Source organism: Ruegeria sp. ABD4_443, from assembly GCF_056160865.1.
This window is the reverse complement of sequence record NZ_JBSWYA010000002.1, coordinates 283537-337989: the sequence shown is the minus strand read 5'-3', so window position 1 is coordinate 337989 and position 54453 is coordinate 283537. Positions and strand designations below refer to the sequence as shown.

The window sequence follows — 54453 nt, the reverse complement described above, 5'->3', positions numbered from 1 at the left end:
TGATCTTTTTGATTTCGTCGCCGGATATGACAGCGGACACGGTTTCAAACCGGGGCCCGGTCAATTGCTGGCCTTTGCGGATGTGATTGGGATCGACCCCGCGCGGGTTGCGATGGTCGGCGACAGCCGTCACGATCTGGAGGCGGGACGCGCCGCCGGAATGATGACGATCGGTGTCCTGACCGGGCTTGCAACCGCCGATGTGCTGGCCCCCCTGGCTGATGTCGTCCTGCCGGATATCGGTCATATACCGGGATGGTTGGCTGTGGCCTGAGATGAATTTTTCCAAAAATCGGCGCTTGGCATCTGAAAACCGACAGAACCTGTCGCAGACAGACCGGCCATGACCCGTACCCTTGGTGCTTGCTTGGAATGATCTGGTTCCGCAGCGGAGGGGAAGATGGCCGACAATACGACTCGCAAACGTCGAAGTGGCGGGCGCGCCGGGGCGGCCGCGCGCCGCGGTGGGGCGGTTATCGACCAGATGCCGTTTAGCCCGCCGATCAACCGGGACGCGCCGGTTGAACCGTTGACCCCCGACGGCATCGCGGCAATTCACGACGGCGCAATGCGCATCCTCGAAGAGATCGGGATTGAATTCCTGAATGACGAGGCGATTGGCATCCTGCGCAAGGCCGGTTGCACCATTCAGGGGCAAAACGTTCGCATGGGGCGGGACTTTGTGATGGAAATGGTGGCCAAGGCCCCCGCCAAGTTCACCATCACGCCGCGAAACCCGGAGCGGAGCATTGAAATCGGCGGCCGGACGATGTTGTTCGGCAATGTCTCTTCGCCGCCGAATTACTGGGACATGGAGATCGGAAAAAAGGTCGCAGGCACCCGGGAAATGTGCCGGAACCTGTTGAAACTGACCCAGTATTTCAACTGCATCCATTTCGCAGGCGGCTATCCGGTAGAACCGGTCGATATTCATGCCAGTGTCAGGCACCTGGACGTTCTCTTTGACAAGCTCACCCTGACCGACAAGGCCATGCACGCCTATTCGCTGGGCAAGGAACGCGTCGAGGACGTGATGGAGATGGTGCGCATTGCCGGCGGGCTGAGCCATGAGGAATTCGAAGCCGCACCGCGCATGTACACCAATATCAACTCGACCTCGCCGCTTAAGCATGACCAGCCGATGATTGATGGCTGCCTGCGGCTGGCACGGCGGGGGCAGGCCATTGTCGTGACGCCGTTTACCCTGGCTGGGGCAATGGCACCGGTGACGATGGCCGGTGCGGTGGCCCAGTCCCTGGCCGAGGCGCTGTGCGCGATTGCCCTGTTTCAATATGTGCGCCCCGGCATTCCCTGCGTGCTCGGAACCTTCACGTCCAACGTGGATATGAAGTCGGGCGCGCCAGCCTTCGGAACCCCGGAATACATGCGTTCAACCCAGATGACCGGGCAGATGGCGCGGTATTACGGGTTGCCCATGCGCTCGTCCGGGGTCTGCTCGTCCAACGTTCCGGACGGTCAGGCGATGTGGGAAACCTCGAACTCTTTGTGGGCGGCGGTCCAGTCGGGTACGAACATGGTGTATCACGCCGCCGGATGGCTTGAGGGCGGGCTGATCGCCAGCCCCGAAAAATTCATCATGGATTGCGAAGTGCTGCAACAAATCCAGCGGTATATGGACCCGCAGATCTGTGCGACCGGACCGGATGAAATCGCGATCGAGGCGATACGGTCAGTCGGCAATGACGGGCATTTCTTTGGTATCCAGCACACCCAGGACCGATACACGACCGCCTTCTACCAACCCTTCCTGAGCGATTGGAAAAACTACGAGGCTTGGGAGGCCAATGGCGGCGTCTGGACGGCCGAGCGCGCGCATTACATGTTCAAGGAAATCGTCAGCAGTTTCGAAGCACCGCCGATGGATGCCGCAATTCGCGACGAACTGGCCGACTTTGTCGCGCGACGCAAGGCCGAAGGGGGCGCCCCTACGGATTTCTGACGCGATTTCGCGCCAAATACCGGTCGAAGGTGAGCAAATTCGGCATTTGTTAACAGATACCGGGTGAAGATGTGCATGATGGTGGATCGAGGCTAGTCATGCACGGGTTGATCAACAGGGCGATACAGTCATTTGTCTGTGCGACATACGGGCGCGCATGCTGGTTGCGCGCGACCGAGGTTGCCAAGCTTGGGTTTTCCGAGTTCGAGGCCATGCTGATCTACGACCGCGATCTGTCCATGAGCGTTCTGGATGCCCTGTGCGCGGACCTGAACCGATCGCAGGAGGATCTTCTCGAAGATATGGGGACATATCTTGTATCACACCCGAACATGGAAGGGCTGCGCCGGCTGCTTCGGTTCGGCGGGGTAAGTTATGTCGAGTTTCTGCATTCCCTGGACGATTTGTCCGACAGGGTGCGGTTGGCGGTGTCCGATCTGGAACTGCCCGCGCTGGAATTGCAGGAACACTCACCGGCCCAATATGAACTGCTGTGCCATCCGGGGTTGCCGGGATATTCCAGCGTCATGGTCGGCATCTTGCGGGCGATGGCCGATGATTATGGCGCTTTGGTTATCCTGTCGCATGAAGGCTGCAAGGAACAGGTTGCGTCCATATCCGTCACATTGGTCGAAAGCGCCTTTTCCGAGGGGCGGCAGTTTGATTTGGGTGCACGCAAGCCATGATCGATCCCGGTGAATTCTCGACCCTTCTGGAAACCCTGTGCCCTATGTTCGTCCTGCTGGACGACCGGGGGCGTATCCGGCAGGTCGGGCCGACGCTGCAAAAACTGCGTCCCGATCGCCAGATGGTGGGGAACGGGTTTCTGGACCTGTTCGAGCTTGTGAGACCGCGCGCCGTGACGACAGTTCCTGCGTTGATGTCCATGGCAGGGGCCAAGCTGCATCTGAAGTTTCACGATGAACCCAGAACCGCGCTGAAAGGCCTTGTTGCCCCCTTGCCCGGAAACAATGGCGCGGTGGTAAACCTGTCTTTTGGGATATCAATCCTGGATGCGGTCCGCGACTACGCCCTGACCAGCGCCGATTTTTCCGGCACGGATCTGGCAATTGAGCTGCTGTACCTGGTCGAGGCGAAATCAGCCGCGATGGAGGCGTCCCGGTCCCTGAACCTTCGGTTGCAGGGGGCAATGCTGGCCGCGGAAGAACAGGCCTATACCGACACGCTGACCGGATTGAAAAACAGGCGCGCACTGGAACATCTGCTGTCGCATCTGATCTCGTCAAAGGCCGATTTCGCGCTGATGCACTTGGACCTGGATTTCTTCAAATCTGTCAATGATCAGCTGGGCCATGCAGCCGGTGATCACGTCCTGAAACAATCCGCCCGCATCATGTTGGAAGAAACCCGTGGCGATGACACGGTCGCGCGCGTTGGCGGGGATGAGTTTGTCCTGATCTTCAAAGGCTTGATGGACAGGGACAAACTGTCCGGAATTGCCGCAAGGCTGATTGCTCGGATGCAGGAACCGATCGAATTCGAAGGGAACCCGTGCCGCATTTCAGCCAGCCTGGGCACCGCGCTTTCCACGCAATTCCAAAGCCCGAAAGCCGCCGAAATTCTGCATGCTGCCGACCTTGCGCTTTACGAAGCCAAGCGCAACGGACGGTCGGGCCACCGTTTCTATTCTGCCCTGTCCGGCGCACAGCACTAGGCCGCGCAGGTCACCGGACGGTTCAAATGGCCAATGTCTAAGCGTCGAAGGCGCGGTCGATCTGGGCTGCGATACGGGCCTGGATTTCCGGCAGCTCACCAATCACGGGCATGACATGGCCGGCAAAATCCGCGCGTTCCAATGCCTCTGGAACATCCATCAAAACATGTCCCCCCGTGCAGGCGAAAAACGGCAGGCAAAGAGATGTCCGCCCCATCCCCCTGGCGGCTTGATCAATACCGGGGTCTTCTTCGACAAACCCGACCCGGGCGTTTTGGAACGGCAATTGGGCACATAGCTGCGACAGGAATTCGGTTGCTACTTTCGAAGGGTTCCGGCTGCGGCCAGACCCATGCGCGGCAAGGACCAGATCGGTTTCCCCGGGCGTCCAGCCCAGATCGGCAATCTGGCTTTGGACACTTTGGGCAACCAGTTCGGGCAGCTTGGGGTCTGTGCCCAGCGGGTCAAGAACTCGGACGGGGCGCGCGCCGATGCGCTTGGGCAGGGCGCTGGTGGTGAACCATCCCTTTGCCATGAAAAGGGGGTAGATCACGCTGTTTTCCTGCAACCTGTCCAATGCCGCCTCGAACTTGCCGGGCGCGGCCAGGGTTGCGGAACCGACTGTTACCCGATCACACAACGCATTCACACGCGCGGCATAAGCGGCCAGCGCGGCTTCGGCCGGGTGGGGGTCAGACGGCTGACCATGGGCAACGATAATGGCCTGGGGCATGGCTTTTCCCTTGGTTTATCAAGCGATAGATGCGCCGTTGTGGCGCAATGTCAATGCGCGCGAGGCGCTGCCTAGCCCAGCAAGGTCAACCACATCCAGACGCTCAGGATCGAGACTGCCGTTCCAATCAGGACGGACGAGGCCGCGACGCGTTTCGCCCGGCCATACATGTTGGCAAAGATATAGGCATTGAAACCCGGCGCCATGGCCGCGTTCAACACGCCCGAGCGGAACAGGTCCTGCGGCAGGGCCGTGAATTTTCCAAATGTCCAAACCAGGCTTGGATGCAGGACCAGCGATACGCAGCACACGAACCCGATGGCGCGCAGATCGCCTTCGGGCCTGTATTTGACCAACACTCCGCCCAGGGCGAACAACGCGCCCGGCAGCGCCGCGCGTGTCACCAGCCCCAGCGCTTCGTCCGCAACGGCGGGGATCTTTATGCCTGAAAGGTTGACCAGGAACCCTAGTGCGATGCCTAGGATCAGTGCGTTTTTGAACATGGCCGAAAGGACCGACCTGGCCATATGCGCGCTGCCATTGCCCCGGTTGCGGATCACCTCCATCACGGTGATGCCGATGCCGTAACAAAACGGAGAGTGAAAGGCGATGATCGCGTAGTTGCCGGTAAGGTTTTCCGGGCCATAGGCGCGCTCGGTTATCGGCAGGCCCAGCAGGACCGAGTTGGAGAACAAACAGCAAAACCCGATGGCGACGCAGTCCTCCCAATCGCGTTTGAATATCAGCCGCGCGCCGAACACCCCGGCAATGAAACACAAGCCTGCCGCGGTATAGAAACTGCCGATCAATCGCGGGTCAAAGCTTGCGCTCAGGTCAAGATGGGCAATGGCCAGGAACAAAAGGCAAGGAATTGCAAAGCCTTGGGTGAATTTCATCAACCCGTCGATATGGGCTTCCTTGAAGTACCCAAGCCGCGTCGAAATATATCCCGCGCCAATAACCAGAAAGACCGGAAGAACGACATCAATCAGGTTTTGAAGCATTTTGCCCCCCGGATCTGGTGCTGTTCTGGCCGCAAAGGGCGCAGCGTTCGGGGTGCGGGCATCAGTACCACCTATATGGTTTGCCCGATGACCATGCCGTCATAGGCCGGTGTGACATTGTCGGGTGTTTCCGCATCTACGGTCGCGTAGTCGAGATCGATATGCATGTTGGTCAGCACCGCGCGCCGTGGCCTTAGCCGTTCGATCCAGCCCAGCGTTTTGTCCAGATGCGCATGGGTCGGATGCGGTGAGCGGCGCAGTGCGTCGATCACCAGGCAGTCGAGGTTTTCAAGAAATGGCCAGGCATCGTCATAGATGTCCGCCACATCCGGCAGGTAGACCAGATCATTCATACGAAACCCAAGGGAATCGATCGAACCGTGATTGACCTTGAAAGGTTGAAACGGGATTGGCCCGCCGGGGCCGTCCACTTTGAACGGGCCGTCGATGGATTTCAGGTCCAGAATGGGCGGATAGGGTGAGCCTTCGGGTTGGATGAACGCGTAACCGAAACGCCCCAGCAGCGCGTTTTGCGTATCGCCATCCGCCCAGACGGGAACCCGTGCGCGCATGTTGAACACGATCATTCGCAGGTCGTCGATTCCATGCATATGGTCCGCGTGCGAGTGGGTGTAGACCACACCGTCCAGGCGCCCGGTTCCGCTGTCCAGCAACTGGCTGCGCATATCGGGGGTTGTGTCGATCAGAACGGAGGTCGTGCCCTCGGGGCCGTCCCGTTCAACCAGCATCGAACAGCGGCGGCGCGTGTTGCGCGGATTATCCGGGTCGCAATCGCCCCAGTGGCCACCCAGCCGCGGCACGCCGCCGGATGACCCACAGCCCAGGATCGTGAACCGCAGATCGCTCATGCAGCCGCCCGGTATTCGGCGGCCTTGGTAAACAACCGTTCAAAATTGGCCTGCGTCCGGGCCGCGAATTCGGCGTAATCCACGCCATACACTTCGGCGCCTTTGCGGGCGGTATGCGCGGTAAAAGCTGGCTCATTGCGCTTTCCGCGATGCGGGGGCGGCGCCAGGTAAGGCGCGTCGGTTTCAACCAGGATCCGATCCAGCGGCGCGCTCGCAAAAATGTCGCGCAACTCCTGGCTTTTGGGAAAGGCTGCGATGCCGGACATCGACAGGTAAAACCCAAGATCCAGCGCGGCATGCGCAAGCTGCGCCGACGAGGAAAAACAATGCATTACGCAGGAAAACTTGGCGTTCTGATGCTCTTGGGTCAGGATTTGGGCGACGTCATCGTCCGCCGATCTTGCATGAATGATCAGTGGCAGACCGGTGCGCTGGGCGGCTTCGATATGAACGCGAAGCGACTGTTTCTGAACCTCGGCGCTGTCGGCGGTGTAGTGGTAATCCAGACCGGTTTCGCCGATGCCGACAAATTTGGGATGCGCGGCCAGCCGGACCAGCTCGTCCACGGTTGCCATCGGTTCTTCTGCGGCGCTCATCGGGTGGGTGCCTGCGGCATAGAATACCTGGTCATGGGCTTCGGCGATGGCCCGCACGTCGGGTTCGTTCCGCAATCGGGTGCAGATGGTGACCATGCGGGTCACGCCCGCCTGTGCCGCGCGGGCGATGACGTCGTCCAACTGTCCGTCAAAATCCGGGAAATCCAGATGGCAATGGCTGTCGGTGATTTCCGGGGTGATCGTGCTGTCGCTCATCTGCTTTGACCGGCGGTTTCCTGTATCTTGAATACCGTATCTAGGACCAGCGCAGCAGGGTCAAGGTTCACGGCCTGCCCGTGGCGCGCGCGGGCCGTGATCAAGGCGGATGCCTCGGCCCACAAACGCGCCTGATGGGGCGAGCCGGACAGCCGGGACAGGATTTCCGCCTCGTTCGGGGCGGCCTGGGGGCTGGGCGGATGTCCCGCTGCCCCTGTCAGCGCAAGACGCGCCAGGGCGATGTCCACGAGGTTCAGCATCAGGTCGAACCGCTCTGCGCTGCCGCGTTGGGCGGCGGATTGCGACAGGGCCAAGGCGCGTTGACGATCAAGGCGGGGCAGGGTGCCAAGAATGGCAATCAGTTCGGCATAGATTTCAAGCCCGCCAAGATTGATCAGCCTGACCGCATCCCCGACCGAGCCCGCCGCCAGCGCCGCCAGCTGCTCTGATTGCTCGGGCATATCGGTTCCGGCTTGTTCCAGGGCCGCACGCAGGTCGCTGCTTGCCAAGGGCGACAGGCGCAATGTGCGACACCGCGAACGGATCGTCGGAAGCAACCGCGAGGGTTGATGCGACACCAGCAAAAGGGTGGTGCGTGCGGGCGGTTCCTCCAGCATCTTCAGCAGGGCGTTGGCGGCGCTGGGGTTCATCTCGTCGGCGCTATCCACGATCACGACCCGCCGTCCGCCATCTGCCGCGGACAGGCCAAAAAAGCTGCCCAGTTTGCGGATATCATCCACCACGATTTCGCCCCGCATCTTGCCCTTGTCGTTTGGCGACCGGGTGATCGTGGCAAGGCCGGGTTCGGCCCCGGCCAGCATGCGGTGAACCACCGGGTGATCCGGCGCGATTTCCAGCGAGTCCGGCCGCGGCCCAGCCCCGAACAGGCCGCCGTCATCAGCTGGCGGTGTTGCCAGCAGGAACCGGGCGATCCGCCAGGCCAGGGTGGCCTTTCCCACGCCGCGCGGCCCGGTCAGCAGCCATCCGTGGTGCAACCGGTCCGAGTTATAGGCCGTCAGAAATGCCTCTTGGGCCGCGTCCTGTCCAAACAGTGTTTCGGTCTCGCGCGGGTGCGGCGCGCCGGGCGCCTGATCCGGGGCTGGAAGGTCATCGCTCATGTTTAATTACCGCAAGGACTGCATGACAATGTTTGTCACATCCCGTGCGACACTGTCCATGTCGCGATTTCCATCCACGACCCTGAACCTGTCGCGGTAGTCATTGGCCAGCGACAGAAAACCCGCCCGCATCTTGCGCTGCAGGTCCAGGCCAAAATCCTCGAACCGTTCTTCGGTTCCCTGACGCCCCTTGGCCCGTGACAGCCCGGTTTCAGGGTCCATGTCGATCAACAGCGTCAGATCGGGGTCCCGACCGATCATCAGGTCGTGCAATTGGTCCACGACTTTGCGCAGATCCCCCCGTGACAGGCCCTGATACATGCGGGTGCTGTCGGCAAACCGGTCGCAGATCACGATTTTGCCCGCCGCAAGGGCCGGTTCGATCGTGCGTTCCAGGTGGTCGCGGCGCGCGGCGGTGAACAACAGAATCTCGGTTTCAGCCGACCATCTGTCAGGATCGCCTTCCAACACCAGGCTGCGGATTTCCTCGGCCCCCGGCGAGCCGCCGGGTTCGCGGGTCAGGATCACGTCCCGGCCCGTGCGTCGCAGGTTTTCGGCCAGCAGGCGGGCCTGAGTGGACTTGCCCGAACCATCAATCCCCTCAAAGGTCAGAAACACTCCGCCCTCGGTCACATCGACTCCAGCGGGGTATTGATCACGTCTTTCAGGACGATGCCGCCCACGGTCATCATGCGCACGACAAAGCCGCCCAGCGGGACATCTTCGGCAGCCACCAGCGGGCGTCGGATTTCCGGCAGACCTTCGGGTTTGATAACCAGTTCCGCCAATTGCTGCCCTTTGGAAACCGGCGCGTTGATCGGGCCTTCATAGACAACCTCGGCTTCGACGGCGTCATCTGACAGGACCGGGAACAAGACGCTCAGGTCGTCTTGCGGAACCAATCCGACCGTCTTTTGCGCGCCCATCCACAGTTTGGCTTGGGCTATCGGCGTTTCGGCTGTGGCAACTGTCCTCTCGACAAAATTTCGAAACGACCAGTTAACGACGGCCTCGGCCTCCTCTGCGCGGCGGGCCGTGCTGTCGAGGCCAGACAGAACAAAGATCACGCGGCGATCACCCTGCTTGGCCGATCCGACAAGGCCATATCCGGCCTCGTTCGTATGTCCGGTCTTCAACCCATCCGCCCCGATATCAAGCCGCAGCAGGGGGTTTCTGTTGCGGGCATTGGACGGCGCACGCCCGTCGAATTCAAACTCTTCCTCGGCGAACAGGGGGTAGTATTCGGGGAAGTCGGTGATCAGGTTGTCGGCCAGGATCGCCAGGTCATGCACCGACATCATGTGCCCGGCCGCCGGCCATCCGTTCGAATTTGCAAAATTCGAATTGTCCATCCCCATCTGCTTGGCGCGCTGGGTCATGAAACGGGCAAAACCGGCCTCGGTTCCATCCGGGCTGAGCGCCTCGGCGATCACCACGCAGGCGTCATTTCCGGACAGAACGATAATGCCGCGCAACAGGTCTTCGACCCGGACGCGATCCTGTGTGTTGAGAAACATGGTCGAGCCGCCATAGCTCATGGCGTGTTGCGAAACGGGCAGCGTTTCATCCAGCGTCAGGCGACCGTCGCGCAGGGCCTCGAAGGCGACGTACAGGGTCATGAGCTTTGACATCGACGCCGGCGGCAGTGGCTGGTCTGCGTCTTTGGACAGCAAGACAGTCCCGGTCTGTTGGTCAATGACATAGGCCGCGCGGGCCGTCGTATCATAGGCTTGCGCGGGCAGCGCCATGGCGGCCATTCCGATGGCCAAGACTGTTGAGCGCAGAGAGGACAGCATCGTCAGCCTCCTTTTCAGTTACTTGCGGTAAAGGCGTCCTGGAACCCGAGGTCCTTCACGTCTTGCAAAAGCGCCTTGCGGTCGGCGCGGGTGGTGGCGGGGCCCACGACAACGCGCCAGACGTTCTTGTCGCCGCTTTTGGCGCTGAGAACATCGGCGGCCATGCCGTTTTTGCGCAGCTTGTCGGCGGCACTGTTGGCGTTCGCCTCGACGCTGAACGTCCCGATCTGGATATAGGGCTTGGTCAATGAAGACGCGGCCGGGGCCGCAGCAGCGGCGCCTGCGGCGACCTCGGCGGCGGTCGGCTCGGCCGTTTCGATCGCCGCGGCGGCGCTTTCGATCGGGTCCAGCGGTGTTTCGGTGATTTCTTCGGGCTTTTTCTTTTGCCACCACTTTTTCTTGGCTGGTTTTTCAGCCGGCGGCGTGACTGTGGGGTCAGCAAGGGGGCTGGATTGGCCCGAGGGGCTGGGCGCGCTTTGGGTTGCGGCCGCTGCGCTGTCATCGGCTGCCGAAGCACCCGCAGCAGCGGCACCGGCTGCAGCAGCGCCAGCCGCAGCAGCGCCCGTGTTTTCCGGATTTTTCTTCTGCCACCACTTCCGCTTGGCCGGGGCCTGGGTGGTTTCCTGCGCGGTTTCGGCTGCCGGATCGGCCTCGGCGCCTGCTGTTTCAGGCGCATCGGATGCATCGGATGCAGCGGTTGCGTCGGGGTCGGCGGCCACGGGCGGCGGCGCCTTGACCTGTTCACGCCGCAGCGCCACGACCTGCAACCGCGCCGGTGATCCGGCCAGCATGCCCAGTTGTTCGGCCGCCGATGACGAGACCTGCAAGGCCGGGCCGGGCAGGTCGCGCTCCCGGCGGAAAAGCGCGCCGGTGACGGATTTGTTGTTGGCTGCGTTCTTGATCAGGACACGTTCGGGTTGCTTGGCATCGGGATGGGCCACCCAGATGCCGCCAAGGGACGGTCGCCCATCCCAAAGCCCGGCTTCGGTGACATCAAAAACATCCGGCGCCTCGACATCGCGCTGCGATCCGTTTGCCACGTCAGGAAACAGCTCGGTCGCGCCCTCGGTGTCCTGCGCCTCGGCAGGGGCTTTTTCTTTCGCGGCCTCCCCTGAAATCAAGGCCTCGTCGCAACTTGCCAATGCTGCCAAAGCCACTGCCAGAACCAACAGCCGCTGCGGTTCAAAGCGTGTCCCAGTCGCTCGCTTCATCGTGTCATCCCTTGCCTGAAGGGGTCTCTTGACCCGGACCCCGGCCGCCTGTCGTTCGGTTCTTTTGCCGATCCCTGGCAGCCTTGCGTTCAGATCATAACGCGGGCGCCTGAGCATGGAAAGACCGCTGGTTTCGCTTCGGCAATAATTCCCCTTTTGACTTGCCACCGTTTCGACTTGGCCTTAGACCCTGCCCGCAGCGGGGAGGTGGCAGAGTGGTCGAATGCGGCGGTCTTGAAAACCGTTGGGCGTGAGAGCGTCCCCAGGGTTCGAATCCCTGTCTCCCCGCCACTCATACCTGTCTCACTTCAGTTGTGTTTTCTGACCCGGAATTGTGCCGCAATTCCCGCGAGTTGGCGCATGCGCTTTCAATCAGAGACGAAGCAGACCGTACACTCAGAGCGCAATTCAGGCCCAAGTCTCAGTGCCGCATTTTGGCGGGGTCGCTTTGGGCTGGATTTCCCTGATACCCGGCAATTTACAGGGAATTTCTGCAAAACAAGTCTGGAACCCGGGATTTCAGATGTCACAACTCTATTTTTTCCAATAGCTTAGGTTGCAAATTCCCTAAACAGTGGAACAGGGAATTTTCTCGCAGGAACAGGGAATTGTGCCGACGGATCAGGTAGCGCGAGCCTTGTATCAGGGACGCAGGACTTGGAGATGTCAGAAGCCGAACAGGCGCTCCTGTTCGGACCAGTCTAGAGGGTGAGTCACGCTGACCAGACGCTTGAGTGTGAGTTCGGGCGGCTGTGTGCCGTCGAGAATCGCAGCCTGAATCTTCGGGGAGAGAAAGGCGAGCTGGGCGCGGGTGCGGATGAAGGCGCCGGGGACGCTTTCACGGCGTGCAATCTCCATCAGTTGAACTCCGGCTCTTAGATCGCGCGCCCAGCCATGGGCGCGGATCAACATGGACCGGAGATGGGGATCGGGTTGGCGTGCAATGTCTCCAGCGATGACCTTGGCCTCGACGCCGCGGCGGCGCAGATCGAAAGATGCGGTGACGTGGGTGAGATCCGGGTGCAGATGGTCCGCAGCAATGCCGAGTGCGCTTGCCAGAGTTTTGGGGTTCAATTCGAGGTCAATCTGTCCTCGTGCAATTTTGCCTTTGGCCAGAAGAGCAGCGCCGACCTGACCGCCTTGATGTTGAAGCCGGGTTACCAAATTCGCAACTGAAGTCTGAACTGCCTCCGTTGACCCGGCCTCCGGCTGCGCCAGTACCTGGTGCGCGGCGGCGGCCTCTTGCAGATGTCTGACTATGACATCAATGACCACGTTTTCCAGCGTCGGGCCAGGCAGTCGCCAGCCGGAGATATCCTTTCCCCCCGAGATCAGTCTGTTGGAGACATAGTAGCGCAACCGTCGGCCTTTGCGCGTGGTGTGGGTCGGCGTCAACCGATCACCTGTTTCGTCCTGTAGCAGACCTGTGAGCCAGGCGCCGGGGTCATTGGTACGTTGGCGCGCATCAGGTGAAGCGTCTGCACGAGATCGCTGCGACGCTTGGCGCATTTTCTCCTGTACCCGGTCCCAGACGTCCTGGTCGATGATCGCGGGATGTTGTCCATCCCAGATCTTGTCCTTGTGGCGGATTTTGCCGAGATAAACCGGGTTGCGCAGCAAGTAATAGATCTGACCGCGTGACAGCGGACAATCCCCGTTCATGCTGCCATCCGCGCGAACAGCCCGTTTTGACCGTAGGTCTTCTGCTATTGCCCGTTCTTCTACTTTGCGCAGACAACCCAACTCGTCATAGAGCCCAAAGAGATGCCGGACCGTTCTGGCCTCCTCTTCATTTACCACCAGCGTTCTTGCTTTTGGATCGGGGTGGCGGTCATAGCCGAGAGGCAGGTTGCCACCCATCCAAAGCCCCTTTTTCTTAGATGCTGCAATCTTGTCGCGAGTACGTTCGGCGGTAACTTCCCGTTCAAACTGAGCAAAGGACAACAGCACATTCAGGGTCAACCGACCCATGGATGAAGAAGTATTGAAGGCCTGTGTAACCGAAACAAAGGAACAGTTTGCCTGTTCCAGCCGTTCGACCAGCTTGGAGAAGTCAGCAAGCGACCGGGTCAGCCGGTCAATCTTGTAAACCACCACCATGTCAATACGCCCGGCATCGATCTCTTCAAGAAGGCGCTGAAGGGCAGGGCGTTCGAGTGTGCCGCCGGACAGGCCACCGTCATCGTAGCGCCCGGGCAGTAGGGTCCAGCCTTCATGTCGCTGGCTGGCGACATAGGCCGCGCAGGCTTCATATTGCGCATCTAGTGAATTGAAGTCCTGGTCCAACCCATCCTCTGACGACTTGCGCGTATAGATGGCGCATCGGATTTTACGGCGCGGGCTCATTTGGCGATCTTTCCGGAGAGCCCGAAGAAACGCGGCCCTGACCAATGCGCGCCGGTAATTTTTCGGGCGATGGCCGAGAGTGAGCGATAGGACCGACCGTTCCAAGTGAAGCCGTCCTCTGTGGCGTCGACTACATGTGTCACGCCATTCCACTCACGCAGCAGGCGCCCACCGGGTTTTAGGGCAGGGCATGTAGGCCGGGGTTTCTTCCCAGAGCCCTTTTCCAGCGTGGCTTTGACTTGCCGGGGTAGCCTGCCATGACAGCGGGACTGCATCTCAAAGGCGATAAAGCGGCGCAGGAAGGGTTGGCTGAGCATGGCGGGGGCTGGTTGATCAAACAGTTGCTGCCAAAGCGTGACCAGATCCGATCGTCCCATGGCGGCCAGATCGGCAACATCGCTAGTCTTGGTCATGACTCTTCTCCTGTTCCCACCGTCAGGTGATAGGTGGATGAACCATCTGGTTTGTCGGATGTCCGCCTTTCAATTGTGACGCCTTTTTTTCGCAGGCCGCTTAGAGCCGCTCTGACCGAATGAGGCTGCCACCCCGTTGCTTTGCAGAGCGCCTCAAGGCTGGCGCCGCTCCGGCGACGCAACAAAGCTTGAACCTTGTCAATTTTGGTTTGCTTCCGTTTGGACATTAACTGTCTCCTCTGATCTTGGGTCAGCGAGATGCCGAACCCCGGTACCGAGGAGCGCCCGAATGGCTCGGGCGTAGGTTCAGTGATGCGTGGTTGACGGCAACAGTCCAGCTCTTTCTGAAACGATTACTGGAGGCGTGTGTTTTGAAGTGCGACGCTGCCGTACCCCCGATTATTCGTCAACAATCTTAATTGGTTACTTTTTGCTTGGGGGTTGTGTCTTGTAATGATGGCACCTACATTTAACCCAATCGCCCGGACTATCAGGGCGGGAAACTGCTCCCGCAGGCAGCACTCATTGGAAACACAGGTTTCCGCAGAGAGCATTCAAAGGAGCAACGTCTCGGATCGATTGGTCCGGGGAGTTGCGATTTGTGCTCTCTCCGATTTTCCAACGCGATCCCTCCATCTCGACGTCCGCGCGGCGTCACGCAAAAGGAGGCGGTTATGCCTGACAAAAACACACAGAGCGACGGTCTGGCGTCCAATACGCTTATCTGGATGGCCGAAAAAGTGATCCAATCCCAGATCAGCCAGATCAAGCCCTACGCCAACAACAACCGCGTACACGCGGCCACGAATATCGACAAGCTTAAGGCATCGGTGGCCCAGTTTGGCTTTGTCACTCCGATCCTCGTGGATGCTGAAGGTACCATCATCGCGGGTCATGGCCGCTATGAGGCCGCTAAGGCCCTGGGGTTGAATTCCGTACCGACTGTTGTCGCGGATCACTTGTCAGAAGCGGAAGTGCGCGCTCTGCGCATTGCGGACAACAAGCTGGCGGAATTGTCCGACTGGAACGAAGCGGCCCTTCAGATTGAGTTTGCCGAGCTGATGGATCTCAGCCTTGATGGCGAGTTGAACTTTGATCTGGACATCACAGGGTTCGAAACACCGGAGATCGACATCATTATCGACAGCGTCGGTGAGGTGACGGAATCTGTAGCGGAAACTGTTGAGACGCCGGACCCTGCGGCACCCGTAGTCACGGAGCCGGGCGACCTCTGGGTTCTCGGAGATCATCGCATCTTCTGCGGGGATGCCCTTCAAGCCCAGAGCTACGACACCTTGCTGGAAGGCGAGCGCCCGCAGATGATCTTCACCGATCCTCCTTATAACGTGCCGGTCAATGGGCATGTCCGCTGTGGTGGCAGTTCCGATCACCGCGAGTTTGGCATGGCGTCGGGAGAAATGTCGGACAGCGAGTTCCGCAACTTTCTCACAGACGTGATTGCTCGTTTGCTCGTCATTCTGCCCGACGGAGGCATTGCGATGATCTGCATGGACTGGCGTCACATCGAAGAACTGATTGCGGTGGGCAAGGCAGCTGGATTGGATCTCATCAATCTCTGCGTCTGGAATAAGACGAACGGAGGCATGGGCAGCCTTTATCGCTCCAAGCACGAGCTGGTTTGCATCTTCAAGAAGCCCGGTGCGCCGCATATCAATAATGTCGAATTGGGCAAACACGGGCGCAACCGGACCAACGTCTGGGATTACGCCGGTGTGAACAGCTTTGGGGCGGGGCGCGAGGCGGACCTCTCAGATCATCCCACCGTGAAACCGACAGCTTTGGTGGCGGATGCCATCATGGATGTGAGCCACCGCGGCGATGTCGTGCTGGACGCCTTTGGCGGGTCTGGCGCGACCTTGCTGGCAGCTGAGAAAACCGGGCGCCGGGCGCGGCTGATTGAGCTCGACCCGGCTTATGTCGATGTCGCCATTCGGCGTTGGCAGGAGATGACTGGCGAGAGCGCCGTGCACGCGGTGAAAGGCCAGACGTTCGATGCGCGTTCTGCGTCAACCGATGCCACTTCAGAGCTGGAGGCGGATCATGTCTGACGATACGAAAGACTACAAGGTGGGTTACGGCAAGCCGCCCAAAGCGACCCGGTTCAAGAAAGGCCGCTCTGGCAATCCGAAAGGGCGGCCGAAAGGTGCCAAAGGGGTGAATGCCAGCTTGAAACGCGAATTGGAAACCAAGATTACGGTTCGCGAAGGCAGCCACGAAATCCGGATTTCCAAGGCTGAGGCAATTGCCAAGCGGTTCACGGCAGGCGCGTTGAAGGGCGACACGAAATTGTTGATTGCGCTGCTTAAACTGGACACAGATCTGTTCAACGCAAGTGAATTGGACGCGCAAGAAAGCGTCCGTACGGTTGAGCCGGACGCTGTCGACTACGACATCCTCCGGGAGTTCTTTTCCAGCCAACTGGACGGTGACGGCGGTCCGGAAAACGAGGAGGCGGAAGATGACGACTCCTGATCCCAAAATGGTCCGGCAGGTCGCTCGCGAGGTTTGCCGGGACAATTTCTTTCCCTTCGTTTGGCGTGTGTTTGGCACGCTGCACCAGGGAACTGACCGCAGCTTTGATCCGGCCTGGCATGTGCGGGCCATGTGCCATGAGTTGGACAATGTCCGTCGAGGCGAAAACAAGCGACTGATCATCAACATCCCGCCCCGGTGCCTGAAATCGGTCACCGTGGCCGTTGCATATGTCGCTTATCTTCTCGGTCATAACCCCAGCGCCAAGATCATCGTTGCCAGCTATGGGTTGGATTTGGCGCGCAAACATTCCGAAGATTGTCGTCGGATCATGTCTGCGCGCTGGTACCGGGAAATGTTCCCTGAAACGGTCTTGGCTAAAAAGGGCAACACCTCAGAAGAAATCCGCACCACAAAGGGAGGCAGCCGTAAGGCTGTCTCCATTGGAAGTTCTGTCACCGGTCATGGCGCGGACTACATCATCATCGATGACCTGCTGAAAGCCGGAGATGCCGGCTCCGAAGCCGAGCTGGTCAAGGCGCAGGAGTTCATTGAGGGGACCTTGTTGTCGCGCTTCGACAATCCGGCCGAAGGGCGTGTGGTTATGGTTGCGCAACGGTTGCACGAAATGGATCCGCCGGGTTATCTGCTCGAACGCGGGACCTATCGGCATCTGAATCTGCCTGCCATCGCCGAAGACCATGAGGTGGTTCCTCTTGGGCGTGGAAGGGTCATGCGCCGCAAACCGGGTGATCTCCTGTGCCCGTCCCGTTTGGATCAGCAAACGCTGGATACCAAGCGTCGCGAAATGGGCGCGGCCGTGTTCAATTGCCAGTATCAGCAGAACCCCATTGCTCCCGACGGGTCGCCCTTGCGCTGGGAGTGGTTTGGCACCTACGAGACCATCGAAGATCGCCGCTGGTATCAGCTTGTCGTTCAAAGCTGGGATACGGGGATGTCTGCGGACCCCCGGTCCGACTTCTCGGTCTGCACAACTTGGGGGTTCCGCGAAAACGCGTGGTACCTTCTCGACGTCTGGCGTGGGCAGGTGGACTACCCAGACCTGAAAGCCAAGGCACTGCAACTTGTCGGCCGTTGGGATCCCGATCGTGTCCTGATCGAAGATGCGGCCTCAGGCAAACCTCTTTTGGACGAGTTGTTTCGTGATGACCGTCGGCGCTATGAACCCATTAAACCCGACAAGGACAAGGAAACACGGTTCCAGTCCGCTTGCGGTCCTGTCGAAGAGGGCAAGGTTTATCTGCCTGCAAACGCGCCCTGGCTGACAGCGTTCAAACGGGAACTGCAGTCCTTTCCACGCGGGCGAAACGACGATCAGGTCGACAGCTTTGCCCACTTTCTAAACTGGTCCAAGGGACCGGGCTTCTACCGGGCATTGGGCCGCGACCACCGGATCAACATCGAACGTCGGGAGCGTAATCGAGAGAGGGTCAGGCGACGGTAGAATCTCGGAGTTGAGCTTTAAGACGCATCGAGCCCTGCTTCAAAGTTGGTCACCTCTATCTATCCCGCAAGCGGCCCCAATGACCGCTTGCATCCGCAAAACAGTCCTTTGACTAAAGCTGTCGGATGACTGCTTCGAGCCCATCCTGTGATTTGGATATTCTCGCTGCGTGCGCTCGCAGCACCAAGTTTTCTGCGCAAGCGTAAATTTCCACGATGCGGTGCGGCGTCGTTTCCGGCCATTCGCCCTCAGCGCGGCAATTTTAAAGCAGCAGGTTCACAGGTTGCGGGACGGAACCGACTTTGGCAAGTGCAAGAAAATCTGCACACCACGTGCTCTTCGGCGCGACTGATAGATGCTTATGGACTACGAGCACCGTCACGGTGGGGAGTGTTGCCGTCGATAGCAGCTCGGTGTTTGACCAGTCCATCGTTTGACTGCGCGGGAAAGAGTTTCCTGATTTGCATAGCCAAGCTCACGCGACAACTGCTTCAGCGACACGCTTGGTTCGTCAAGCAGGCGACTAATAGAAGTCTCAGCGCGAACCCTATCTACAATCTGCTCAAGATTTGTGTTTTCCTCAGAAAGTAGACGTCTGAAGCTGCGTGTGCTGGTACCTGCAGCAGCGGCCAAGCTGTCCAAGCTTGGCGGCGCCTTTCCAAGCATGCTTTCGACAAGCGCACCAGCCTGATCGGCCAGCGACTGGCTCTCGCGCAATACACGCAGATTTGTATCGTCTTTTTTGACGGCCAGGCTGCGTACTTCTTCCGGGAACTCGGCCTCGGCCACGTCCTGATCAATTTTTACATTCAGCGTGCGGTTTTTCGCGGGCATCACTCGATCCCCGAGCCAAGGTTTCAAATGAGACAAACCTTCGTCTGGGTGGGGTACAAGTTCGACACGCGAAACAGCTGGTGTATTGTTTGTCGCCACAGAGCAAATCATGTCAACCAACGCCGCCACATATTGCTGGACGTAGTGCAGTACTTCCTGCTCGCCCACCTCCAAGATCCAGCCATCTGTGATTTGAATTGAATTCGGCCCATCAACAACCATGAAGATTTCATGTGTGGAATGGGTTTGCATCTTTTGCGATACCCGGCGAAACCCATGGCGTACAGTTGGCCCAGCGAAGGCCGCGGCACCAATCAAGCCGATCTCGAATCCGCCGCGCCCGTCTACGATCCTTCGTGGGGTGTCAGCACCTTCCTGCCTCGAAAGTTCCACCAAAAAACGAACGGTGCCGCGCAGGGGAATTGGCAGGTAAGGGTCATTATCTGGAACCCACTCCAGCCCCGCCTTCGCCAGCAAAGCGTCAACATCAAGATGATTGTCATGCGCCCATCGCCGCATTGGATAAATGGACGCGGCGCGAATGAGTGGAATGGATGATGGCATAAGAGTAGTCTCCAGCTTCTCGTCGAATTTTGGCCACTGAAGTCAAATTTAGACCAGTATTTTGATCCAAATCAATATAGGATCACTCCGCTTCCGGATGCTTGTTCAATACCCAAGCTCGGCAAAATCCGGTGGGGACGCTACCTGCCGCCAAGATTTTTCCGACTTTCAGGATGCGCAGCAGATCGAAGGGAAGAAAAAGAGTATGACACATCGAAATCTAGCACTGATTGTAGCCATAGCTTCTATGTCTTGCGTGAGCCTGAGTGCCCATGCACAGACCGAAGCCTCGCTAGGATCGCCGGGTGCCACAACCACAATTGACGGCAGACAACTACCTCCGCCACCGTCTGAGTTTGGCGGCAAAATCGAACCTCAAGCGCTCAAGTCAACCGAGTACTGGCCACCGCGCGTGGTACCGCCGGAGGGGGCACCCAACGTTCTGCTAATCATCCTTGATGACGCAGGGTTTGGCGTTCCAAGCACCTTCGGCGGGGTAATTCCGACGGACACGATGGACGAACTTGCCGCACAAGGGCTGAGCTTCACCAATATCCATTCGACCGCTTTATGCTCGCCCACACGAGCGGCTCTGATTACAGGTCGCAATCACCATTCAGTTGGCTTTGGTGTCATTTCCGAACAGTCCACCGGCTACCCCGGTTACAACAGCATCATCCCCGAAAATAAGGCCACCATCGGCCGGATACTATCAGACAACGGCTACGCAACTTCGTGGTTCGGCAAAGATCACAACACGCCGTCGTTCGCCGCCAGCCAGGCGGGACCATTCGACAAATGGCCCACAGGTCTCGGGTTTGAGTATTTTTATGGCTTTGTTGGCGGTGATGCGAACCAATGGCAACCAAACCTCTTCCGCAACACGACCCAGATTTACCCCTATGACGGAAATCCGGAATGGAACATGATCACGGGTATGGCGGATGATGCGATCCAGCATATTTCACGTCTGACCCAGATCGAACCCAATAAGCCGTTCTTCGTGAAATACGCGCCTGGTGCGACGCACGCCCCGCACCACCCGACCAAGGAATGGGTGGAGAAGATCGAGGCGATGAACCTCTTTGACGACGGCTATGAGGCGCTGCGCCAGACGATATTCGAAAACCAGAAAAAGCTGGGGCTTGTCCCTCAGGATGCGACCTTGACGCCATGGCCCGCTGACAAGATCAAGCCATGGGATAAACTGAGCGATGACGAGAAAAAACTGTTCGTCAAGCAGGTCGAGGTCTTTGCTGCCTATGCGGCCTACACCGACCATGAGATTGGCCGCGTTGTCGATGCTATCGACGATCTGGGGCGGTTGGAGAATACGCTGGTCATTTACATCAACGGTGACAACGGGACATCCGCCGAGGGTGGTCCCATGGGAACGCCGAACGAGGTTGCCTGGTTCAACGGCATCTCGGCCATGCCTGCCAAAACCCAACTTCAGTGGTATGATGTTTGGGGTACCGAAGAGACGTACAACCACATGTCCGCAGGCTGGTCATGGGCCTTTGATACGCCGTTCGATTACTTCAAGCAAAATGCCAACCGGCTGGGTGGTGTACGTCAGAACATGGTCGTATCATGGCCCCAAGGGATTACCGACAAAGGCGGGATGCGCGATCAGTTCCTGCACGTGATCGACGTCGTCCCGACCCTTCTCGAAGTGACCGGTATCGCTGAACCGCTCGAGGTGGACGGCATCGTTCAGTCACCAATTGAAGGCACAAGCTTCGCTTATACCTTCGACAAGGCCAACGCGGACGCGCCAAGCCGTCACCGAACACAGTACTTTGAGATGATGGGCCAATGGGCGCTGTATCACGAAGGCTGGTTCCTGAGCACCAAGGTCAACCGGATGCCCTGGGAAACACCCAAAACACCCAACCCGGATCCGCTCAATAATCAAGTGTTCGAGCTTTACGATCTGAGAACGGATATGAACCAGCAAAAGAACGTCGCTGCGGATCACCCTGAAAAGGTCGCGGAACTGAAGGCGATCTTCATCGAGGAAGCCAAAAAGTATCAGGTGTTCCCGCTGGATGCCTCTGTCACATCCCGCCTCGCGAAGCCGCGACCCAGCATCACCGCGGGCCGTACCGAGTTTGTCTATACGCAACCCATGATCGGTGTGCCTCAGGGCGACTCTCCCAGTATCTTGAATTCGTCCTATACGTTCACGGCCGAGATCGAGGTGCCTGAAGGCGGCGCAGAGGGTATGATCGTGACGTCTGGCGGCCGGTTCGCGGGCTACGGGTTCTACCTCAAAGACGGCAAGCCGACTTTCACTTGGAACATGCTCAATCTCGAGCGCATCCAGTGGCAGGGTAACGACGCTTTGACACCAGGAAAACATACCGTCGAGTTCGATTTCAAATATGACGGATTGGGTGACGGAACGCTGGCCTATGGCGACGCCAGTGGCATCGGACAGAGCGGCACCGGCACCCTCAGCGTGGATGGCAAGGTTGTTGCGACCAAGAAGATGAAGAACACAATCCCGGTCATTCTGCAATGGGATGAGTCGTTCGACATCGGGCAGGATACGCTAACAGGTGTCTACGACGACGACTACAAACCGCCCTTCAAGCTGACGGCCAAGCTGGACAAGCTGACGTTGAAAATCGACAGGCCGGAACTTTCGGACGCCGATAAGAAGCGGCTTGAAGACGCAATGCATCGCGCGAGCGACTGATCATGCACGGCCCCCGTTATGTCGAGCGGGGGCCGTTCCATTCATTCGACGGGGACGATTATGAAAACCAAGAAAAAGCAACAAAGTGTCGGTCCGACCCGACGCCAGATCTGTGCCGGTGCAGCGACATTGCTGGCAACGGCGGCAAGTCGTGATGCAGCGGCCCAAGACGCCAACCAGTCCGAGGCCGACTTTCTCTTCGTGCAGACGGCCTAGGACATGGCTGACACCGCTGACGAAAATCGCCTGACGCTTCGAGGTGTAAGCCCGGTGATCCTGTTCTTTTCGGATCGCCCCGACCGGATCGCGGGCAATATGAAAACAGAGCGGTTTATTCCTTTCTGGAGCGAAGGCGAGGACAGTTTTCTGGCCGTGCCACCCAACGCCGATCTTTCGATCCTGGAAGGCGATGAACTCCTTCAAGTCGTCGTGGAGTTGGAGAACCCCGTGCTCGACGGGGACGATCTACACTACACGGTCGACCGCATTCTGACAGGCACAATGCCAGTGCTTGGGGAAAACATATCGCTTTTTATAGACGTTATCGGAATGCCGCGTACGCCGGTATCCGCAGCAGGGGTTCGGCGGCGCACCTACCGGCGTGCGGTTTTGTACTAGCAACAGCGCGCTTGGTGCGTTGTTAAGATAGGGGGATACTGAATTGGCAAAACCAAGCACCTTGTACTGGTGGCTGGTTGGGCTTGGCTCGATCATCCTCGTCGTGGCAGAGGTCGTGTTTGGCGGCATCCTGCTTCACAGCGAAACAAAGCAGATCACCTCGACAACCCGCGTTCTATTGTTCCTGCTGAGCGGCAGCTTGTTGTCGCTCGCCATGCTCGCTGCGCTGCGCCACTACCTGTTGTCCAGCAATGCCCGGCAGGAAACCACCGACCCTGAGCATGCGCCATCGTCGCGCGGTCTGAGTGTCATCCCCTTGGTGCGGGCAATCCTGATCACCTTTACCGTCATCATTGCGATCCTTGTCGCCCTTGCAGAGCTTGGGGTCAAAATTGCACCGATGTTGGCAGGGGCAGGCATCGTCGGGATCGTATTGGGTATGGGGGCGCAGAGCCTCCTGAAGGATATTCTAGCGGGCATTTTCTTTGTGATAGACGATGCCTTTCGGCTGGGAGAATATGTAGAGATCGGCGAGACACGCGGCACCGTCGAAAAGATTTCTCTGAGATCGATGCAAATCAGGCACCACCGGGGGGCGCTGCAAACGCTCCCCTACGGCACCATTCAATCGGTCAAGAACCTCAGCCGGGACTGGGTCATCTCAAAGCTTGAGTTTCAGGTCCCCCACGACACGGACATCCTCAAAGTCAAAAAAGTCATCAAGGCACTGTCTAGGCAAATCGAAGAGGACGAGTATTTTGGTCCGCAAATGCTCTCTCCTGTTAAGTTTCAAGGTATCTACGGCGTAGATCTCTACGGGCTGACCGTACGTGTCAAATTCACAACCCTGCCTGGCGAACAGTTTCTCATCCGCCGCGAAGTCTACAGGCTGGTGCAGCAAGGCTTTGCAAACAACGGAATCGAGTTTGCTGAACGTACTGTAAAAGTGGATCGCTCAGACGATGTTATTGCCACCGCGGACGACACCGAGGCACCGCGTGTATCGGCCTCTGGCTGACGGCTGACGTACTGGCGCGTCTAATCAATTTCTATTAGCGCTTCAAAAAAGGACATGGCCATGCGCAGTTTGACTGTATTGGTTGTCGTTGCCGCCGCAATTGAACTTCGTCCCTGTTCCCGGACACCGGGGTAATTTACCCCTGTCCACGAAAGGAGCATCGCATGGGACAATCGAGACGGACATTCACAGATGAGTTCAAAGCCGCAGCTGTTGGTCAGCTTTATGAGCCTGGTGCCACACAAGGCGGTGTTGCCAAGGATCTTGGAGTGACGAGCTCTCAGTTGAAGACGTGGCGCTTGGAGATCGAAGCGGCAGGATCGCCGCTGCGAATGCGAACGGATGCAGCGTCAGCAACAGCCGCGTGAGCGAAGGGCGGGTCTGTTGCGCACCTCGATAGCCGGTCCTAGTTGCACCGAAAGGGCGGTCCGATTTTCGCGCCTCAGACTGGCTTTGAATGGCCGGTCTGGCGACTTCAAATACAGCGCAGCAACCGTTACGCCGCTGCTGCGAAAAGATGCTGCACCAGCACTTGCCCCGCGGGCAATGGCGGCTTGGTCCCGCATCACGGTCATTCGAACAACCTTCCGCGAACTACCGCTTCGAGCCCTTCTCAGACCTTGATCGCTTGCGCAGCATTCGAGACATTGAACAGGAACTCGCGGCCGCATTCGACGACGAAGCAAAAGGATGTTTAAGGTTGTCAGACCACTTCGCACAATGGAGATTCAAATGCGTCGATCGATCCTGATGCTGTCAATGGCTATGGGGATATTGGGGGGGCAGCATCATCCCAGCCGCTTTTTGAGGATTCTAAGGCTTTCAATCCTTCCAGCGAAACGGCATTGGCGATTACCGGGCCAGTAATCATGTCTACCAAGCGGATGGTCTTCGAGACCGGCAGGTTTCTTGATCTCGAAGTTTATGACCCCAAGAGTTCAGGCAATTGGGGTGCGTCTGGCGACGTGCCTGTTGCTCAGGTGTTTCGTGTATCAGGCGATGCAGGCCCACTAAGGCAGGGAAACACGCTTTGTGGCGACCAACCAGTCACGTATATGGCAACCTGGAGTGAGGACAGCTCCGGGTCTACCTACCTTGGTGTAGCGATGTTTACTGGCATGGAACCGCCTGCAGGCATTGCCGGTCAAGCGTTGTGCGCGACGTACTTCTTCTCGATGGATGTTACGGAGTAGTCCGGCAGTTGTCCTGTACTCATCGACAGAGAGGACCATTCAAAGTCCAGGGCAAGCATGTGGTTCAGCGGTAGGGAATGCTGAAGAACGAGAAGCTGTTGGTTTGGGTGATTACGGACTCTCCCGTTTCCGCCATTAGGCTTGCCATTGCTGCACTTCCCGTCGGACAGGCCACAAGATCGGCCGAATCGTCGAGCAAATCGCCAGTAAACGCCGTTTCGCCGACAAGCTGGCACTCGTCCGCAACACTTCGGTAACCGCGAACGAAGTTCAGTTCCGGGTCGGGTTCGCTGATCGCTAACTCTTGAGCGGTTTCGACGCATCCCGTCACCGTCAGCGCCAAAGCGCAGGCACATATGGCACGCATGATCTTTTCGAGGCGCCTTTCCTTATATTCTACTCCCACTCTGCACCCGTGCTGCGCCAGACCATTTCATCTGAATCCCAAACACTGGCCACGATGCAGGGCGTTGGGTTGATCCCACCACATTGCGAGCCATGCACATCCGCCAAAAGCACGCGGAATGGGCCGATGTTCGCCATGTCCCATCCCTGATTGAGAAGCGAGAACAAATGTTCCTCGACCAAGAAGTGAGACATGCAACCGCCTGTCCCGCAATAGAGCGACACAGCGGTGGAACAGGCAAAACCCGCCTCGTCCAGAACCCAGTTCCGCTGAATACTGTTTGCGGGTCGCACGGCGAATGTCCTTTACGACCTTCTCACCGTGGCTCTGCTTGGTTCCGGGTTTCTTTCTCATCTCCACTCCTTGGCGGTTACGATGAGCCAGAAACCCTCTCTTATCAAATCGACCTAAACTGTCCCATAGGCGCTGACGTCAGACAAGGCAAGAGCAAGTACCAGCCTGATCTTCCAGTGTCATGCAAATGCCGCCATCCGGCGGCCAGCATGGGCACGACAACTGCAAGTTGGAAGATCGGAGTTAAGACTTGGCTGCTCTCTCCAGTTTCAGGGTTCACGCCGAATAGAGAAGCGTCGATGATTGCCAAAACAATGCTGACGAGGACCACGAACAACACAAACCACCAGTACTCTGACCGCGCCGCGCGCCCGGAAAAAACGAAGTATTTTGCAACGCATGTCTTTATTGCATCGCCGAAACCCATGTCTGCGTGCTCCTTGAATACTTCGACAGGTACTTTCTGACACGAGGAGACAACTTGCAAGCTTTGGTCAACCTACTCAGATGCTGTAACTGCAACAGGCTGCATTGTCCGCATAACGGACGTATGAGCGTATTTGTTGAATGAACGCCTCGTGCCCATATGCGCCTCCAACGGGGATCGGATTCTGAACAATAGAGAACCGCGAAAACTGCCCTACACGCGCGAGTTTTGATTAGAACTGTGAGATCAACGCTCAGTTATGAAGGACAACCCAGACACGAGTTGTTTCAACCCAATCGCCGCGCCGGCGAAGATGGCAGCGAATGTTACGGGCGCGCTGTAGGCCAAAAGTGAGAAGGCAGATATACCTTGCCCGACGCTGCAACCGACCGCGATGATAGCGCCTGGCCCCATAATCGCCGCGCCGAGCATCTGACGCTTGAGTTCACGTGGATCCTCGCACGCTTCCCATCTGAAATGACCTTTGGACCACGACCCCAAGAATGCGCCAATGAGAACGCCGGAGACTGATCCGACCGCAAAGGACAAAGTGTTTCCGGAGGCCGTCATAAGGTAGAATATTGTGTCGCCAAGGGGCGCAGCGAAGGTATGGGTTTGAACCGGCTCACCATCGAAACCGTGCGTCGCCACCCAATTCGTGCCGAGCCACCCTGATACGATCGCCAGTCCAACTACAGATCCCCAAAACACCTGTGCGGGAGTGCGGCGGAAGCGCTGGTTTGCCAAGGCGAAAATCACCAACGCAACGCCGATGACGGAGCCAATGAGCCAAGCTGGGACAGAGGTCAGCCGTTCAGCCAGGAAGCTAATGCTCTGGGGGCCGTCAAGGTCCATTTCCTCGGGGAAGACCCAAACACGCAAGTATGCAAGGGGCCCGGACATGACGACGTAAGCGGACAGCCCCATAGTTAATACGATGACGAATGATCGCAGGTCGCCACCTCCAAGCCTTGCCAGCGCGCCATAGCCGCAATTTCCGCTGATGGCCATTCCGTAACCGAATAAGAGACCTCCTACGATCGACCCAAGTGGGTTCCATGTCTGTGCAAGATACCTTGTTCCAACAGGGTCCAGCCAACCGAAAGCCATAGCTGAGTGGCTGCCGACAATTGCTACGCCGATCGCAATTGCCCACATGCGCAGCCGCCGGTCATCATCTGCGTAAAGGTAGTCCTCGATCGCACCCAACGTGCAAAAACGGCCGAGGCGTGCGGCCAAGCCCAACACAATGCCGCCGATCACACCGATCAGGGCGACGGTGTTGGCGTCTCCCAATGCTTCAAACATTGCCAGTCTCCTCCCAAAGCTGGCGGGTATTTTTGGCGGCTTCTACTTCTCCCTGCAGAATAAATCGTAAACGACTTCCAGAATCTGTGTCGATCGATCATCCGCCAATCTGTAGTAGATCGTTTTCCCCTCGCGTCGCGTTTTGACCAAGCCCTCGAAGCGCAGGCGAGACAGTTGCTGAGACACGGCGGCCTGGCGTGCCGAGAGCATTTCCTCCATCTGCGTGACAGATTTTTCACCCGAGGACAGATAGCACAAGATCATCAGGCGCCCTTCATGGCTGATTGCCTTGAGGAAATTTGACGCCGTCTGAGCATTTTCCATCATTCTGTCCATGTCTTCGGCGCACATGTCCTTGGAGAACACAGGCAGTTTCAAAGATTTGTCCAACAAGATCGCCTCGCTTTCATAGCTCCACGCATTCAAAACAGTTTATTTAATACGCCGCCTATTATCCAGAGGTCTCAATAAGCACCCCCGCGTCACGCAGCAAAACGCCCAGCAACCCCCAGAAAAAATCTTCGCCGGGATAGCCTTCGATCCGGCCGACCTCTTGGCCATCGTCCAGCAGAACAAAGGTTGGCGTGTAGTAGAGAGGCCGCTCCAATGCGATGCCTTCAGGCATAGCCGCGTGGATATCGATGCGTTGAAGTGGAGCGACATTTCCTTCCGGTGTCTTGGGGTAGGTCTCCGAGATGTCGATGTCCCAACGTGCGCACCACATACACCCATCTTCTTCCGCCATCAGAAGTATCATTTCTGCCCGTAAAGCCGCGGGAGAAACAAACAACGTGATTGCAGTCAAAAGTAGAAGTAGGTGGCGCATCTCAAGCTCCGATTGACCGCAGCGACATAACTTTATTATTTTGAATATGTGAATGATAGCGTGCCAGGACAGGTTTGACCATGCTCGACATTACATTTGCAGGAGCTTTGGTCGCAGGACTGTTGTCTTTCCTGTCGCCGTGCATCCTACCTATCGTGCCGTTTTATCTTAGCTATCTGGCCGGCGTTGGGATTGATCAGATATCTGCGGGGTCAACACTTTCCGCCGGCGTTCGTCGCAGGGCAACGCTTTCTGCAATAGCATTTGCAGCTGGGATCATAACGATCTTCATGGCACTGGGGGCGACAGCTTCGATATTCGGGCAGCTGGTCCGAGAGTATTTCGACATCCTGCGCTGGATTGCAGCGGCGATCATCATTGCGATGGGGCTGCATTTCCTGGGGTTCATTCGCATCGGGTTCCTGTATCGCCAATTCCGTGCGGACGTCGGTGAAACATCAAGCGTAAGCCTTGTTGGGGCATATCTTCTTGGATTGGCATTTGCTTTCGGCTGGACACCCTGTGTTGGGCCAGTGCTCGCTGCGATCCTGTTTACAGCGGCCGGAACCGAGACGGCTTGGCGTGGAGCGGTACTTCTATTCGTCTACGGGGTTGGAATGACCGCACCGTTTGTTCTGGCGGCCTTTCTGGTCCGCCCTTTCATGCAATGGATGGCGCAGTTCAGAAAGCACTTGCCCCTCATCGAAAAGGCCATGGGTGGCTTTCTGGTGCTCTTCGGCATCCTCATCGCAACCAATTCCATCAACTACATCGCACAATGGATGCTCGACCATATGCCTTGGCTCGCAGCCATTGGATAATCCGGGAGGAAGACATGAAACGAGTTTTGTCAGTATTGATCGCGTGTCTGATCGGCGGGACAGTTTCCGCCGCTGAGCTGGGCGACGACGGTTTGCATAAAACACCGTGGATGCGCGACACGTTCAAAGACCTCCGAGAGGATCTCGAAGAGGCCTCAAGCGAAGACAAACGGCTTGTTTTGTTCATTGAACAGCAGGGCTGCATCTACTGCAAAAAGATGCATGAAGAGGTGTTCCCCCAGCCTGACCTTGCTGCTTTCATCGAAAAGAATTTCTTTGTCGTCCAACTGGATTTGCATGGCAGCACTACAGCTACCGACTTTGACGGGGAAGAGAATGAGCAAAGAGCGCTGATGCGAAAATGGGGGATTCTGTTTACCCCGACGCTTGTTTTTCTTCCTGAAGAGGTGCCAGGGGACGCTACAGCCATCGATGCCGCGGTCGCTGTTATGCCCGGAGCGTTCTCAAAAGGAACAACCTTGGACCTTTTCACCTGGGTCGACGAAAAACGATATGAGCTTGATAATGGTGAAGATTTCCAACGGTATCATGCCCGCCGCATTCAGGAGCGAAACAATGTTTCTCAGGATTGAGCACTGCCGTTATAAATAAAAAAATTCATTATTATGAATTTAATGTTGCGACAAGCGGTACTCGTCGACTACGGTACACAAAGGCTTTGGGTCGCAAGGCGCCGTCGGCGCGTTAGCAAATGGGAGGGATCATGAAGCTGAGACTCTTAACATTGGTCTGCGCAATGACGGGCTCTGCTGCATTTGCGGCAGATACAAACCCGAAGGACGTAAGCTACGACGACTATGGTGCTATCGAAGTCTCTTTGACTGGCGCTGCTGGTGATGCGGAAAATGGCGCGCTGATCGTTGGCGACAAGTCAAAAGGCAATTGCGTGGCGTGCCACGCGGTTTCGGCTTTGGCCGACATCCCGTTTCATGGCGAAGTTGGTCCGATGCTGGATGGCGCCGGTGATCGTTGGACCGAAGCGGAACTTCGCGGGTTGGTCGCAAATGCAAAGATGACGTTCGAAGGTACGGTTATGCCTGCATTCTACAAGGATGACGGATATATCCGCCCGGGCGACGCCTATACCGGAAAAGCCCCAACCGCGCCTTTGACGTCGATCCTGACGGCACAAGAAATCGAGGACGTGGTCGCGTTTCTTGCGACCCTGAAAGAAGAATAGTCGCGCTTTAAAGCGTGAATTTTCGAAGTTTCAAAGGAGATTGAAAATGGAACTCTCTCGCCGCGAGACACTGGCCCTTGGGCTGGGCGCCGCGTTCCTGACAATTATGCCGCTTCGGGCAAATGCAGCTGCTGAAGATGCCATCGCGGCATTTACGGGCGGCGCAGATGTGGCTGACGGCGGTGTTACGTTGACTGCACCGGAAATCGCAGAAAACGGAAATACTGTACCTATCGAAGTGAGTGCTCCGGGTGCCGCTGCAATTCTGATCGTGGCTGCAGGCAACCCCGAACCGGGCGTCGCGACATTCAATTTCGGTCCATTGGCGGCTGAACAAGCCGCATCAACCCGCATCCGTCTTGCCGGAACGCAGGATGTCATTGCCGTGGCGAAGATGGCAGATGGCAGCTTTGCCAAAGCGTCCGCGACCGTAAAAGTGACAATCGGCGGCTGCGGCGGCTGATCGCCACGCGCCCTGAAGAACAGGAGATTAACCAATGGCATCCGGTGTAAAACCCCGCGTCAAGGTTCCAAAGACAGCCGCTGCTGGCGAAACTGTTACGATCAAGACATTGATCAGCCACAAGATGGAAAGCGGCCAGCGCAAGGACAAAGAAGGCAACGTCATCCCGCGCTCGATCATCAACCGTTTCACCTGCGAGTTTAACGGAGAAATGGTGGTTGATGTGACGATGGAGCCGGCGATTTCGACAAACCCGTACTTCCAGTTCGAAGCGACTGTGCCCGAGGCCGGTGAGTTTGCCTTCACTTGGTACGACGACGACGGCTCTGTCTACGACGAGAAAAAATCAATCGAGATCGCCTGACGGCTCGACCACTAAGGCAGATCAGCGCTGGTAGGAGGAACTGGCGCTGGTCCACCAAGGGAGGAACGCAATGAATACCAAGGCACTTACGGCGATCGCGGCAATTCTGGTTTTCCCGGCTGCAGCAATGGCTGGACCGGACGAAGACAATCTTACGATCAATGATGAGCTGGACATGACCTCAGTGACCGAGGCCCCGGCGCATCTGGAAAATTTGGACACGATCTATTCGGGTTGGCATTTCCGCACGGATGAAACGCAAGCGCTTCAAATTGATGACTTCGACAATCCTGCAATGATCTTCGTCGATCAGGCCGCCGATCTCTTCGAGACCGTCGATGGTGCCGCGGGCGAGAGCTGTGCCTCATGCCACGATGGGGTGGAAAGCTTCAAGGGATTGCAGGCGTCCATGCCGAAGGTGGATGCCGAAACTGGTAAGCTGGTCGTCATGGAAGATCTGATCAACAAGTGCCGTACGGACCGCATGGAAGCCGATGCCTGGAAATGGTCCGGGGGCGATATGCAGGGCATGGTCGCTTTGATCGGTCTTCAATCACGCGGCATGCCAATGAATGTCGCGATTGATGGCGATGCCGCCCCGTACTGGGAGCAAGGCAAGGAGATGTACTATACTCGCTATGGTCAGCTGGAGCTTAGCTGTGCCAATTGTCATGAAGACAACTGGGGTAACATGATCCGTGCCGACCACCTGAGCCAGGGTATGATCAACGGCTTCCCAACATATCGTCTGAAACAAGCAAAGCTGATTTCGCGCCACAACCGTTTCCGCGGCTGTATTCGCGATACTCGGGCGGAAACTTTTGCCGAAGGTTCGGACGAGTTTCGCGCGCTTGAGCTTTATGTGGCCTCGCGTGGCAATGGGCTTTCAGTCGAAACTCCTGCAGTACGGCAATAGTGAACGACCCGCGTGGACAGTGTCCTGCGCGGGTTTTCCAGGTAAATAACATTCACACATTTATATGTGTTATAGGAAAGCTGATAGATGATTTCTCGACGTGACTTCTTGCAGGTTTCAATGGCTGCATCGGCTTTGTACGGGGCGTCCGGGTTCGGAAACTGGGCCAGACTTGCCGCGCAGCAAAGCCTAACGCAGGATCAATTGTTGGAGTTCGAGACCTTCGGAAATATCAGCCTGATACATGTCACCGATATTCACGCGCAACTCAAACCAATCTATTTCCGCGAACCCGAGATAAACCTTGGTATTGGCGATGCACGAGGGCAGATGCCGCATGTCACAGGGGCGGCGTTCCGCAAGGCCTACGGGATCGAAGATGGAAGCCCGTCGGCCTATGCGCTGACCTACAATGATTTCTCTTCGCTGGCCAAGACCTATGGTCGGGTTGGTGGATTGGACCGGGTCTCAACTGTCATTAACGCCATTCGTGCTGACCGTCCTGATGCATTGCTACTGGACGGGGGCGACACTTGGCACGGTTCCTACACCTGCTATCAGACAGCCGGTCAGGACATGGTCAATGTCATGAACGCTCTGAATCCCGATGCTATGACCTTCCATTGGGAGTTCACGTTGGGCAGCGAAAGGGTTAACGAAATTGTCGAAGGTTTGCCCTTTGCGGCCTTAGGTCAAAACATCTTTGATGCCGAGTGGGACGAACCTGCAGAATTGTTCCAGCCCTATAAGTTCTTTGATCGGGGCGGCGCAAAGGTTGCTGTTATCGGGCAAGCGTTTCCTTACATGCCAATCGCGAACCCAGGCTGGATGTTCCCAGAATATTCGTTCGGTATCCGGGATGAAAACATGCAGGCCATGATCGACGAGGTTCGCGATGCCGGCGCCGATGTCGTTGTCGTCCTCAGCCATAACGGCTTTGACGTGGACAAGAAGATGGCGGGCCGCGTGCAAGGGATCGACGTGATTCTCAGCGGTCACACCCATGACGCACTTCCTGAGCCGGTTCTGGTCGGTAAAACGCATATCATCGCGTCCGGCTCGAACGGAAAATTCGTCAGCCGCGTCGATCTCGACGTGAGAGATGGACAAATGATGGGGCTGAAGCACAAGCTGATCCCGATCTTCTCTGACGTCATCGCCCCTGATCCTGCGATCACCGCTCTGATAAATGATCAGCGCGCGCCGTACGAGGCTGCGCTGAGTGAGGTGATCGGCAAAACAGATTCGTTGCTCTACCGCCGCGGCAACTTTAACGGCACATGGGATGACCTGATTTGCGATGCCCTGATCAATGAGCGTGAGGCAGACATCGCGATGTCGCCTGGCGTCCGTTGGGGCCCCTCAATCCTGCCGGGACAAGATATCACGCGCGAGGACATCTGGAACGTCACATCGATGTCGTATCCCAACGCCTACCGCACAGAAATGACAGGCGAATTCATCCATGTGATCCTCGAGGATGTCGGTGACAACCTGTTCAATCCCGATCCCTACTACCAGCAGGGCGGCGATATGGTCCGCGTCGGTGGGCTTGGCTACCGCATCGATGTGACCAAACCACAAGGACAGCGGATCAGCGAAATGACCCTCCTCAAAACGGGTGAAGCGATTGATCCATCGAAGACCTACGTCGTGGCTGGTTGGGCCAGTGTCAACGAAGGCACCGAGGGTCCACCGATCTGGGATGTCGTCGAAAACCACATTCGCAACCTTGGCACCGTCACGGTGCATGAGAACACCAGCGTCGATGTCGTCGGCGCTTAAGAATCAGATGGAGACCTAAGAGATATGGATGACGCGTTCAAACCGTCCCGCCGGGCCTTCCTGAAAGGCAGTGCTGCGGTCGCCGCAGGGTCAGTCGCGGGTGCGGCAGCAGCAGACACGCTCGACCCACTTATAACAGAGCTTCAAGATTGGGCGTCTTACACGGGCGCCGGTGTCGATGAGTCACCTTATGGCATGCCAATCAGCTTTGAATCCCATGTCGTGCGCCGCAATGTGGAATGGCTGACCGCCTCTCCGATTTCGTCGATCAATTTCACGCCGATCCACGCGCTTGATGGCACGATCACTCCGCAAGGATGCGCTTTTGAGCGTCATCATTCGGGCGCGATTGAGCTGCGCAAAGAAGACTATCGCCTGATGATCAACGGGCTGGTCGATCGTCCGCTTGTGTTTACTTACGACGACATTGAGCGTTTCCCGCGCGAAAACCATGTGTATTTCTGCGAATGTGCGGCAAATACCGGTATGGAGTGGGCGGGTGCGCAACTCAATGGCGTCCAATTTACGCACGGTATGATTCACAACATGGAATACACCGGTGTTCCACTGCGTACGCTGTTGCAGGAAGCGGGTGCCGATATCTCACCAGACAAATGGGTCTATGTTGAGGGCGCAGATGCGTCATCCAATGGCCGCTCCATCCCGATGGAAAAAGCACTGGATGACGTGTTGGTGGCTTTCAAGGCAAATGGTGAAGCACTGCGCATGGAACATGGTTACCCCGTGCGACTGGTTGTTCCTGGCTGGGAAGGCAACATGTGGGTCAAGTGGCTGCGCCGCATTGAGGTCGTCGATATGGCGGTCGAAAGCCGCGAAGAAACATCAAAATACACTGATGTCTACGCCGATGGCACAGCCCAGAAATGGACGTGGGTGATGGATGCAAAGTCCGTCATTACTTCACCCAGCCCGCAAATGCCCATCAAACACGGACCTGGGCCATTGGTCATTTCCGGGCTTGCCTGGTCAGGCCACGGGCAAATTACACGGGTCGATGTGTCCAAGGACGGTGGTATCACCTGGGAGACGGCGCGTCTTGGCAAGCAGGGCGACAGCAAGGCTTTGACGCGTTTCTATCTCGACACGAATTGGGACGGAGCGCCAATGTTGTTACAGGCCCGGGCGATAGACGAGACCGGCTATGTGCAGCCAACCAAAGACCAGCTACGCGAAAAGCGCGGAGAAAACGCGGTCTACCACAACAACTGTATCCAAACTTGGTACGTGAGCGCAGAAGGGATCGCTGAGAATGTCGAAGTCTCTTAGTCATGTTTTCCTGCCCGTATTTGGTGGCACGGCCTTGGTGCTTGCGGCAGCGTTGGTATTTGCCAATCGGAACTACGGCCAGTCGAAGATAGACACTTTGGAAACCCGGATAGGTCAGGTTGAAGCGCATGCAGCATCAGCTCTGGAAAACGCGCAAGCGGAGGCCAGTCGAGCGGCTGAACTCGAGACTAAAGTCGAAGAAATCCAAGCGGCCGCCGCGGAGCGGGTTGCAAATGGTGCAAACCTAACTGCACCAGCGCCCAGTCGCGACGGTACTATTGGGCTTGGACGTCCTGCATTGGAGGAAGAGATCGCTGCCTGGGACGTTGACATCTTGCCCGACGGGCGTGGCTTGCCGGTTGGATCAGGAGATGTCTGGACTGGAGAAGAAGTGTTTGTCGACCGGTGTGCGTCCTGTCACGGCGAGTTTGCCGAAGGCGCCGACAATTGGCCTGTTCTGGCCGGTGGATTCGACACGCTTGCCGACGAGGATCCTGTAAAAACCGTCGGGTCTTATTGGCCGCATTTGTCGACCGCTTGGGACTATATTTCCCGCTCAATGCCATTTGGTGAAGCGGGTACGCTTACGGCGGATGAGACCTACGCGATAGTCGCCTATATCCTTTATTCCAATGACCTGGTGGATGACGATTTCGTTCTCAGCAATGAAAACTTCGCCGAATTCGAGATGCACAACAAGGATGGGTTTGTCGTCGATACGCGACCTGAAACTGAGTACGCAGAATGGCGAAAAGAGCCCTGTATGGAGAACTGCAAAACAGAAGCCGCTGTTACTATGCGCTCTGTATTTCTGGTTGAGACGCCACCAGAAGGCGGTTCGAATTCGGTCATGAACGAAGCCAGCGCGGACGAGTTGCCGACGTTCACGGCGGAGGGGCCCTCGTTCATTCCGGCCGCAGCACCAAAGCCTGAGGAAGAAGCCGCCGCAACACCGGCTGTTCAAGAAACCGATGAGGCTGACCAGACTACGGAACTATTCGCAGCCGGTGAGAAGGTCTTCAAGAAATGTAAATCCTGCCATCAGGTTGGTGATGGTGCAAAGGACAGTACGGGGCCGGCGCTGAACGGGGTTATTGGGGCCAACGCAGGGTCGGTTGAAGGATTCAAATACTCCAAAGCTATGAAAACGGCTGCCGAGGCTGGTCTTGTTTGGACCGAAGAAGAAATGGCGGCCTTCTTGGCAAAACCCAAGGACTACATGAAGGGCACACGCATGTCCTTTGCTGGGCTTAAGAAACCAGACGATATTGAAGCCGTGATCGTTTACCTCAAGTCGTTCGGAAGCTGATCATGCGTTGGTTGAACATTTTTTTGACCTGCGCGGCGGTTGTGGTTGCTGTTGCCCCATCGACCCACGCCACCGAGGGCCTCGGCGACGCCGAAGCCGGAAAAAAAGTGTTCGCCAAATGCAAAGGCTGCCATCAGGTTGGCGAAGGAGCAGAGAACAAAATAGGCCCGCATCTAAACGGTGTTTTTGGTCGGAAAGCTGCAGGTCTCGAGGGGTTCAAATATTCCAAGAGTCTTGTGCGCGCGGGTAATTCGGGTCTGGAATGGCATGCTGACACTCTGTCCGCCTACATCGAAAACCCACGTGCATTTGCGTCAGGCACGAGGATGAGTTTTCGTGGATTGAAAGACCCGAAAGACCGAGCCAACGTGATCGCGTATTTGCGGGGGTTTTCAGACAATCCCCGTGATATCCCGGAAGCGGATCCAACCGCGAAAGGCACGGATCATTCGATCGATCCTGCGATCCTGGCGATACAGGGAGATCCTGAGTACGGCGCATATCTCAGCAGCGAATGTACAACATGTCACCAGATTGAGGGAGGCGATGAGGGCATTCCTTCGATTGTGTATTGGCCTGACGAGGACTTTGTGGTCGCCATGCACGCTTACAAGGACAAACAGCGGCCACATCCGGTCATGCAAATGATCGCCGGGCGGCTGAGCAATGACGAAATCGCTGCATTGGCCGCATACTTCAATAATCCAGAGTGACAGTGTCTAAGGGGAGGAAACGCGATGACACTCAATAGACGAGTATTTCTTGGAGCTGCCGGGGTATTGGCCGCTGGGCTATCTGCTCCGATGGTGCTGGCTCAAGGCAAGCCCCGTGTAGTGGTTGTCGGCGGCGGTGCGGGCGGTGCGACCGCCGCGCGTTACATAGCGAAGGACAGCAAAGGTGAGATTGACGTGACGCTGATCGAGCCGTCTCGGACCTACTACACCTGTTTCTTCTCCAACCTTTATTTGGGAGGTTTTCAGGAGCTATCGGACATCGCCCACAGCTATGGCACGCTTGCCGCGAACTACGGTATCAACGTCGTGCATGATTGGGCCACTGGGGTCGACCGCGATGCTAAGACGGTGTCCTTGGCAGGTGGCGGATCAGTTCCTTATGACAAGCTGATCCTTAGCCCGGGTATCGACTTTGTTGATGGTGCGGTAGAGGGCTGGGACCTCTCGGCCCAAAATAAGATGCCGCATGCTTACAAAGCTGGTTCTCAGACAGAGCTTTTGAAAGCGCAGATCATGGCGATGCCCGAAGGCGGTACCTTCGCGATGGTCGCTCCTCCTAACCCGTACCGTTGCCCGCCCGGGCCGTATGAACGGGTTTCAATGGTGGCGCATGTGCTGAAGGCAAACAACCCAACAGCAAAGATCATTGTAGCTGATCCAAAGCCGAAATTCTCGAAAATGGCTTTGTTCCAAGAAGGCTGGGGAAACAACTACGAAGGAATGGTCGACTGGATCGGCGAAGATTTCGGCGGTGGCATTGTATCCGTGAATCCGGATGCAATGACGGTGACTATCGACGGCGAAGAGACAAAAGTCGATGTCTGTAATGTGATCCCAGCGATGAAAGCAGGCCGCATTGCGGAAATGGCGGGAGTGACCGACGGCAACTGGGCACCAGTAAACGCTGCGGACATGTCTTCCAAAGCCGATCCGGACGTTTACGTTCTTGGAGATGCCAGCCAGCAGGGTGACATGCCGAAATCCGGTTTTTCGGCAAACAGCCAGGCGAAAGTATGTGCGAATGCGGTACGAGGTGCGTTGACCGGGTCTAAAGTCTTCCCGGCCAAGTTCTCGAACACATGTTGGTCGCTGATCGATACCAATGATGGCGTTAAGGTTGGCGCAACCTACGAGGCGACACCTGAGAAGATTGCCAAAGTTGACGGCTTTATTAGCCAGACCGGAGAAGATGCCGACCTCAGGAAAGCAACTTACGAAGAGTCTCTTGGTTGGTACGCCGGTATCACGTCGGACATGTTTGGTTGAGGCAATCGGGGGCTTTGACCGGTGTCAAAGACCCCGATGATCAATCTGAGAAAATGCGGTTCAGGAGGAGGACTAAAACCATGAAACACTTTATTGCCGCAGCCGCGTTTTCCACTGTTCTGGCGAGCCAAGGGCTTGCAGAAGAGATCATCACTGTACCCTTCGACGGCAGTTTTGATGATGCAACATTCGCCGTCGAGTCCGCGATTGTGGGACAGGGACTGGTCATCGACTATGTAAGCCACGTCGGCGACATGTTGAATCGAACAGGCGCTGATGTCGGCAGCGACAAACAGATATTTGCAGCTGCAGACATCTTCATCTTCTGCTCGGCAAAAATCTCGCGTGAAGTGATGGAAGCAGACCCGATGAATATTGGCTTCTGCCCGTATGGGATTTTTGTAGCCGAAGGCGACGATGGCGTGATGGTTGGATACCGAAGCTATCCTGATGGCCCAATGCAAACGGTTCAGACTCTGTTGTCCGGGATCGTAGAAGAAGCCGTTGGGAACTGAAATGAACTACCAGCAGTTTTTTCGTGGTCAACTCGACCAGCTTCAGGAGGAAGGGAACTACCGGGTCTTTGCGGATCTCGAAAGGCAGTGTGGCGCGTTCCCGACAGCGCGTAGCTACGTGGAAAATAGTCCCGAGAAAGTCACTGTATGGTGCTCTAATGATTATCTGGGGATGGGTCAGCACCCCAGTGTTATTGCAGCAATGCACATGGTGATCGATGAGTGTGGTGCCGGGGCAGGCGGAACGCGGAATATCTCTGGAACCACCCACCAGCATGTTTTGCTCGAGCAGGAGCTTGCTGACTTACACGGCAAGGACGCTGCGTTGCTGTTCACCTCCGGGTACGTCTCGAACTGGGCTGCCTTGGGAACCTTGGCGTCTCGCATTCCTGGCATCACTGTCTTGTCTGACGAGTTGAACCATGCCTCGATGATCGAGGGCATTCGCCACAGTCGGTGCCAGAAGCGTATCTGGAAACACAACGACGTGGCGGACCTTGAAAGGCACCTTGCTGAACTGCCTGCCAATGCACCGAAGCTCATTGCGTTTGAGAGCGTCTATTCCATGGATGGCGACATTGCACCAATTGCCGAGATCTGTGATCTGGCGGATCGCTATGGCGCGATGACCTATTTGGATGAGGTTCACGCGGTTGGGCTTTATGGGCCGCGCGGCGGAGGCATAGCTGAGCGCGAAGGCCTGATGGATCGGCTAACCGTCATTGAGGGGACATTGGGCAAGGCGTTCGGCGTAGTTGGTGGATACATCGCGGCGTCGAAAGAGCTGGTGGATTTTGTCCGATCCTTTGCCAGTGGTTTTATCTTCACCACTGCATTGCCTCCCGCCGTGGCCGCAGGAGCTGCCGCTTCGGTTCGGCACCTGAAGCAAAGCAATTCGGAACGACATTTGCACCAGCAGCGCGTGCGCGAGGTGCGAGAAAGGCTGGACGGTCTGGGCATTCCGCATACACCGAACCCAAGTCACATAATTCCGGTCATGGTCGGCGATCCGGTCAAGTGTCGCTTCATCTCTGACGTGCTGATGCGTGACTATGGAATTTACATCCAGCCGATCAACTATCCAACCGTCCCCAAGGGAACGGAACGTCTACGGATTACACCTTCCCCAGTGCATTCCACCGACGACGTGGATCGACTGGTGTCTGCCTTGGGTGAGCTATGGACGCAATGCCAATTGGCGCGCAGGCCAATGGCCGCTCAATGACAATGACAACTTGACCGAAGACAAGGACGCGCAAGCAACCAAGTGAGAGTCTCTGTTGATGGAAAGGCTCATCGATTTGTTGGGAGACCCTGGCGCTTTGGCATTTGCCGGTGCGTTTGTCGGTATCTTGTTCGGCGTGACGGCCCAGAAGTCTCATTTTTGTTTGAGAGCGTCGACCATCGAAGTCGCCGAAGGCGAGCTTGGTCCTCGCCTGGCTGTCTGGCTGATCGCTTTCACCGCAGCGCTCACCTTAGTGCAGGCGTTTGTCGCGTTTGAGTGGTTAGACCTTTCCGAGACACGCGCGATTGCGTCGACGGGCAGCCTCAGCGGCGCAATACTTGGCGGAGCGATGTTCGGCGTTGGTATGGTTCTGGCGCGTGGGTGTGCATCGCGCCTGTTGGTATTGGCCTCCTGCGGTAATCTGCGCGCCCTTATTACGGGATTGGTTTTAACCTTAGTGGCTCAGGCTGCTTACACGGGCGTTCTTAGTACCGCCCGCGAATTGCTTTCCGGGATCTGGACTGTCTCAGGTGGCGCCTCGAGAGACCTTTCAGAAATACTTGGATTTTCGCCAGTGGCTTATACAGCCGTTGCAGCGTTGGGATTGGTGTCGGCAATAGCATTCGCATTCCACCGGAGAGTCGCGCCAATCAGGATCGTAACAGCCGCAGGAGTTGGCGTGTCGGTGGCGCTTGGCTGGTTAATGACATTTGCCATCGCGCAAGCATCATTTGAAGTCGTGCCTGTTTCGTCAGTCACGTTCACCGGACCGGCTACGGATACACTGATGGCGTTGGTTGCCGAGCGAAACGTCGTGTTGTCCTTCGGTATCGGCCTTGTTCCAGGCGTAGCAATTGGTGCCGCAGGCTCGGCCCTAACTGCAGGGGAGTGGAAGATCGAACGTTTTGGCCCGGATACTCCGATGGAGCGCTACCTTGTTGGAGCTGTCCTCATGGGGTTTGGAGCTATGCTGGCCGGAGGTTGCGCAGTGGGTGCAGGGCTTTCAGGAGGGTCCGCCCTGTCATTGACGGCATGGCTTGCCGTTTTCTTCATGTGGGTTGGAGCGATCAGCGCGCATAGGTTAATGCGCCGAATTCCTGTTCCTCAAACGTCTTGAGTTATTCGAATTCCATCTGCTCAAAGACCCGCCCGGCATTTTTTGTCGCCAGTTCCTCAAACGTGTCCAAATGGGCATACGGTGACTGATCGACATAGTAAGCCTCTGCCAGATTGCCGCCAGCATCCATATGCTCTTGGATCTTGCCGCGCAGATAGATCAGGTAATCGCGTGTATAGCGGCGCACCTGATCCATGTTTGTCGGATGACCGTGGCCGGGGATGACATATGTGGCTCCCAAAGCTTCGAACTCGTTGTCCCACGTTTCAAGCCAATCAGCTGTATAAGTCTCTTGAAAGATCGGCAGCATTCGCTCGTGAAACGCCATGTCACCCGCGATGACAAGGCTTTGGTTCGGCAGCCAAATCGAGATATCGCCCGGACTATGGGCCGGCCCGAGATATTTGGCCTCAATCCGGAAATCACCCATTTCAACAACGTATTCATCCTCGAATGTCTCGGTTGGGCCCGCCAAAAAAGTTCTTTCTGCCTTGTCCTGATTGTACCGTTGCATCCCTTCAAGGATCTGAGGGCCGTATTCCTCGAATTCAGCCGCAGCATCCGAATGGGCGATAATTGGAACGCCGAGCTCTGACCAGTAGGCGTTGCCAAGCATCGCGTGCCCCTGGCCATTCTCGTTGAAGACAAGCTTAACCGGCTGATCCGTGATCGCCTTAATTTCCTGGTGAAGTGCTTCGGCAAGCAAATAAGCCGCGCCACCGTTTATGACGACCACGCCCTCTCCGGTAACTATGAAGCTGAGATTGTTGTTGTGACCAGAGTTTTCGTAGGTCGGCGGGGCGGTTGCGCCAATGGCAGAATAGACGCCGGGGATATATTCGACCGGTTTGGAATACAGCACACTTTGCGGGTATTGGTCTGCAATATCCTCGCTTGCCCAAGCCGGTGTGGCTAGGGCCAAGACAATCGCCAGCGATCGCATCATTATGGTTCTCCAATGAACTTATAAGCAGAGCCAGTCTTCGCGACCCGGCCGATCCCACCATTTGGCAAGTGGAAACCAATTATTTTCATTTGCTCGTGGGAAATCTGATCCAGCAGTGAGTTCCGAGCTGCTGCGGCCGCCTGTGGATCCTGATCCGTGCCGCTGTGCCAGTCGGGGCGTTCAAAAGCAACGTGTGGATTTCCCAACGCGTCGCCGACAATCATCACGGACTCACCACCGTTGCGAATTTCGAACGCCATGTGGCCGGGCGTGTGTCCAAAGCTTGCGCGTGCTGCAACACCGGGAAGAATCTCTTGTCCGTCGTCAAAAAACGCGACCTGATCCTCAATTGCCGCCATACGCCGCTTCGCGCCTACAGCGAACGCAGCGCGATCTTCTCCAATGGTATCCACCGTTGATGGGTTCCACCAATAATCCCACTCATTGCGGCCAAAGTGATGCGTGGCGTTGGGGAAAAGAAGGTCATCGAAATCATCCAAAACGCCCCAGATGTGATCCGGGTGCGCATGGGTGAAGATCACGTGCGATATGTCTTCGGGCGACAAGTCGATGGTTTCAAGAGATTCCAGAAGTTTACCGGAGGAGGGCATGAAATCGGGTCCAGCTCCGACATCAAACAACACCGTGTTTTTATCATCTCGATAAAGCGCCACGTTGCACTCTGGCTCGTACTTGGTCGTGTCCACCTTGTAGCTGTCTAGAAGCTGCCTAAGTTCTTCCTTCGGCATGGCGCCGAAGACCATTTCCGGAGGCAATGACAGGTACCCGTCTGACATGGTTGCAATCCGAGCCGATGAACCGAGTTGTAGCTCTGCCCAAGCGATTTTGGATTTCGCTCCAACCGCTGTTATACAAGCGGCACCGCGCAAAAAATTGCGCCGTGAAAACACATTTCGACCCATTAACAATCAATAAGATGAATGTAATGATTTGTAAATGACGTAAGGTGGAGTCTTTTCAGGAGAACTAGAGTTGAGTCGGGCAGGGGCTTCCGAAGGATTTACTCGATGAATGAAGGCCGCCATTCAACAAACTCAAAATCAGCCTGGACTGTCATTCGCCTTGCCTTGGTGATGTGTATAGGCGTCATGTGCTATGTGATTTGCTCTTCGCGCGATGTCTTCTTTGTCCCCACAGTGGCCATTCGTCCAAACTCTTCGAGTGATGGCTTAGAGCCCAAAGTGACGGATGCTGCGCCACGCACCAATGACCGTTATGCCCAAACGCGCGGTGCGAAAGCGCTTCCCAACTGGGTGAATTTTCGTTCAAACTCAAGCCTGCAGTGAATGAGGAGACCAGCGTATGCCAATTGAAACTTGGACTTTGTATGTTTTGACAGTGCTGGCTTTGATGAGCACGCCTGGACCAAGCCAGTTGTTGATGCTTACCAATAGTGGCGTTCATGGTTTCCAACGTTCGTTGTCGACCGCCGCAGGCGACCTTTCAGCAAACGCCTTACAGATGCTGGCGGCGGGTCTGGGGCTAGCCGCGATTATCGCGGCCTCTGCGACAGCCCTGACTGTCATCAAGTGGGCAGGGGTTGCATATCTGATCTGGTTGGGTATCCGCATGATCCGACGCGCCAAACCGGATGAAACAGCCGAGCTTTCAGAACAGAAGAGAGCATCGCTGCGAACGCTATGGCTCCAAGGCTTCCTGACGTCCGCAGCAAACCCGAAGGCCGTTGTTTTCTTCGCGGCGCTCTTCCCACAATTCATTACGAGCGATGCCGCTTTCTGGCCCCAGTTTCTGATATTGTCCGCAACTTACATCGTCATGGACGGGCTATTTCTGTCTGCCTATGGCCTCGGGTCGAGTTGGATTGTCAAACGGTTCAAGGGCAGCGCACGGGTCTGGATCGAAAGGATCGGCGGTGGCTTTATGATTGGCGCAGCTTTGCTTCTCGGGTTGAAATCAATCTCGCGCCAATAACCGAGAGCGGGCATTCGCCAAACAACCCGCAATGGCAGCTCTGTCCCGCATAGCCGCCGTCGGTCGATCGTGCAGCTTCGGTCACTGGGGGCTCCGTGCTGCGGTTAGGGTAAATTCAGTGAATGTCCTCTGGGCGGGACGAAGCGGACGTGTGCAAGCGCGGCTATTGCTGACGCAGCAATTCTTCGCGATTGAGGCAACCAAATCGCCGCTGTGCAGCGCATGTCACCAGACCTGCCATTCGAGTAGGGCTTTCTCACCCAAACCGAACCCAAGTTTTCGCCGCAACCAGTTTAATCAAGAAGGACGCGGACTGAGGGGCCAATAAACCATATATGCACACAGCCTTGCTTCTTGCAAAGTGCCACTCTCTCGCCCTTTATCAAGCACCTTACGTTACAACGAACCGATGCAGGATACGTCGTACTATAGGTGCGACAATGAGGACTGTAGGAAATGCAATGGCCCAGGATGATAGCCATGCGGATAGCCAACTTATTACAAAACCTGGTGCGAAGCCGACCGCCAAAAATGTTGCCACACCAGAAATCAGAAGCGACATGAAGCAGGACAAAAGAAAGCCGAAGGCGATATGCTCAAGTTTGCGTGGGACGAACGGGCGCATAAATGAGTCTCCGTATGATTTTGTCATGAGCTGAGCTCTACTCTGCTGCGGCGCGCGGGTGATCTGCCAGGGTAGTCCATGCGTCGTTCTGTGACAGGAATATCTGGCCGTTGAGATCATCGATCAGGTGCGACCGCTTCAAACGATCCATCACGGGGCCTTTGACCTCGGACAGATGCAAGCCGACATCAATTTCCTTAAGGCGCGCGTTCACCGCCTCCAGGCTTTCTAGGGCGGAATAATCCACCTCATTAACCGCAGAGAACATCAGGACGACGTGTGCAATGCTGCAGCCTTCGATCACGCGGGACTGGATCAGATCTTCTAGAAAGCGCGCGTTGACGAAATAGAGGCTCTCGTCCACCCGTAAACACAGCACGCGCGGGTCGGTCTCGACCTCGTGGCGCAAAATGTTGCGAAAGTGCTCACTGCCGGGGACACGACCGACTTCAGCCACGTGGGGTCTTGATGTTTTGTAAAGGTGCAGCAGGACGGACGTAATCACCCCCGCCGCAACACCAACTTCCACGCCGAGCGTTAGGGTCAGCACGATGGTCGCGGCCACGGCCGTAAAATCGGCGCGGCTGTAGGCCCATGTTTTCTTCAGGATCGACAGGTCGACCAGTGATAGTACCGCCACGATGATTGTCGCCGCGAGCGTTGCGTTTGGCAGGAAATAGACCAGCGGTGTAAGAGAGACTGCTGCAATTGCCAGGCCAATGGCTGTGAAGGCCCCGGCGGCCGGGGTTTCTGCGCCTGCGTCGAAGTTGACGACAGACCGCGCGAAGCCGCCGGTGACCGGATAACCGCCTGTGAAGGCTGCCCCAAGGTTCGCCGCACCCAAACCGATCAACTCCTGATCGGGATCGATGCGTTGGCGTTTCTTCGCAGCAAGGGTTTGGGCAACAGACACGGATTCTACAAACCCGATGATCGAAATCAGGATCGCAGGTACCAGAAGGGCTTGCAAAAGGTCCGGAGAGAACCCAGGCAACGTCAGTGGGGGCAAGCTTTGTGGGACTTCGCCCACGATCTTCACCCCTTGCCCCGCCAGATCGAATGCCCAAACCGCGACAGTCGTGCCAACCACGGCAACAACAGGTCCCGCCTTGGTTGCAATATCAGCCATCGTCGCTGAGGCCCCGAGCCGCGTTAGCATTGGTTTCAGCCCCTTGCGAACCCAAAACAAGAACGCCGTGGCCGTCACGCCAATGATGACAGTGATCCAGTTCACCTCGTTCAGATGGGCCGCGATGGCCAACAGTATTTCTGGCAGCGTATGCCCATGCGCCGAGACGCCAAGAATGTGTTTCAACTGGCTGGTCGCGATCAGAATGCCCGAGGCGGTGATGAACCCCGCAATTACCGGATGGCTGAGGAAATTCGCCATAAACCCCAGCCGGAATACGCCCATCAGGACAAGAAAACCGCCCGACAGAAAGGCTAGCGTGAGCGCCGCAATCGCATAACCCGCTGTGCCTTGTTCTGCGACCTGACCGATGGCCGAAGCCGTCAGCAGCGAGACAACAGCGACCGGCCCAACCGCCAAAGAGCGGCTGGTGCCAAAAAGTGCATAGAGCACGATGGGCGCGATTGAGGCATATATCCCTGCCTCGGGCGGCAGACCTGCCAAAAGTGCATAGGCGAGGCTTTGCGGGATCAACATGATCGTGACGATTACCGCCGCAATCATATCGTTGGAAAACGCTTTGCGGTTGTAGGTGCGCCCCCAGTCAAAGACCGGCATGTAGCGGCGTAGAAGTTGGGTCATGGTATTATCCAAAAGAGGGGTGGGTGAGCTCATCTGTTCGCGCATGAGCTCACCCGCCAGAGGCACGCAAAAGGGAGGGGACGTGCACGCGTCAGGTCATCAAGGCTTACTCCGCCGCAACTTTGAGTTTTTCAGGCTTGGCCATCCATTCCTTGCCCTTCAGCATGGCTTTCCAATAGATCGGCGGCAGCATCTTTTCCTTCAGGAACCAGGCCAATCGTGTCGGCTTTGTTCCGTCCAGAAGGAAGGATGGGAAGCTGGGCTTAAGCACACCGCCATAGCCAAACTCCGCCAGAACGATCTTACCCCGTTCGACGGTCAGCGGGCAGGACCCGTAACCGTCATAGGCAGCTGTGGGTGAGCGGCCCGCGATATCGGCCACGATGTTGTCTGCGACCGTGGGTGCCTGCTTGCGCGCCGCTGCGGCCGTTTTGGCGTTTGGCGCATTCATCACGTCGCCAAGCGACCAGATGTTGTCGAAGCTCTTGTGGCGCAGCGTGGCCTGATCGACATCAACCCAGCCTGCCGCATCTGCTAGAGGTGACACGCGGATGAAGTCGGGGGCGACCTGTGGCGGGCAGACATGCATCATGTCGAACTCAACCGTGACGGTTTCGGGGTCCGTGTCCGGCTTGGCGATCCTGAACGTCGCCGTCTTGGCCGGGCCATCCACGGCCACCAGATTATGGAAGAAGTGCAAGGTGGCATCGTATTTGTCGATGTATTTCTCCAGCGCGGGCACATAGTCTTTCACGCCGAACAGCACACCGCCTGCATTCATGAACTGAATGTCGATGTCTTTAAGCGCCCCGTTGCGGAACCAGGCATCGCCAGACAGATACATCGCCTTCTGCGGAGCACCGGCGCACTTGATGGGCATCGGCGGCTGGGTGAACAGCGCGCGGCCTTCTTTCAACTCTTGCACTAATTGCCATGTGTAGGGCGCAAGATCGTAGCGGTAGTTTGAAGTCACGCCATTGCGCCCGAGCGTTTCTTCGAGACCTTCGACGGCTTCCCAATCAAGCTTTAGACCAGGGCATACGACCAGACGGTCATATTTCACGACCCGACACCCATCGAGGATGACTGCGTTGTTCTCAGGCTCAAACGCAGCCACCGCTGACTTGATCCATTTCACGCCACGCGGAATGAGCGAGCCCATGGTCTTGGCGGTATCAGACGCCTCAAAGATGCCGCCGCCGACCATCGTCCAGCCAGGCTGGTAGTAGTGAATGTCCGCAGGGTCGATGATGGCAATCGACAGGTTTGCTTTGCGGGACTGCAGGCTGGCGGCCACAGATACACCGCCCGCACCGCCGCCGACGATCACCACATTATACTGGGCATCGCCGGTATCCGTTGGGGTTTTGCCCCCATTCGCAATCCGTCTGGCCACGCCGTTCATGTCATAGCCTGCAGCTTTGGTCGCCGCGAGGATTTCGTGCATGGGCCGCTTCTTACTTTCATGAAAGGACCAAAGTGTTGCCGACCGCGTGCCTGTCCGGCAATAAGCCAACACCGGGCGTGGCAGATCGGTAAGCGCTGTACCAAACGCATCGACATCTGCGTCCTGCACCATCCCCGATTGCACCGGAACATAAGCAGCTTTGATCCCAGCGGCGTTTGCAGCCGCCTCAATTTCTTCGAAACTTGGCTGATCCGCCCCTTCGCCGTCTGGGCGATTGCAAATAATGGCGCGGAAACCCGCATCCTTGATCGCGGCCATATCCTCAGCTGTGATCTGTGGAGTGACAGAGGTTTTGTCTGTGATTTTCTTGATATCCATCTGTCTGCTCCTCACAGTCCGTTTACGGGCACTTTGAGCATCGGGTAGCCGTCCTTGTCGGTCGGCACCTCGCCCGCGCGCATGTTCACTTGCAAGGACGGGATGATCAGCTTTGGCATATCCAGCTGCGCATCGCGTTCGGTGCGGAACTTAACGAACTCTTCCTTTGTCTTGCCGCCGCCCACGTGGATGTTGTGCGCTTTCTCATCGCCGACAGTGGTCTCCCACTGAATATCGCGGCCATTGGGGCCGTAGTCGTGGCACATGAACAGCCGTGTCTCATCCGGCAGCGCCAGGACTTTCTGGATGCTGTCATAGAGCTCCGCCGCGTCCCCACCGGGGAAGTCTGCGCGGGCCGAGCCGCCATCAGGCATAAACAGGGTATCGCCCACAAAGGCCGCGTCGCCCATCACATGCACCATACACGCGGGCGTGTGGCCGGGCGTGTACATCGCAAAAGCCTGCATATTGCCAATCTGATAGGTATCACCGTCTTCAAACAGCGCATCAAATTGGGATCCGTCGCGCTGGAACTCGGTGCCTTCGTTGAAGACTTTGCCGAAGGTATCCTGCACCACCATGATCTTGGATCCGATGCCAATCTTGCCGCCCAGCTTGTCTTGAATGTACGGGGCCGCGCTCAGGTGGTCGGCATGGACATGGGTCTCAATGATCCATTCCAGCTTCAAGCCCTGCACCTCGATCTGGCGGATCAGCTCATCTGCATGATCATAGGTGATCCGCCCGGCTGCATAGTCGATGTCCATAACGCTATCGACAATGGCGCAGGCGTTCGAAGACGGGTCTTTCACAATGTAGCTGATCGTGTTCGTGGCTTCATCAAAGAAGGCCTGAACGTCTGGCTTGATGTCCATATTGACGGGGTAAGTCATACTGTTTCCTCCAAAAGCAAAGTCTAGTGTCTAGGTAGCGGCCTTGTCTGGCGCGGCGGGAAGCAGACGGCGGACATAGAAACCTGCTGTCACGGCAATCAGAAAAAGGGCGACTTCCCATCGGCCTGTCCCGAGTGCGGGGATGGCAGCGCCTGGGCAAAAGCCCGCGATGCCCCATCCGATGCCAAACAGGGCCGATCCGCCGATGAGCTTGGTGTCGATGAGCGTCGAAGTTGGTACTTGAAAGCGCTGTTCAAACAGCGGTGTGGAGCGACGCCAAACCAGCCGATACCCGACAATAGTCACGATCAACGCACCGCCCATGACAAACATCAGACTGGGGTCCCATGTCCCAGCGATATCAAAGAAGTTCAGAACTTTGGCCGGGTCCATCATGCCAGAGATCGCGATGCCTGTGCCAAAGACAAGGCCTGTCAGAAGTGAAAAAAGGTGCTTCATCTCAGGCTCCGAACACGTGATGGATCAGGAAAACCGTAATGGTGGCGGTCGCCATGAAAGTCGGTACAGCGACGAGCGAACGGAGCGACAGCCGCGATAGGCCGCAGACCCCATGACCGGAGGTGCAGCCGGATCCCAGGCTTGCGCCAAGGCCAACAATAACGCCGCCGACAATGAGCATCGCGGGGCTAACCGGGACCGTCAGCGCGGGCATCGCGCCCGTGATCGCAAAGATCAGCCCAGGGGCGAGGATCATACCTAGGATCAAGGCCAAGCGCCATGTCATCTCATCCCGGCTTTCGACGAATACTGCACCAGACAAGATCCCAGTGGCCCCAAAGATTCGTCCCAGGCCGAGCATCAGCAGAACCGCCCCGAGGCCAATGAGCAGGCCGCCCCCCAGGGACGCGAAAGGTGTAAACGCCGTTTCCATGGTCTTAGGCCCGGCAGGTCTTGAAGCCGAAGATCGAGTAGATCGGGCACACGCGGGTTGCTGCAACGATCAGCATCACGGCCCCGACAATCGCTGCGCCATATTTCAGGATGGCACCATCAAAAGCGGGCAATCCGCTCAGAAAGGCTAGGTAGAGCAACCCAACGCCAAGTACGGCGCGGAGGATTCGGTCAATGGTTCCGACATTGCTGGTCATCGTGTTCTCCAATCTAAAACTTGAAGAACAGATATAACTTTGTTTTTTCCACTTCAGTGACATTGTCACTTAACATGCAGAAAGCTGAATATCAGGCTGAGGCGGCGAGCTCTTTCAGGGCCGGTTTATCCAGTAAAGCAATACGGCCACGCGATTGCGCGATCATCTCACGCTTCTGGAAATCCTGCAGGATGCGGCTGATGACCTCGCGCGCTGTGCCCAGTTCACTGGCCAGCTGCTGATGTGTGGCCGCAATCTCTTTGAAATCGCCCGACAAAGCCAAAAGCCGCTCCGCCAAGCGCACATCCATATGTCCAAAGGCGACGTCATCTACGACGCGTAGCAAGTCAATCAAACGCCGGGAATAGGCCGCAAAGACGAATTTGCGAAACGCTTCTTCTTCGGCCACCAGCCTGTCAAACGCGAGCTTTGGCAGAACGATGGCGGTGATATCAGTCTCCGCGATGCCTTCCGCGTTGTAGGCCTCTTCGGCCAACATGCAGGCGGTCGTCAAAACACAGCTTTCACCCGCATCTACTCGGTAGAGCACGATATCTCGGCCCGTATCAGAGCTTTGCGAGACACGGATGCGGCCATCGTACAAAAAGAAAAAGCTGTCTGGTATGTTCGTCGGACCAAAAACCAGTGCTCCCTTTGGCATTTCGATGGTGCGCGCGACCTTCAACAACCGATCCCGTACAGGACGCGGCAAGGCGGCAGTGCCTTGAAACCGCTCGGTCCAATCGGCGATCATCGTGCTTTACGCATCGGTGCGACGATGCCCTCCTCAAGCGGTGCAATGCGCCCCAACAGGTCGTCCCGGTTCGCCGCAATATCGGCGAGCGTCAGATCATCCAGAACATCCATGAAGGCCCGTGTCGCTTTTTGTAGAGCGCGAGACAGTCTACAGACACCGATCAACGGACAGGTGTTTTTTTCTGTATTGAAGCACTCGACAAGGTCCAGCGGACCTTCCGTCAAGCGCACGACATCGCCGATCACAATCTCTTCGGCAGGCTTACCCAGACGGAATCCGCCATTGCGGCCCCGCTGCGTGACGACATAGCCCGCAAGGCCCAGTTCATGCACGATTTTGACGATATGCGGCCGGGCCAACCCGTGGACGCGGACGACATCATCAACCCGGATCAGTTCGGGGGATTTGAGGGCCGCCAGTTGCAAGGACCGCAGGGCAAAATTCGTATAAGACGTCAGTTTCATGGTCTCTCCTCACGCCCAACTTATATTGTAAATATATCTTTTTGCAAGTTGGGTGACATTGTCACTGAACTCCTCCGGGGCGGCTCCTAGTTCAGGCTCAGACAACCAAAGGAGAGCAAGATGACACTTCTGCTTGGCGACATTGTTCCTGACTTCAAGGCAGACACCACCACCGGCCCCATCTCGTTTCACGACTGGATCGGGGATGACTGGGCATTCTTTTTCAGCCACCCGGCAGACTTTACGCCTGTTTGCACCACCGAAATGGGGCGCACAGCACAACTTGCCGCAGACTTTGCCAAACGCGGTGTAAAACCGATTGGCCTCAGCACGGACGGGGTAAGTGAGCACCTTAAATGGATCGAGGACGTCAACGACACCCAGAACACAACATTGCGGTTCCCCATTGTTGCCGACCCGGATTGTGAGATCGCGAGGCTTTATGAAATGCTTCATCCCGGTGAATCTGAAACTGCCGCAGTTCGGTCCGTCTTCATCATCGACCCCGATAAAAGGCTGCGCTTGTCGATGACCTACCCGATGAGTGTCGGGCGCAACTTCGACGAAATCCTCCGTGTGATTGATGCGTTGCAGACGGGCGATGCGAAGGGCGTCGCGCTTCCTGCGGATTGGCGGCCCGGAGACCGCGCGATCATCCCGCCTTCTGTGTCGAATGCAGAGGCGACAGCCAAGTTTCCGCAAGGGTTCGAGGAAATCCGCCCGTATCTGCGCACTGTGGACCTCGGCAACGAAGCCTAAGCCGTTTCGCCCCCCAATATTTCCCTTACACTGGAGAACACTCATGAAGACGTTTCTACTCGCATTGACCACCGCGCTAGGCCTCAGCTCTGTCGCGCAGGCCGACGATACCCCGAACCTCGTGACGATCCTCGCTTCTGGGGAGCCGCAAACCCAGCTGATGAGTATGGTGCTCACCATGCAGTCCATGCAGCAGGGATCAAACGCGCATATCCTACTTTGCGGACCAGCTGGTGACCTTGCGCTGAAGGAGGCACCGGCCTCTGCCACGGCACCACAAGCGCCGCGCGATATGAGCCCACAGGGATTGATGCAAAACATCATGCAAAGTGGGGCCACGGTCGAAGTATGTGCGATCTACCTGCCAAACAAAGGCGTTGAACCGAAAGCGTTGCTGGATGGGATAACAGCCGCCGCGCCACCCGAGATGGCCGCGCGGATGCTGGCACCCAACACACGGATCATGTCGTTCTGAATAATATGAAAAACACGGGCTATGGCGGGGCACTGCCATAGTCCGTCACTTTGCAGGATTGAGAGTTTACCATGCTTGACGGCTTTAGCGCAGAGATGCTCGCACGTATCCAATTCGCGTTTACGGTGTCGTTCCATATCATCTTCCCCGCCTTTTCGATCGGTCTGGCCAGCTACCTCGCTGTGCTGAACGGATTGTGGATGCGGACACGGGACGAGACGTATCTGACGCTCTTCAACTACTGGAAAAAGATCTTCGCCGTGGCTTTTGGCATGGGTGTCGTGTCGGGCATCGTCATGTCGTATCAGTTTGGCACCAACTGGTCGGTGTTTTCGGATTTGGCCGGACCCGTTGTCGGTCCATTGATGGCCTTTGAGGTTCTGTCCGCCTTCTTTCTCGAAGCAGGGTTCCTCGGGATCATGCTCTTTGGGCGAGAACGGGTGGGCGAGAAACTGCATATGTTTGCCACGGCCATGGTGGCCTTCGGCACGCTGATGTCAGCGACTTGGATCCTGTCGGTGAACAGCTGGATGCAGACGCCCGCTGGGTTTTCGATCAACGAGGTCGGTCAGTTCGTGCCGGAAGACTGGTGGGAGATCGTCTTCAACCCGTCCTTCCCGTATCGCCTTGCCCACATGGTTCTTGCGGCTTTCCTGACCACTGCACTTGTGGTCGGTGCTGTCGGGGCCGTGCATCTGCTGCGCGACAAAACCGACAGACACGCGCGGCGCATGTTCTCCATGGCGATGTGGATGGCCGTGATTGTGACCCCGATCCAAATTTTTGCTGGCCATGAGCACGGGCTCAATACGCTTGAGCATCAGCCGGTCAAGATCATGGCGATGGAAGGTCACTATGAAAGCCATCCAGAAGGATGGGCGCCGCTCTATCTGTTCAGCATCCCAAATGACGCAGAGCAACGGCTTGATTATGCGCTCGGCATTCCTGGCCTTGGTAACCTCATCTTTGAAAAGCCGCTGGATAAGCCCGTGATGGGTCTTGATACGATCCCAGACGAAGACCAGCCACCCGTGGGCATTGTATTCTGGTCTTTCCGTGTGATGGTCGGGCTTGGGTTCGCGATGCTGGGTCTTGGGGTCTGGTCGGCATGGGCGCGCTGGCGTGGCACGCTGTTTGACGCACCTTGGTTGCATCGTGCCAGCACTCTCATGGGGCCAACCGGATTTGTTGCTGTTCTGGCGGGGTGGATCACCACCGAAGTTGGACGTCAGCCCTATACGGTCTACGGCTTCTTGCGGACCTCAGACAGCCTCGCGCCCGTCGATGCGCCCGCAGTCGCTACATCGCTTGTGGCCTTTATCATAGTGTATTTTGCCGTCTTTGGCGCGGGCACCGTCTACATCCTGCGGATGATGAACAAGCCACCCGCGACGCCAAAACTTGGCCTGCGCGATGGACCGATCCGCACTGCTGGGATCACCCCTGCACCACAAGTCGACCCCGACTTTATCCCCGGCGAATAAGGAGCATACGCAATGGTTTTTGATCTTGCATTCATCTGGGCTGGGCTGATTGCCTTCGCCGTCTTGACCTATGTGGTCCTTGACGGTTTCGATCTTGGTATCGGTATTCTGTTCCCGTTCGGAAAATCTGAACGGGACAGAGATCTGATGATGAATTCTGTCGCCCCCGTTTGGGACGGCAACGAAACCTGGCTGGTTCTGGGGGGCGGTGGCCTCTTTGCGGTCTTCCCTCTGGCCTACGCCATCGTGATGCCCGCGCTTTACATGCCGATTACTTTGATGCTGCTGGCTCTGGTATTTCGAGGCGTGTCCTTTGAATACCGCTGGCGGACTGAAAGGAA

61 protein-coding genes and 1 tRNA gene (2 of these 62 cut by a window edge) are annotated in these 54453 nt (G+C 56.9%); 33 read left to right on the top strand and 29 right to left on the bottom strand.

Annotation, left to right across the window (positions count from 1 at the left end):
• The 4 genes from ACXAG8_RS05775 to ACXAG8_RS05760 all read left to right on the top strand — a co-directional run.
• On the top strand, positions 1 to 274 hold the 3' portion of the coding sequence (locus tag ACXAG8_RS05775; RefSeq protein WP_475222806.1) for an HAD family hydrolase. It extends 419 nt beyond the left edge of the window; the window shows 274 of its 693 coding nt (coding positions 420-693); its start codon lies off the left edge, out of view; the stop codon is at positions 272 to 274.
• Positions 275 to 400: 126 nt separating this feature from the next.
• Positions 401 to 1960: a trimethylamine methyltransferase family protein gene (locus ACXAG8_RS05770; RefSeq protein ID WP_475222805.1), complete on the top strand. Its 1560-nt coding sequence runs from the start codon at positions 401 to 403 to the stop codon at positions 1958 to 1960.
• A gap of 98 nt (positions 1961 to 2058) precedes the next feature.
• Positions 2059 to 2646: a heme NO-binding domain-containing protein gene (locus ACXAG8_RS05765; RefSeq protein WP_475222804.1), complete on the top strand. Its 588-nt coding sequence runs from the start codon at positions 2059 to 2061 to the stop codon at positions 2644 to 2646.
• Positions 2643 to 3635 (top strand): diguanylate cyclase domain-containing protein, encoded by a 993-nt coding sequence (locus ACXAG8_RS05760; RefSeq protein ID WP_475222803.1) that lies wholly within the window; start codon positions 2643 to 2645, stop codon positions 3633 to 3635. The genes ACXAG8_RS05765 and ACXAG8_RS05760 overlap by 4 nt, the downstream gene beginning before the upstream one ends.
• 37 nt (positions 3636 to 3672) lie before the next feature.
• On the opposite strand, the gene ACXAG8_RS05755 is transcribed toward ACXAG8_RS05760, so the two are convergent.
• The 8 genes from ACXAG8_RS05755 to ACXAG8_RS05720 form a co-directional block, all read right to left on the bottom strand.
• Positions 3673 to 4368, bottom strand: a complete 696-nt coding sequence (locus ACXAG8_RS05755) for a CbiX/SirB N-terminal domain-containing protein (RefSeq protein WP_475222802.1) — start codon at positions 4366 to 4368, stop codon at positions 3673 to 3675.
• Positions 4369 to 4439: 71 nt separating this feature from the next.
• Positions 4440 to 5372 (bottom strand): AEC family transporter, encoded by a 933-nt coding sequence (locus ACXAG8_RS05750; RefSeq protein WP_475222801.1) that lies wholly within the window; start codon positions 5370 to 5372, stop codon positions 4440 to 4442.
• 71 nt (positions 5373 to 5443) lie between these two features.
• Complete coding sequence (locus tag ACXAG8_RS05745; protein WP_475222800.1) at positions 5444 to 6241, bottom strand: MBL fold metallo-hydrolase; 798 nt, start codon at positions 6239 to 6241, stop codon at positions 5444 to 5446.
• A complete protein-coding gene (locus tag ACXAG8_RS05740; RefSeq protein ID WP_475222799.1) occupies positions 6238 to 7053 on the bottom strand; it encodes a TatD family hydrolase in 816 nt (271 codons plus the stop codon). The genes ACXAG8_RS05745 and ACXAG8_RS05740 overlap by 4 nt, the downstream gene beginning before the upstream one ends.
• On the bottom strand, positions 7050 to 8171 hold the full coding sequence (locus tag ACXAG8_RS05735; RefSeq protein ID WP_475222798.1) for a DNA polymerase III subunit delta': 1122 nt from the start codon (positions 8169 to 8171) through the stop codon (positions 7050 to 7052). The genes ACXAG8_RS05740 and ACXAG8_RS05735 overlap by 4 nt, the downstream gene beginning before the upstream one ends.
• 6 nt (positions 8172 to 8177) lie before the next feature.
• Positions 8178 to 8804 (bottom strand): dTMP kinase, encoded by a 627-nt coding sequence (gene tmk / locus ACXAG8_RS05730; RefSeq protein WP_475222797.1) that lies wholly within the window; start codon positions 8802 to 8804, stop codon positions 8178 to 8180.
• Positions 8801 to 9967, bottom strand: a complete 1167-nt coding sequence (locus tag ACXAG8_RS05725; RefSeq protein ID WP_475222796.1) for a D-alanyl-D-alanine carboxypeptidase family protein — start codon at positions 9965 to 9967, stop codon at positions 8801 to 8803. The genes tmk and ACXAG8_RS05725 overlap by 4 nt, the downstream gene beginning before the upstream one ends.
• A 14-nt stretch (positions 9968 to 9981) precedes the next feature.
• Entirely contained in the window at positions 9982 to 11178 is a 1197-nt protein-coding gene (locus ACXAG8_RS05720; protein ID WP_475222795.1) for an SPOR domain-containing protein, read from the bottom strand.
• Between the two features lie 201 nt (positions 11179 to 11379).
• On the opposite strand from ACXAG8_RS05720, the gene ACXAG8_RS05715 reads away from it, so the two are divergent.
• Positions 11380 to 11469: transfer RNA gene (locus ACXAG8_RS05715), tRNA-Ser, on the top strand.
• 375 nt (positions 11470 to 11844) lie between these two features.
• Here ACXAG8_RS05715 and ACXAG8_RS05710 read toward each other — a convergent pair.
• The 3 genes from ACXAG8_RS05710 to ACXAG8_RS05700 are packed head-to-tail and all read right to left on the bottom strand — an operon-like array spanning position 11845 to position 14164.
• Positions 11845 to 13524, bottom strand: a complete 1680-nt coding sequence (locus ACXAG8_RS05710; RefSeq protein ID WP_475222794.1) for a recombinase family protein — start codon at positions 13522 to 13524, stop codon at positions 11845 to 11847.
• Complete coding sequence (locus ACXAG8_RS05705; protein WP_475222793.1) at positions 13521 to 13937, bottom strand: DUF2924 domain-containing protein; 417 nt, start codon at positions 13935 to 13937, stop codon at positions 13521 to 13523. The genes ACXAG8_RS05710 and ACXAG8_RS05705 overlap by 4 nt, the downstream gene beginning before the upstream one ends.
• Positions 13934 to 14164: a DUF3489 domain-containing protein gene (locus tag ACXAG8_RS05700; RefSeq protein WP_475222792.1), complete on the bottom strand. Its 231-nt coding sequence runs from the start codon at positions 14162 to 14164 to the stop codon at positions 13934 to 13936. The genes ACXAG8_RS05705 and ACXAG8_RS05700 overlap by 4 nt, the downstream gene beginning before the upstream one ends.
• 447 nt (positions 14165 to 14611) lie before the next feature.
• Between ACXAG8_RS05700 and ACXAG8_RS05695 the strand changes: the two genes are divergently transcribed.
• The 3 genes from ACXAG8_RS05695 to terL all read left to right on the top strand — a co-directional run bounded on the left by ACXAG8_RS05695 (position 14612) and on the right by terL (position 17895).
• A complete protein-coding gene (locus tag ACXAG8_RS05695) occupies positions 14612 to 16006 on the top strand; it encodes a site-specific DNA-methyltransferase (protein ID WP_475222791.1) in 1395 nt (464 codons plus the stop codon).
• The gene (locus ACXAG8_RS05690) at positions 15999 to 16430 is read left to right on the top strand and encodes a DUF5681 domain-containing protein (protein ID WP_475222790.1); all 432 of its coding nucleotides are present in this window, start codon (positions 15999 to 16001) and stop codon (positions 16428 to 16430) included. Before ACXAG8_RS05695 ends, ACXAG8_RS05690 begins: the two co-directional genes overlap by 8 nt.
• 67 nt (positions 16431 to 16497) lie before the next feature.
• Complete coding sequence (gene terL / locus ACXAG8_RS05685; protein WP_475222789.1) at positions 16498 to 17895, top strand: phage terminase large subunit; 1398 nt, start codon at positions 16498 to 16500, stop codon at positions 17893 to 17895.
• 378 nt (positions 17896 to 18273) lie between these two features.
• Here the strand turns inward: terL and ACXAG8_RS05680 are convergent, their stop codons facing one another.
• Complete coding sequence (locus tag ACXAG8_RS05680; protein ID WP_475222788.1) at positions 18274 to 19293, bottom strand: AraC family transcriptional regulator; 1020 nt, start codon at positions 19291 to 19293, stop codon at positions 18274 to 18276.
• 97 nt (positions 19294 to 19390) lie between these two features.
• On the opposite strand from ACXAG8_RS05680, the gene ACXAG8_RS05675 reads away from it, so the two are divergent.
• The 5 genes from ACXAG8_RS05675 (at position 19391) to ACXAG8_RS05655 (ending at position 24001) form a co-directional block, all read left to right on the top strand.
• Positions 19391 to 21997, top strand: a complete 2607-nt coding sequence (locus ACXAG8_RS05675; RefSeq protein ID WP_475222787.1) for an arylsulfatase — start codon at positions 19391 to 19393, stop codon at positions 21995 to 21997.
• Positions 21998 to 22057: 60 nt separating this feature from the next.
• Positions 22058 to 22213, top strand: a complete 156-nt coding sequence (locus ACXAG8_RS05670) for a hypothetical protein (protein ID WP_475222786.1) — start codon at positions 22058 to 22060, stop codon at positions 22211 to 22213.
• Between the two features lie 3 nt (positions 22214 to 22216).
• Entirely contained in the window at positions 22217 to 22615 is a 399-nt protein-coding gene (locus tag ACXAG8_RS05665) for a hypothetical protein (RefSeq protein WP_475222785.1), read from the top strand.
• Positions 22616 to 22676: 61 nt separating this feature from the next.
• Entirely contained in the window at positions 22677 to 23633 is a 957-nt protein-coding gene (locus ACXAG8_RS05660) for a mechanosensitive ion channel family protein (RefSeq protein WP_475222784.1), read from the top strand.
• Between the two features lie 164 nt (positions 23634 to 23797).
• On the top strand, positions 23798 to 24001 hold the full coding sequence (locus tag ACXAG8_RS05655; RefSeq protein WP_475222783.1) for a transposase: 204 nt from the start codon (positions 23798 to 23800) through the stop codon (positions 23999 to 24001).
• 889 nt (positions 24002 to 24890) lie between these two features.
• On the opposite strand, the gene ACXAG8_RS05650 is transcribed toward ACXAG8_RS05655, so the two are convergent.
• From ACXAG8_RS05650 to ACXAG8_RS05625, 6 genes are all read right to left on the bottom strand, one after another.
• Entirely contained in the window at positions 24891 to 25232 is a 342-nt protein-coding gene (locus ACXAG8_RS05650) for a hypothetical protein (RefSeq protein ID WP_475222782.1), read from the bottom strand.
• Positions 25223 to 25426, bottom strand: a complete 204-nt coding sequence (locus tag ACXAG8_RS05645) for a hypothetical protein (RefSeq protein WP_475222781.1) — start codon at positions 25424 to 25426, stop codon at positions 25223 to 25225. The genes ACXAG8_RS05650 and ACXAG8_RS05645 overlap by 10 nt, the downstream gene beginning before the upstream one ends.
• Positions 25427 to 25629: 203 nt before the next feature.
• Positions 25630 to 25953: a DUF805 domain-containing protein gene (locus ACXAG8_RS05640; protein WP_475222780.1), complete on the bottom strand. Its 324-nt coding sequence runs from the start codon at positions 25951 to 25953 to the stop codon at positions 25630 to 25632.
• A 246-nt stretch (positions 25954 to 26199) separates the two neighbouring features.
• The gene (locus tag ACXAG8_RS05635) at positions 26200 to 27261 is read right to left on the bottom strand and encodes a YeeE/YedE family protein (protein WP_475222779.1); all 1062 of its coding nucleotides are present in this window, start codon (positions 27259 to 27261) and stop codon (positions 26200 to 26202) included.
• Between the two features lie 42 nt (positions 27262 to 27303).
• Entirely contained in the window at positions 27304 to 27639 is a 336-nt protein-coding gene (locus ACXAG8_RS05630) for a metalloregulator ArsR/SmtB family transcription factor (protein WP_475223111.1), read from the bottom strand.
• 73 nt (positions 27640 to 27712) lie between these two features.
• Positions 27713 to 28087 carry a hypothetical protein gene (locus tag ACXAG8_RS05625; protein WP_475222778.1) on the bottom strand — a complete coding sequence of 125 codons (375 nt, stop codon included), beginning with the start codon at positions 28085 to 28087 and terminating at the stop codon, positions 27713 to 27715.
• A gap of 80 nt (positions 28088 to 28167) precedes the next feature.
• Here ACXAG8_RS05625 and ACXAG8_RS05620 point away from each other — a divergent pair, with 80 nt between their 5' ends.
• The 14 genes from ACXAG8_RS05620 (at position 28168) to ACXAG8_RS05555 (ending at position 41090) form a co-directional block, all read left to right on the top strand.
• Positions 28168 to 28908 carry a cytochrome c biogenesis protein CcdA gene (locus ACXAG8_RS05620; RefSeq protein ID WP_170660800.1) on the top strand — a complete coding sequence of 247 codons (741 nt, stop codon included), beginning with the start codon at positions 28168 to 28170 and terminating at the stop codon, positions 28906 to 28908.
• Between the two features lie 14 nt (positions 28909 to 28922).
• Positions 28923 to 29501: a thioredoxin family protein gene (locus ACXAG8_RS05615; protein WP_475222777.1), complete on the top strand. Its 579-nt coding sequence runs from the start codon at positions 28923 to 28925 to the stop codon at positions 29499 to 29501.
• 131 nt (positions 29502 to 29632) lie between these two features.
• Complete coding sequence (soxX, locus tag ACXAG8_RS05610) at positions 29633 to 30109, top strand: sulfur oxidation c-type cytochrome SoxX (RefSeq protein ID WP_475143376.1); 477 nt, start codon at positions 29633 to 29635, stop codon at positions 30107 to 30109.
• Between the two features lie 46 nt (positions 30110 to 30155).
• Positions 30156 to 30572, top strand: coding sequence for a thiosulfate oxidation carrier protein SoxY (gene soxY, locus ACXAG8_RS05605; RefSeq protein WP_058275041.1), 417 nt, complete (start codon positions 30156 to 30158; stop codon positions 30570 to 30572).
• Between the two features lie 34 nt (positions 30573 to 30606).
• Entirely contained in the window at positions 30607 to 30936 is a 330-nt protein-coding gene (gene soxZ / locus ACXAG8_RS05600; RefSeq protein WP_475222776.1) for a thiosulfate oxidation carrier complex protein SoxZ, read from the top strand.
• 70 nt (positions 30937 to 31006) lie between these two features.
• Positions 31007 to 31852 (top strand): sulfur oxidation c-type cytochrome SoxA, encoded by an 846-nt coding sequence (gene soxA, locus ACXAG8_RS05595; RefSeq protein ID WP_475222775.1) that lies wholly within the window; start codon positions 31007 to 31009, stop codon positions 31850 to 31852.
• Positions 31853 to 31939: 87 nt separating this feature from the next.
• A complete protein-coding gene (soxB, locus tag ACXAG8_RS05590; RefSeq protein ID WP_475222774.1) occupies positions 31940 to 33637 on the top strand; it encodes a thiosulfohydrolase SoxB in 1698 nt (565 codons plus the stop codon).
• 24 nt (positions 33638 to 33661) lie between these two features.
• Positions 33662 to 34924, top strand: coding sequence for a sulfite dehydrogenase (gene soxC, locus ACXAG8_RS05585; RefSeq protein WP_475222773.1), 1263 nt, complete (start codon positions 33662 to 33664; stop codon positions 34922 to 34924).
• Entirely contained in the window at positions 34908 to 36233 is a 1326-nt protein-coding gene (locus ACXAG8_RS05580; RefSeq protein WP_475222772.1) for a c-type cytochrome, read from the top strand. The genes soxC and ACXAG8_RS05580 overlap by 17 nt, the downstream gene beginning before the upstream one ends.
• 2 nt (positions 36234 to 36235) lie before the next feature.
• Positions 36236 to 36946: a c-type cytochrome gene (locus ACXAG8_RS05575; protein ID WP_475222771.1), complete on the top strand. Its 711-nt coding sequence runs from the start codon at positions 36236 to 36238 to the stop codon at positions 36944 to 36946.
• 24 nt (positions 36947 to 36970) lie between these two features.
• Positions 36971 to 38233 (top strand): FCSD flavin-binding domain-containing protein, encoded by a 1263-nt coding sequence (locus ACXAG8_RS05570; protein ID WP_475222769.1) that lies wholly within the window; start codon positions 36971 to 36973, stop codon positions 38231 to 38233.
• Positions 38234 to 38313: 80 nt separating this feature from the next.
• Positions 38314 to 38748: a DUF302 domain-containing protein gene (locus ACXAG8_RS05565; RefSeq protein WP_475199430.1), complete on the top strand. Its 435-nt coding sequence runs from the start codon at positions 38314 to 38316 to the stop codon at positions 38746 to 38748.
• A 1-nt stretch (position 38749) separates the two neighbouring features.
• On the top strand, positions 38750 to 39973 hold the full coding sequence (gene hemA, locus ACXAG8_RS05560; RefSeq protein WP_475222768.1) for a 5-aminolevulinate synthase: 1224 nt from the start codon (positions 38750 to 38752) through the stop codon (positions 39971 to 39973).
• Between the two features lie 58 nt (positions 39974 to 40031).
• Positions 40032 to 41090 (top strand): YeeE/YedE family protein, encoded by a 1059-nt coding sequence (locus tag ACXAG8_RS05555; RefSeq protein ID WP_475222767.1) that lies wholly within the window; start codon positions 40032 to 40034, stop codon positions 41088 to 41090.
• A 1-nt stretch (position 41091) separates the two neighbouring features.
• Here the strand turns inward: ACXAG8_RS05555 and ACXAG8_RS05550 are convergent, their stop codons facing one another.
• Positions 41092 to 42033: an MBL fold metallo-hydrolase gene (locus ACXAG8_RS05550; protein ID WP_475223110.1), complete on the bottom strand. Its 942-nt coding sequence runs from the start codon at positions 42031 to 42033 to the stop codon at positions 41092 to 41094.
• Between the two features lie 2 nt (positions 42034 to 42035).
• Complete coding sequence (locus ACXAG8_RS05545) at positions 42036 to 42833, bottom strand: MBL fold metallo-hydrolase (protein ID WP_475222766.1); 798 nt, start codon at positions 42831 to 42833, stop codon at positions 42036 to 42038.
• 231 nt (positions 42834 to 43064) lie between these two features.
• Between ACXAG8_RS05545 and ACXAG8_RS05540 the strand changes: the two genes are divergently transcribed.
• Together ACXAG8_RS05540 and ACXAG8_RS05535 are read left to right on the top strand one after the other, a co-directional pair.
• On the top strand, positions 43065 to 43343 hold the full coding sequence (locus ACXAG8_RS05540; protein WP_475222765.1) for a hypothetical protein: 279 nt from the start codon (positions 43065 to 43067) through the stop codon (positions 43341 to 43343).
• 16 nt (positions 43344 to 43359) lie between these two features.
• Positions 43360 to 43989, top strand: a complete 630-nt coding sequence (locus ACXAG8_RS05535) for a LysE family translocator (RefSeq protein WP_475222764.1) — start codon at positions 43360 to 43362, stop codon at positions 43987 to 43989.
• Between the two features lie 391 nt (positions 43990 to 44380).
• Here ACXAG8_RS05535 and ACXAG8_RS05530 read toward each other — a convergent pair whose 3' ends face one another.
• The 9 genes from ACXAG8_RS05530 to ACXAG8_RS05490 all read right to left on the bottom strand — a co-directional run bounded on the left by ACXAG8_RS05530 (position 44381) and on the right by ACXAG8_RS05490 (position 51394).
• Entirely contained in the window at positions 44381 to 44551 is a 171-nt protein-coding gene (locus tag ACXAG8_RS05530) for a DUF2798 domain-containing protein (RefSeq protein WP_475223109.1), read from the bottom strand.
• A 100-nt stretch (positions 44552 to 44651) separates the two neighbouring features.
• Entirely contained in the window at positions 44652 to 46385 is a 1734-nt protein-coding gene (locus ACXAG8_RS05525) for a SulP family inorganic anion transporter (RefSeq protein ID WP_475222763.1), read from the bottom strand.
• Between the two features lie 106 nt (positions 46386 to 46491).
• Entirely contained in the window at positions 46492 to 48171 is a 1680-nt protein-coding gene (locus ACXAG8_RS05520) for a bifunctional protein tyrosine phosphatase family protein/NAD(P)/FAD-dependent oxidoreductase (RefSeq protein WP_475222762.1), read from the bottom strand.
• A gap of 11 nt (positions 48172 to 48182) precedes the next feature.
• Positions 48183 to 49064, bottom strand: a complete 882-nt coding sequence (locus ACXAG8_RS05515; protein WP_475222761.1) for an MBL fold metallo-hydrolase — start codon at positions 49062 to 49064, stop codon at positions 48183 to 48185.
• A gap of 30 nt (positions 49065 to 49094) precedes the next feature.
• The gene (locus tag ACXAG8_RS05510) at positions 49095 to 49523 is read right to left on the bottom strand and encodes a DUF6691 family protein (protein WP_475222760.1); all 429 of its coding nucleotides are present in this window, start codon (positions 49521 to 49523) and stop codon (positions 49095 to 49097) included.
• A gap of 1 nt (position 49524) precedes the next feature.
• Complete coding sequence (locus ACXAG8_RS05505) at positions 49525 to 49956, bottom strand: YeeE/YedE family protein (protein ID WP_475222759.1); 432 nt, start codon at positions 49954 to 49956, stop codon at positions 49525 to 49527.
• A 4-nt stretch (positions 49957 to 49960) separates the two neighbouring features.
• Entirely contained in the window at positions 49961 to 50173 is a 213-nt protein-coding gene (locus ACXAG8_RS05500) for a YgaP family membrane protein (RefSeq protein ID WP_475222758.1), read from the bottom strand.
• A 91-nt stretch (positions 50174 to 50264) separates the two neighbouring features.
• A complete protein-coding gene (locus tag ACXAG8_RS05495) occupies positions 50265 to 50927 on the bottom strand; it encodes a Crp/Fnr family transcriptional regulator (RefSeq protein WP_475222757.1) in 663 nt (220 codons plus the stop codon).
• Entirely contained in the window at positions 50924 to 51394 is a 471-nt protein-coding gene (locus ACXAG8_RS05490; RefSeq protein ID WP_475222756.1) for an Rrf2 family transcriptional regulator, read from the bottom strand. Before ACXAG8_RS05490 ends, ACXAG8_RS05495 begins: the two co-directional genes overlap by 4 nt.
• 120 nt (positions 51395 to 51514) lie before the next feature.
• On the opposite strand from ACXAG8_RS05490, the gene ACXAG8_RS05485 reads away from it, so the two are divergent.
• The 4 genes from ACXAG8_RS05485 to cydB form a co-directional block, all read left to right on the top strand.
• Entirely contained in the window at positions 51515 to 52153 is a 639-nt protein-coding gene (locus tag ACXAG8_RS05485; RefSeq protein WP_475222755.1) for a peroxiredoxin, read from the top strand.
• Between the two features lie 43 nt (positions 52154 to 52196).
• The gene (locus ACXAG8_RS05480; RefSeq protein WP_475222754.1) at positions 52197 to 52628 is read left to right on the top strand and encodes a DsrE family protein; all 432 of its coding nucleotides are present in this window, start codon (positions 52197 to 52199) and stop codon (positions 52626 to 52628) included.
• Between the two features lie 71 nt (positions 52629 to 52699).
• Entirely contained in the window at positions 52700 to 54112 is a 1413-nt protein-coding gene (locus ACXAG8_RS05475) for a cytochrome ubiquinol oxidase subunit I (protein WP_475222753.1), read from the top strand.
• A gap of 12 nt (positions 54113 to 54124) precedes the next feature.
• Positions 54125 to 54453, top strand: partial view of a cytochrome d ubiquinol oxidase subunit II gene (gene cydB / locus ACXAG8_RS05470; protein ID WP_475222752.1) — the start only. Its footprint extends 673 nt past the window's final position; the window shows 329 of its 1002 coding nt (coding positions 1-329); the start codon lies at positions 54125 to 54127; its stop codon lies off the right edge, out of view.

What these genes read in the sequence shown, in the direction of transcription:
- ACXAG8_RS05770 (WP_475222805.1), top strand. Translation starts at nt 401, where the DNA reads ATGGCCGACAATACGACTCGCAAACGTCGAAGTGGCGGGCGCGCCGGG.
- ACXAG8_RS05765 (WP_475222804.1), top strand. Translation starts at nt 2,059, where the DNA reads ATGCACGGGTTGATCAACAGGGCGATACAGTCATTTGTCTGTGCGACA.
- ACXAG8_RS05760 (WP_475222803.1), top strand. Translation starts at nt 2,643, where the DNA reads ATGATCGATCCCGGTGAATTCTCGACCCTTCTGGAAACCCTGTGCCCT.
- ACXAG8_RS05755 (WP_475222802.1), bottom strand. Translation starts at nt 4,368, where the DNA reads ATGCCCCAGGCCATTATCGTTGCCCATGGTCAGCCGTCTGACCCCCAC.
- ACXAG8_RS05750 (WP_475222801.1), bottom strand. Translation starts at nt 5,372, where the DNA reads ATGCTTCAAAACCTGATTGATGTCGTTCTTCCGGTCTTTCTGGTTATT.
- ACXAG8_RS05745 (WP_475222800.1), bottom strand. Translation starts at nt 6,241, where the DNA reads ATGAGCGATCTGCGGTTCACGATCCTGGGCTGTGGGTCATCCGGCGGC.
- ACXAG8_RS05740 (WP_475222799.1), bottom strand. Translation starts at nt 7,053, where the DNA reads ATGAGCGACAGCACGATCACCCCGGAAATCACCGACAGCCATTGCCAT.
- ACXAG8_RS05735 (WP_475222798.1), bottom strand. Translation starts at nt 8,171, where the DNA reads ATGAGCGATGACCTTCCAGCCCCGGATCAGGCGCCCGGCGCGCCGCAC.
- ACXAG8_RS05725 (WP_475222796.1), bottom strand. Translation starts at nt 9,967, where the DNA reads ATGCTGTCCTCTCTGCGCTCAACAGTCTTGGCCATCGGAATGGCCGCC.
- ACXAG8_RS05720 (WP_475222795.1), bottom strand. Translation starts at nt 11,178, where the DNA reads ATGAAGCGAGCGACTGGGACACGCTTTGAACCGCAGCGGCTGTTGGTT.
- ACXAG8_RS05710 (WP_475222794.1), bottom strand. Translation starts at nt 13,524, where the DNA reads ATGAGCCCGCGCCGTAAAATCCGATGCGCCATCTATACGCGCAAGTCG.
- ACXAG8_RS05705 (WP_475222793.1), bottom strand. Translation starts at nt 13,937, where the DNA reads ATGACCAAGACTAGCGATGTTGCCGATCTGGCCGCCATGGGACGATCG.
- ACXAG8_RS05700 (WP_475222792.1), bottom strand. Translation starts at nt 14,164, where the DNA reads ATGTCCAAACGGAAGCAAACCAAAATTGACAAGGTTCAAGCTTTGTTG.
- ACXAG8_RS05695 (WP_475222791.1), top strand. Translation starts at nt 14,612, where the DNA reads ATGCCTGACAAAAACACACAGAGCGACGGTCTGGCGTCCAATACGCTT.
- ACXAG8_RS05690 (WP_475222790.1), top strand. Translation starts at nt 15,999, where the DNA reads ATGTCTGACGATACGAAAGACTACAAGGTGGGTTACGGCAAGCCGCCC.
- ACXAG8_RS05680 (WP_475222788.1), bottom strand. Translation starts at nt 19,293, where the DNA reads ATGCCATCATCCATTCCACTCATTCGCGCCGCGTCCATTTATCCAATG.
- ACXAG8_RS05675 (WP_475222787.1), top strand. Translation starts at nt 19,391, where the DNA reads ATGCTTGTTCAATACCCAAGCTCGGCAAAATCCGGTGGGGACGCTACC.
- ACXAG8_RS05670 (WP_475222786.1), top strand. Translation starts at nt 22,058, where the DNA reads ATGAAAACCAAGAAAAAGCAACAAAGTGTCGGTCCGACCCGACGCCAG.
- ACXAG8_RS05665 (WP_475222785.1), top strand. Translation starts at nt 22,217, where the DNA reads ATGGCTGACACCGCTGACGAAAATCGCCTGACGCTTCGAGGTGTAAGC.
- ACXAG8_RS05655 (WP_475222783.1), top strand. Translation starts at nt 23,798, where the DNA reads ATGGGACAATCGAGACGGACATTCACAGATGAGTTCAAAGCCGCAGCT.
- ACXAG8_RS05645 (WP_475222781.1), bottom strand. Translation starts at nt 25,426, where the DNA reads ATGTCTCACTTCTTGGTCGAGGAACATTTGTTCTCGCTTCTCAATCAG.
- ACXAG8_RS05640 (WP_475222780.1), bottom strand. Translation starts at nt 25,953, where the DNA reads ATGGGTTTCGGCGATGCAATAAAGACATGCGTTGCAAAATACTTCGTT.
- ACXAG8_RS05635 (WP_475222779.1), bottom strand. Translation starts at nt 27,261, where the DNA reads ATGTTTGAAGCATTGGGAGACGCCAACACCGTCGCCCTGATCGGTGTG.
- ACXAG8_RS05625 (WP_475222778.1), bottom strand. Translation starts at nt 28,087, where the DNA reads ATGCGCCACCTACTTCTACTTTTGACTGCAATCACGTTGTTTGTTTCT.
- ACXAG8_RS05620 (WP_170660800.1), top strand. Translation starts at nt 28,168, where the DNA reads ATGCTCGACATTACATTTGCAGGAGCTTTGGTCGCAGGACTGTTGTCT.
- ACXAG8_RS05615 (WP_475222777.1), top strand. Translation starts at nt 28,923, where the DNA reads ATGAAACGAGTTTTGTCAGTATTGATCGCGTGTCTGATCGGCGGGACA.
- soxX (WP_475143376.1), top strand. Translation starts at nt 29,633, where the DNA reads ATGAAGCTGAGACTCTTAACATTGGTCTGCGCAATGACGGGCTCTGCT.
- soxY (WP_058275041.1), top strand. Translation starts at nt 30,156, where the DNA reads ATGGAACTCTCTCGCCGCGAGACACTGGCCCTTGGGCTGGGCGCCGCG.
- soxZ (WP_475222776.1), top strand. Translation starts at nt 30,607, where the DNA reads ATGGCATCCGGTGTAAAACCCCGCGTCAAGGTTCCAAAGACAGCCGCT.
- soxA (WP_475222775.1), top strand. Translation starts at nt 31,007, where the DNA reads ATGAATACCAAGGCACTTACGGCGATCGCGGCAATTCTGGTTTTCCCG.
- soxB (WP_475222774.1), top strand. Translation starts at nt 31,940, where the DNA reads ATGATTTCTCGACGTGACTTCTTGCAGGTTTCAATGGCTGCATCGGCT.
- soxC (WP_475222773.1), top strand. Translation starts at nt 33,662, where the DNA reads ATGGATGACGCGTTCAAACCGTCCCGCCGGGCCTTCCTGAAAGGCAGT.
- ACXAG8_RS05580 (WP_475222772.1), top strand. Translation starts at nt 34,908, where the DNA reads ATGTCGAAGTCTCTTAGTCATGTTTTCCTGCCCGTATTTGGTGGCACG.
- ACXAG8_RS05575 (WP_475222771.1), top strand. Translation starts at nt 36,236, where the DNA reads ATGCGTTGGTTGAACATTTTTTTGACCTGCGCGGCGGTTGTGGTTGCT.
- ACXAG8_RS05570 (WP_475222769.1), top strand. Translation starts at nt 36,971, where the DNA reads ATGACACTCAATAGACGAGTATTTCTTGGAGCTGCCGGGGTATTGGCC.
- ACXAG8_RS05565 (WP_475199430.1), top strand. Translation starts at nt 38,314, where the DNA reads ATGAAACACTTTATTGCCGCAGCCGCGTTTTCCACTGTTCTGGCGAGC.
- hemA (WP_475222768.1), top strand. Translation starts at nt 38,750, where the DNA reads ATGAACTACCAGCAGTTTTTTCGTGGTCAACTCGACCAGCTTCAGGAG.
- ACXAG8_RS05555 (WP_475222767.1), top strand. Translation starts at nt 40,032, where the DNA reads ATGGAAAGGCTCATCGATTTGTTGGGAGACCCTGGCGCTTTGGCATTT.
- ACXAG8_RS05550 (WP_475223110.1), bottom strand. Translation starts at nt 42,033, where the DNA reads ATGCGATCGCTGGCGATTGTCTTGGCCCTAGCCACACCGGCTTGGGCA.
- ACXAG8_RS05545 (WP_475222766.1), bottom strand. Translation starts at nt 42,833, where the DNA reads ATGTCAGACGGGTACCTGTCATTGCCTCCGGAAATGGTCTTCGGCGCC.
- ACXAG8_RS05540 (WP_475222765.1), top strand. Translation starts at nt 43,065, where the DNA reads ATGAATGAAGGCCGCCATTCAACAAACTCAAAATCAGCCTGGACTGTC.
- ACXAG8_RS05535 (WP_475222764.1), top strand. Translation starts at nt 43,360, where the DNA reads ATGCCAATTGAAACTTGGACTTTGTATGTTTTGACAGTGCTGGCTTTG.
- ACXAG8_RS05530 (WP_475223109.1), bottom strand. Translation starts at nt 44,551, where the DNA reads ATGTCGCTTCTGATTTCTGGTGTGGCAACATTTTTGGCGGTCGGCTTC.
- ACXAG8_RS05525 (WP_475222763.1), bottom strand. Translation starts at nt 46,385, where the DNA reads ATGACCCAACTTCTACGCCGCTACATGCCGGTCTTTGACTGGGGGCGC.
- ACXAG8_RS05520 (WP_475222762.1), bottom strand. Translation starts at nt 48,171, where the DNA reads ATGGATATCAAGAAAATCACAGACAAAACCTCTGTCACTCCACAGATC.
- ACXAG8_RS05515 (WP_475222761.1), bottom strand. Translation starts at nt 49,064, where the DNA reads ATGACTTACCCCGTCAATATGGACATCAAGCCAGACGTTCAGGCCTTC.
- ACXAG8_RS05510 (WP_475222760.1), bottom strand. Translation starts at nt 49,523, where the DNA reads ATGAAGCACCTTTTTTCACTTCTGACAGGCCTTGTCTTTGGCACAGGC.
- ACXAG8_RS05505 (WP_475222759.1), bottom strand. Translation starts at nt 49,956, where the DNA reads ATGGAAACGGCGTTTACACCTTTCGCGTCCCTGGGGGGCGGCCTGCTC.
- ACXAG8_RS05500 (WP_475222758.1), bottom strand. Translation starts at nt 50,173, where the DNA reads ATGACCAGCAATGTCGGAACCATTGACCGAATCCTCCGCGCCGTACTT.
- ACXAG8_RS05495 (WP_475222757.1), bottom strand. Translation starts at nt 50,927, where the DNA reads ATGATCGCCGATTGGACCGAGCGGTTTCAAGGCACTGCCGCCTTGCCG.
- ACXAG8_RS05490 (WP_475222756.1), bottom strand. Translation starts at nt 51,394, where the DNA reads ATGAAACTGACGTCTTATACGAATTTTGCCCTGCGGTCCTTGCAACTG.
- ACXAG8_RS05485 (WP_475222755.1), top strand. Translation starts at nt 51,515, where the DNA reads ATGACACTTCTGCTTGGCGACATTGTTCCTGACTTCAAGGCAGACACC.
- ACXAG8_RS05480 (WP_475222754.1), top strand. Translation starts at nt 52,197, where the DNA reads ATGAAGACGTTTCTACTCGCATTGACCACCGCGCTAGGCCTCAGCTCT.
- ACXAG8_RS05475 (WP_475222753.1), top strand. Translation starts at nt 52,700, where the DNA reads ATGCTTGACGGCTTTAGCGCAGAGATGCTCGCACGTATCCAATTCGCG.